This window comes from Cytobacillus stercorigallinarum, assembly GCF_014836495.1.
GTDB classification, from domain to species: Bacteria; Bacillota; Bacilli; order Bacillales; family Cytobacillaceae; genus Cytobacillus; species Cytobacillus stercorigallinarum.
Genome location: NZ_JACSQT010000005.1, coordinates 230,687 through 278,926 on the forward strand (window position 1 = coordinate 230,687; position 48,240 = coordinate 278,926).

General features: G+C 36.9%; 41 protein-coding genes (1 of these 41 running past the window's edge). 8 read left to right on the plus strand and 33 right to left on the minus strand.

Features of this window, described 5'->3' with window-relative positions:
• The 6 genes from H9655_RS12525 to H9655_RS12550 all read right to left on the minus strand — a co-directional run.
• Positions 1–1,268: the 5' portion of a hypothetical protein gene (locus tag H9655_RS12525; RefSeq protein ID WP_225230614.1), read on the minus strand. The gene continues 55 nt to the left of window position 1, outside the view; only the first 1,268 of its 1,323 coding nucleotides appear in the window; it begins with the start codon at positions 1,266–1,268; the stop codon falls past the left edge of the window.
• 77 nt (positions 1,269–1,345) lie between these two features.
• Positions 1,346–2,635, minus strand: coding sequence for an amidohydrolase (locus H9655_RS12530; protein ID WP_191814429.1), 1,290 nt, complete (start codon positions 2,633–2,635; stop codon positions 1,346–1,348).
• A gap of 15 nt (positions 2,636–2,650) precedes the next feature.
• Entirely contained in the window at positions 2,651–3,847 is a 1,197-nt protein-coding gene (locus tag H9655_RS12535; protein ID WP_191814431.1) for a M20 metallopeptidase family protein, read from the minus strand.
• Between the two features lie 173 nt (positions 3,848–4,020).
• Positions 4,021–5,073, minus strand: coding sequence for a bifunctional transcriptional activator/DNA repair enzyme AdaA (locus tag H9655_RS12540; protein WP_191814433.1), 1,053 nt, complete (start codon positions 5,071–5,073; stop codon positions 4,021–4,023).
• A gap of 380 nt (positions 5,074–5,453) precedes the next feature.
• Positions 5,454–5,600 (minus strand): hypothetical protein, encoded by a 147-nt coding sequence (locus tag H9655_RS12545; RefSeq protein WP_191814435.1) that lies wholly within the window; start codon positions 5,598–5,600, stop codon positions 5,454–5,456.
• Positions 5,601–5,968: 368 nt separating this feature from the next.
• A complete protein-coding gene (locus H9655_RS12550) occupies positions 5,969–6,433 on the minus strand; it encodes a GNAT family N-acetyltransferase (protein ID WP_191814437.1) in 465 nt (154 codons plus the stop codon).
• Between the two features lie 163 nt (positions 6,434–6,596).
• Here H9655_RS12550 and H9655_RS12555 point away from each other — a divergent pair, with 163 nt between their 5' ends.
• Both H9655_RS12555 and H9655_RS12560 read left to right on the plus strand, forming a co-directional pair.
• Positions 6,597–7,304 carry an NAD-dependent protein deacylase gene (locus tag H9655_RS12555; RefSeq protein ID WP_191814439.1) on the plus strand — a complete coding sequence of 236 codons (708 nt, stop codon included), beginning with the start codon at positions 6,597–6,599 and terminating at the stop codon, positions 7,302–7,304.
• An 822-nt stretch (positions 7,305–8,126) separates the two neighbouring features.
• Positions 8,127–8,345 carry a methionine aminopeptidase gene (locus H9655_RS12560; protein ID WP_095373037.1) on the plus strand — a complete coding sequence of 73 codons (219 nt, stop codon included), beginning with the start codon at positions 8,127–8,129 and terminating at the stop codon, positions 8,343–8,345.
• 53 nt (positions 8,346–8,398) lie between these two features.
• On the opposite strand, the gene H9655_RS12565 is transcribed toward H9655_RS12560, so the two are convergent.
• The 4 genes from H9655_RS12565 to H9655_RS12580 form a co-directional block, all read right to left on the minus strand.
• Entirely contained in the window at positions 8,399–9,493 is a 1,095-nt protein-coding gene (locus H9655_RS12565; protein ID WP_191814441.1) for a metallophosphoesterase, read from the minus strand.
• A 162-nt stretch (positions 9,494–9,655) separates the two neighbouring features.
• Entirely contained in the window at positions 9,656–9,916 is a 261-nt protein-coding gene (locus H9655_RS12570) for a hypothetical protein (protein ID WP_191814445.1), read from the minus strand.
• Positions 9,917–9,959: 43 nt separating this feature from the next.
• Complete coding sequence (locus H9655_RS12575; protein WP_191814447.1) at positions 9,960–10,964, minus strand: FecCD family ABC transporter permease; 1,005 nt, start codon at positions 10,962–10,964, stop codon at positions 9,960–9,962.
• Positions 10,964–11,986, minus strand: a complete 1,023-nt coding sequence (locus H9655_RS12580) for a FecCD family ABC transporter permease (protein WP_191814450.1) — start codon at positions 11,984–11,986, stop codon at positions 10,964–10,966. Before H9655_RS12580 ends, H9655_RS12575 begins: the two co-directional genes overlap by 1 nt.
• Before the next feature lie 112 nt (positions 11,987–12,098).
• On the opposite strand from H9655_RS12580, the gene H9655_RS12585 reads away from it, so the two are divergent.
• Entirely contained in the window at positions 12,099–13,067 is a 969-nt protein-coding gene (locus H9655_RS12585) for an ABC transporter substrate-binding protein (protein WP_191814453.1), read from the plus strand.
• A gap of 48 nt (positions 13,068–13,115) precedes the next feature.
• Here the strand turns inward: H9655_RS12585 and H9655_RS12590 are convergent, their stop codons facing one another.
• The gene (locus H9655_RS12590; protein ID WP_191814455.1) at positions 13,116–13,874 is read right to left on the minus strand and encodes a TerC family protein; all 759 of its coding nucleotides are present in this window, start codon (positions 13,872–13,874) and stop codon (positions 13,116–13,118) included.
• Between the two features lie 301 nt (positions 13,875–14,175).
• Between H9655_RS12590 and H9655_RS12595 the strand changes: the two genes are divergently transcribed.
• Positions 14,176–14,454, plus strand: a complete 279-nt coding sequence (locus tag H9655_RS12595; RefSeq protein WP_191814457.1) for a methionine aminopeptidase — start codon at positions 14,176–14,178, stop codon at positions 14,452–14,454.
• A gap of 189 nt (positions 14,455–14,643) precedes the next feature.
• Here H9655_RS12595 and fsa read toward each other — a convergent pair whose 3' ends face one another.
• The 4 genes from fsa to ileS form a co-directional block, all read right to left on the minus strand.
• Positions 14,644–15,303, minus strand: a complete 660-nt coding sequence (fsa, locus tag H9655_RS12600) for a fructose-6-phosphate aldolase (protein WP_191814459.1) — start codon at positions 15,301–15,303, stop codon at positions 14,644–14,646.
• 76 nt (positions 15,304–15,379) lie between these two features.
• Complete coding sequence (gndA, locus tag H9655_RS12605; RefSeq protein WP_191814461.1) at positions 15,380–16,795, minus strand: NADP-dependent phosphogluconate dehydrogenase; 1,416 nt, start codon at positions 16,793–16,795, stop codon at positions 15,380–15,382.
• 577 nt (positions 16,796–17,372) lie between these two features.
• Complete coding sequence (locus tag H9655_RS12610; RefSeq protein WP_191814463.1) at positions 17,373–18,575, minus strand: MFS transporter; 1,203 nt, start codon at positions 18,573–18,575, stop codon at positions 17,373–17,375.
• A 534-nt stretch (positions 18,576–19,109) separates the two neighbouring features.
• Positions 19,110–22,169, minus strand: coding sequence for an isoleucine--tRNA ligase (gene ileS / locus H9655_RS12615; RefSeq protein WP_191814465.1), 3,060 nt, complete (start codon positions 22,167–22,169; stop codon positions 19,110–19,112).
• Positions 22,170–22,635: 466 nt separating this feature from the next.
• Here ileS and H9655_RS12620 point away from each other — a divergent pair, with 466 nt between their 5' ends.
• The gene (locus tag H9655_RS12620) at positions 22,636–24,684 is read left to right on the plus strand and encodes a molybdopterin-containing oxidoreductase family protein (RefSeq protein WP_191814467.1); all 2,049 of its coding nucleotides are present in this window, start codon (positions 22,636–22,638) and stop codon (positions 24,682–24,684) included.
• Positions 24,685–25,061: 377 nt separating this feature from the next.
• On the opposite strand, the gene pstB is transcribed toward H9655_RS12620, so the two are convergent.
• From pstB to H9655_RS12640, 4 genes are read right to left on the minus strand one after another with little or no spacing between them, the layout of a single operon-like run.
• Positions 25,062–25,880 (minus strand): phosphate ABC transporter ATP-binding protein PstB, encoded by an 819-nt coding sequence (pstB, locus tag H9655_RS12625; protein WP_191814469.1) that lies wholly within the window; start codon positions 25,878–25,880, stop codon positions 25,062–25,064.
• A 17-nt stretch (positions 25,881–25,897) separates the two neighbouring features.
• Positions 25,898–26,722 carry a phosphate ABC transporter permease PstA gene (gene pstA / locus H9655_RS12630; RefSeq protein ID WP_191814471.1) on the minus strand — a complete coding sequence of 275 codons (825 nt, stop codon included), beginning with the start codon at positions 26,720–26,722 and terminating at the stop codon, positions 25,898–25,900.
• Between the two features lies 1 nt (position 26,723).
• On the minus strand, positions 26,724–27,629 hold the full coding sequence (gene pstC, locus H9655_RS12635) for a phosphate ABC transporter permease subunit PstC (RefSeq protein ID WP_225230615.1): 906 nt from the start codon (positions 27,627–27,629) through the stop codon (positions 26,724–26,726).
• A gap of 42 nt (positions 27,630–27,671) precedes the next feature.
• On the minus strand, positions 27,672–28,511 hold the full coding sequence (locus tag H9655_RS12640) for a phosphate ABC transporter substrate-binding protein (RefSeq protein WP_191814473.1): 840 nt from the start codon (positions 28,509–28,511) through the stop codon (positions 27,672–27,674).
• Positions 28,512–28,834: 323 nt separating this feature from the next.
• On the opposite strand from H9655_RS12640, the gene H9655_RS12645 reads away from it, so the two are divergent.
• On the plus strand, positions 28,835–29,212 hold the full coding sequence (locus H9655_RS12645) for a nucleotide excision repair endonuclease (RefSeq protein ID WP_191814475.1): 378 nt from the start codon (positions 28,835–28,837) through the stop codon (positions 29,210–29,212).
• 164 nt (positions 29,213–29,376) lie between these two features.
• Here H9655_RS12645 and pssA read toward each other — a convergent pair whose 3' ends face one another.
• From pssA to H9655_RS12670, 5 genes are all read right to left on the minus strand, one after another.
• The gene (gene pssA / locus H9655_RS12650; RefSeq protein WP_191814477.1) at positions 29,377–30,072 is read right to left on the minus strand and encodes a CDP-diacylglycerol--serine O-phosphatidyltransferase; all 696 of its coding nucleotides are present in this window, start codon (positions 30,070–30,072) and stop codon (positions 29,377–29,379) included.
• Positions 30,073–30,219: 147 nt separating this feature from the next.
• Complete coding sequence (locus H9655_RS12655) at positions 30,220–31,269, minus strand: CaiB/BaiF CoA transferase family protein (protein ID WP_225230616.1); 1,050 nt, start codon at positions 31,267–31,269, stop codon at positions 30,220–30,222.
• Between the two features lie 10 nt (positions 31,270–31,279).
• Positions 31,280–32,833, minus strand: a complete 1,554-nt coding sequence (locus tag H9655_RS12660) for a fatty acid--CoA ligase (protein WP_191814481.1) — start codon at positions 32,831–32,833, stop codon at positions 31,280–31,282.
• Between the two features lie 20 nt (positions 32,834–32,853).
• A complete protein-coding gene (locus tag H9655_RS12665; protein WP_191814483.1) occupies positions 32,854–34,005 on the minus strand; it encodes a thiolase family protein in 1,152 nt (383 codons plus the stop codon).
• Positions 34,006–34,018: 13 nt separating this feature from the next.
• A complete protein-coding gene (locus tag H9655_RS12670) occupies positions 34,019–35,164 on the minus strand; it encodes an acyl-CoA dehydrogenase family protein (protein ID WP_191814485.1) in 1,146 nt (381 codons plus the stop codon).
• A 211-nt stretch (positions 35,165–35,375) separates the two neighbouring features.
• On the opposite strand from H9655_RS12670, the gene H9655_RS12675 reads away from it, so the two are divergent.
• Positions 35,376–35,804: a MarR family winged helix-turn-helix transcriptional regulator gene (locus H9655_RS12675; RefSeq protein WP_191814487.1), complete on the plus strand. Its 429-nt coding sequence runs from the start codon at positions 35,376–35,378 to the stop codon at positions 35,802–35,804.
• Here H9655_RS12675 and H9655_RS12680 read toward each other — a convergent pair.
• Positions 35,795–36,535, minus strand: a complete 741-nt coding sequence (locus H9655_RS12680; RefSeq protein WP_191814489.1) for a class I SAM-dependent methyltransferase — start codon at positions 36,533–36,535, stop codon at positions 35,795–35,797. The two genes, H9655_RS12675 and H9655_RS12680, sit on opposite strands and share 10 nt — an antisense overlap.
• A gap of 161 nt (positions 36,536–36,696) precedes the next feature.
• On the opposite strand from H9655_RS12680, the gene H9655_RS12685 reads away from it, so the two are divergent.
• Positions 36,697–36,969, plus strand: coding sequence for a hypothetical protein (locus tag H9655_RS12685; RefSeq protein ID WP_191814491.1), 273 nt, complete (start codon positions 36,697–36,699; stop codon positions 36,967–36,969).
• 61 nt (positions 36,970–37,030) lie between these two features.
• Here the strand turns inward: H9655_RS12685 and H9655_RS12690 are convergent, their stop codons facing one another.
• The 8 genes from H9655_RS12690 to H9655_RS12725 form a co-directional block, all read right to left on the minus strand.
• The gene (locus tag H9655_RS12690; RefSeq protein WP_191814493.1) at positions 37,031–38,806 is read right to left on the minus strand and encodes an L-lactate permease; all 1,776 of its coding nucleotides are present in this window, start codon (positions 38,804–38,806) and stop codon (positions 37,031–37,033) included.
• Positions 38,807–39,078: 272 nt separating this feature from the next.
• Complete coding sequence (locus H9655_RS12695) at positions 39,079–39,849, minus strand: IclR family transcriptional regulator (protein WP_191814495.1); 771 nt, start codon at positions 39,847–39,849, stop codon at positions 39,079–39,081.
• A gap of 33 nt (positions 39,850–39,882) precedes the next feature.
• Positions 39,883–40,659 carry a fumarylacetoacetate hydrolase family protein gene (locus H9655_RS12700; RefSeq protein ID WP_191814497.1) on the minus strand — a complete coding sequence of 259 codons (777 nt, stop codon included), beginning with the start codon at positions 40,657–40,659 and terminating at the stop codon, positions 39,883–39,885.
• A 125-nt stretch (positions 40,660–40,784) separates the two neighbouring features.
• On the minus strand, positions 40,785–42,962 hold the full coding sequence (locus H9655_RS12705) for a malate synthase G (RefSeq protein WP_191814499.1): 2,178 nt from the start codon (positions 42,960–42,962) through the stop codon (positions 40,785–40,787).
• 109 nt (positions 42,963–43,071) lie between these two features.
• Positions 43,072–44,529 (minus strand): FAD-linked oxidase C-terminal domain-containing protein, encoded by a 1,458-nt coding sequence (locus tag H9655_RS12710; RefSeq protein WP_191814501.1) that lies wholly within the window; start codon positions 44,527–44,529, stop codon positions 43,072–43,074.
• Entirely contained in the window at positions 44,526–45,866 is a 1,341-nt protein-coding gene (locus H9655_RS12715; RefSeq protein ID WP_191814503.1) for a (Fe-S)-binding protein, read from the minus strand. The genes H9655_RS12710 and H9655_RS12715 overlap by 4 nt, the downstream gene beginning before the upstream one ends.
• Complete coding sequence (locus H9655_RS12720; RefSeq protein WP_225230627.1) at positions 45,867–47,186, minus strand: FAD-binding oxidoreductase; 1,320 nt, start codon at positions 47,184–47,186, stop codon at positions 45,867–45,869.
• 67 nt (positions 47,187–47,253) lie between these two features.
• The gene (locus tag H9655_RS12725) at positions 47,254–47,934 is read right to left on the minus strand and encodes a FadR/GntR family transcriptional regulator (protein ID WP_191814507.1); all 681 of its coding nucleotides are present in this window, start codon (positions 47,932–47,934) and stop codon (positions 47,254–47,256) included.
• Positions 47,935–48,240 lie beyond the last annotated feature (306 nt).

Consider the following 48,240-nt stretch of genomic DNA (forward strand, 5'->3'; position numbering starts at 1 on the left):
CGATGACCTGTCTCTTCTCCAATGATTTCTGCTAATCCGATCTTTTCCATCTCCATCAAGATTCTTCTTGCGTTGCGATCAGTGCTTTTTAGCCAATGAGATAAATCTTGAGAAGTAATCATATTTTTTTGGTAGTGCAATGATAAAGACTCAATTTTTGCAACAACTTTACTACTTATACCTGCATCTTTAAATATTTTTTCCCAATCATTTCCGTAAATCCTTGAATGAAAACTTATTTCTTCTCGTTCATTTTTAATAATCGTTAATTCTTTTTCTTCATTAACAGAGATAACAATTGGGCCCTTAAATTCACGAGCATGAGAAAAAGCCATACTCACATTTTCCTCAGCCTCTAATACTGTTAAACCAAAGCCTACACCTATGCGGACTCGTAACCGACTATTGACAAAAATTTCTTCACTGATTGTCAACATAGATTGATCTCTCATAAATAGCTCAAGTTCTCCTCGCGTTGTAAAAATATAGTGGACACCATCATCCATCTGGACAACCGAACCATTCATTTTTTCACCAACGTCAAGCAAGACTTTTTTTAGTTCTAATTCTTGATGCTTTAACCGAAAGGATCGCCTTCTTTCTTCACTTTCAGAAGAAGCAACGATGCGTTCGACACCAATAATGACAAGTTGTGATTTACGGTACCATGATGCTTGTCCCTTTTCTTTAATGGTTTCTAAAGAACGTCTGACCGTTAATTCAGATTGCTCGATTCGATAAGTTGGGATGTTCATCTTCGTTAATTCTTTATACACCTTATTTAAACAAGTAATAGCAATATCAACTTTGTTACTTTCATATAATTCTTTATGGAAAGCAATAATTTCTTCAGCCGGCATATATCCGTCGTAAGAATTCATCTGGAAAAGGACTCGATTCCTTACTAGCGGATCGAGTCCTCTATCCATCTCTTCTTCTTGAATAGTATCCAAACTAAAACGCTTTTGCACTTGATCGCTATCTAAAAAAATCTTTACTAAGACAGCAAGCAGGCCCGCGCCACTTAAGGGAATATAACTCGCTTCTTTTTTTGTAATCACTTTCTTGGATAATGCATAGAAATACGGCGCCTGCCCTGAAAAAAGCCACTGGTCGACCCATTCTCTATTTCTAATAATAATTTGCTCCGTTTCTTCAGTCGATTCATACACAAAGGGAATAAAGTGAAGTTCATCGTAGTCCGCCCCTGTATCTATGATCATTTTAACTGAATCTTTCGGTCCGATAACCCCCACTCGAATTTTCATCCAACGCACCTGCCTCCAACAAATTAAACGATATATCCTTATTTTAACATGATTGGTTAAGGTTCGTTCTTTTTAACTTATTGCCACCCTAAAATCACACGACAAATTGATTCAACGGCAATAGGCAGTACCTCTTCATCATAATCAAAACTTGGATGATGATGTCCAGCAGCGAGCGGTGTTCCAAATAACATATAGTTCGCCGCTCCCCCATTTTGCCTAACCTTCTCTAACATAAAGGCTGCGTCTTCAGAAGCCCCTAAAGGTAGTTTTGGAATCACATTTTTAATATTTGAACTGCCTTTCACTGCCCCATTAATAAAATCTATCCATTCATCTTGACACTCTGCACTCGGCGCCTGGCCAACGATTTCAACATTTGTTGTGACATCATAAAGAGCTCCACTTGCATGAATAATTCTCATTGCTTCGGCAACCATGTAATCCTCATTGAGTTCAGTCGATGAACCTCGTGTTTCTAATTGCATTTTCGCATAATCAGCAATGATATTTCGGCCACTTCCTGCCTCTAGTGTCCCTATATTGATGCGTGTCGCACCACCTGCGTGTCTTGTAATACCATTTAAATGTAATGAAGCGGCTGCAGCGGCTAATAAAGCATTCCTGCCTTCATTTGGCTCTAATCCAGCATGTGCAGATTTTCCAAAGTATTCAACGTCTATCTTTGTACTGGCTAAGAACTGATCTGTTGTTGCCACTATGTCACCTACGTTTAATGAGTGGATACCTATATGCCCGCTTAAAAAGACATCCGCATCATCTAGCAAGCCTTTATCCACCATCGGCTTTGCCCCTCGTCCCCCTTCTTCTCCAGGTTGAAATAACAAGGAGAACCGTCCGTTTAATTGGTGGCGATTTTCATGAATAAAACGCGCAACACCCAAACCTATAGCGGTGTGCCCATCATGACCACACGCATGCATATAGCCTTCTCTGTTGCTATGAAACCCTTGAGCAAAAGGAAAATGCGCTTCATCCTCTGCTTCATTAATCGGGAGCGCATCGATATCAAATCGCAGAACAATATGTTTTCCTTTGCGACCAGTGTCGAAATAGGCTCTAAGTCCGGTAAAAGCACCTTTCATTAAATATAAATGTGCCTTATTTATGCCCGCCTCCATGGCTCTTTGTTCTTCTTTTTCTATCTGATCTTCTGTTGGCAATCCCATTCTTGTATGTGGATGAAGAATTGCCTGCCCCATCTCTACTTCAAAATCGAGCTTTTCTATCTCTTCAGCAATCTTTGCAGTTGTCACATACTCTGTCCAAGCTACCTCTGGATATGCATGAAACATTCTTCTCATTTTAGTTAAATACGGGGTGATGTCTTTAATGAATGCTTCCATTTGAAAAAATTCCTCCTATAAACCCTTACTTTGTAATTGTTCAATTGTATCTACAGCAACTTGAGCCATCAATTCCATACCGATCGGCAAAATATTTTCATTCAGTTGGAAAGAAGGGTTGTGAAGTGGCTTTTGATTATGTCCTATTGAACAACCTAGCCAATAATAAACACCCGGATATTCTTTTAAAAAGCGGCCAAAATCCTCTCCCGCCATTGATGGAGCGACTTCTGGAACATTTTCCTTACCTACAAATTTCGCCGCTGTTTCCTTCACTCTTTCAGCCCACTCCGGCGTGTTTACTGTCGCAGGATAACCATCAAGGTAAGTGATGTCGACCTGTCCACCGAGCGCTTTAACAGTGTCTGTTACGATTTGATGAAAACGATTCTTCACTTCTGACTTTACATGATCCGCTAACGTTCTTACTGTCCCTTCAATCATTACTTCTTCCGCTATGACGTTATGGGCAACCCCACCAGATACCTTGCCAATTGTAACAACCGCTGATTCTAGCGGATCAATGTTTCGGCTCACAATCGTTTGCAACATTGTAATCACTTGGTTCGCGATAATAATTGCATCTTTTGTCATATGCGGCATACTGGCATGCCCACCTGAACCAGTGATTTTCAAAGAAAACCGATCAGAATTACCCATCATCGCTCCCGATCTAACACCTATTTGCCCTGGCGGGAGGTCTGGCCATACATGCTGCCCAATAATAACTGATGGTTTATATTCATCAAATACACCGTCTTCCATCATTGTCTTCGCTCCACCTATTGGAGACTTTTCTTCCGCCGGCTGAAATAGGAGCAAGATCGTTCCAGCTAAATTGCTTTTATGGTTATTTAAGATAATACCAGCTCCTAATAGCATTGCTGCATGACTATCGTGACCACAAGCATGCATCACACCTTTTACTTTCGAAGAATAAGAGACACCACTTTGTTCTTCAATCGGTAAGGCATCAATATCCGCCCGTAAACATATCGTCGGCCCCTGTTTTTCTCCTTTAATAATTGCTAGAATCCCAGTTTTAGCAAAACCAGTTTGATATGGAATTTGATAATCGTTTAGTTTCTGTTGTATTTTCAAAGATGTTTGCACTTCTTCACCACTTAGCTCTGGATACTCGTGAAGTTCACGCCTAAACAATGTTAATTCAGTAGCTATTTTTTTTGCTTCGCCTTTAAAAGAAACGGACATGATAATCTCTCCCTCTTCAAAATCATTAAGGAAAAATTCCTTATTAATTCCGATAATACACTAAAATCAATCAAATTTGAGGGAAATCCGGGAATTTTTTAAAAATTTTCACTAAATTTATTCTGCAAAACGAAAAATGAGATGATATTTGATCAAAACTCCCCCATTAACAACTATTCATTTTCACTCTCCGTTTCTAGACGTAAAAGATGCTCCTTTCTTTCTATACCTCCGCCATATCCGCCCAATTTTCCACTTGCTTTAATCACGCGATGACAGGGTATGATAATGGCTATTTGGTTGGCTCCATTGGCATTTCCAACAGCTCTTACGCGGTTGCTATTCCCTAATAAATTAGCAATATCTTGATAAGAAACAGTTTGTCCATATGGAATCTTTTGCAAAAGAGACCACACTTCCATTTGAAAACGTGTTCCTTGAAGGAAAAGAGGAATAGTAAATTGTCGAAGTTGTTTAGCAAAATAAAGCTTGAGCTGTTCTTCTAGTTTTCGATTGATTGTCGTAACCCCTGGCAGTATCCGCGCATTTTGTTTATTTCGTATGTTTTCAATCTCTTTTTCAAGACCTCTCCTATCGATAAATTCCAATAAATACAAATACTTTTCATCGCTAATACTAATCATCCTACCAAGAGGTGTCGATAAAATATTCGCATATACTATCGATAAAGAAGCTCTCTTTGGAGACCTACCAATGATTTTCGAGAAAGCATCATTAAAGGCACTCGATGAATCATAGCCGAGCAATACTTGTTGGTCTATCACTTTTTTTCCATTTAATATTTCTTTAAAGGCGATACCCATTCTTCTTGAGCGGGCGTACTGTACAAAGGTCATCCCGTAAATTTCTTTAAACTTTCTTCTTGCTGTTGCTGAATGAATACCTAGTTCGCGAAAATCCGCTTCCTTCCATCTTTTCTCTGGGCTAGCCTCAACTGCTAAAACTAATTTCTCAATTTCGTTAGGAATACTGTTTGGATAGAATAATGGTGTACAACGTTTACAAGGACGATAGCCTGCTAATAATGCTTCCTCTGCCGTTAAGAAGAATTCACAATTCTCATACTTAGGTTTTCTGGCTGAACAAGTTGCATGACAAAAGATACCTGTTGTTCTTATACCTACAAAGAAAATCCCATCGTATTGTGAATTTCTTTGAACTAACGCTTCGTAAAACTCTGTTTTCTTTTCCTCACTTATAATCATAGTTGTCCCTCCTTTATTTCGGTAATTGCTACTATTATTATAGCGAGGCTAAGCAAAATTTCTTTCTGAAAATGAACAACTATTTTTAACTAGATTGACATTCCTTTCATAGTCATTTCAATCATTTAGATGATGGGTGATATAATATTCTTTTTTCAACCAGTCATTTCCCTTCAAATTGATTGTATAAATGCAACCATATGATGAACTTCACCTTTTGCGGAATGATTTAGTAGGGTGCCAAACTGCACCATATGCGACGAGCAGTAATTTTTTATGAGGATAATGATAATGTAGTGTGGAATATTATGTGATGAAAATGACTCTTTTCTTTCTTCATCAGTCATACGCTCTGCCTATCCAAACATCTTTCACTCCATTCATTCGTGACCAACAACAGGTAAATTTAATGATTTCTGCTGTTTGTCTGACTCTCTTCTAGGACTTACAATAAATACAGCTGCATTTGTTTCAGAAATATAGCTTCTACAAAGTATCGCTTGTAGCTTTCCGACCGGCTTCTCCATATCTAATTAAACAAATCGTAGTTATTCTTTTCCCCCTTTAGAAAGTTAACGCTTTTTTCATCTTGTGTTCATAGGTTATTCATATTTAATGTGTATAGTAATATTACAGCTAGGACATAAACAAATTCCCCCCCTTTTGAAATAGGGATTGAACATGTAGGATTGTTCAATCCCTTTCTTATTGCCTTTACTAAGCAATTCCCCTTATTTTTTTATTCGTATGATGCACATACTTGTCCTGATATCATAAGATAACAGTGAATAAAAATTTTCTTTCCCGCTAAAACCAGTTTGCTTCGTCTATAGCCCACCTAGTGATAAAGACTCGCTAGTGGGCTACTTTATTTGTTAACAAATTCGAACTGGTCTTACTCATCAATCTCTTTCATATTTTTTTCAAAAAAGGCCAAAGTAATTTGCTCACTTACTCTCTTCTGATTCACCAATTGAAAACGATTTTTTTTATAAAAATTGATTGCTGGTGTATTTTTAATTGCTGTTGAAACCTTCAATTTTCTGAATTTGTTTTCACCCTCAATAAAGTTTAATAGTGCTTGTGCAACTCCCTTTTTAAAAAGTATTGGATGGACCACTAAGCGACAAACCTCTATGACATCACTATCAATATGAATAGATATAACCCCATATAATCGACCCTTCATGTAATAACCAAAAAAAGTTTCACGACAATGTCGCAAAGTTTCTACCGTCTCTTTTAATGGAGGTAAATCATATGAACCAATTATCTCTGCTTCTATTTTGTATGCAGCGATTTGAATGGAGAGCACCTCTTGAGCTGACTCAATGTCAGTAATATCAATTCTTTTTATCATTATCCAAATCCCCCACTCTATCAACTCTTATAAAGCTTTTACCTTGTTACATATCTGTGGCATGTATTGCCATTATATCATCCTATTTTTATACACACGCTATAATTTAACTCCTTGATTGTCTATAATAATAAAAAGTAATAAAAGTTGGGGGGACTTGGATATGTTAGCAAATTGGCTGAAAAATGCACATTCAACCGTTATTTTTACTGGGGCTGGTATGTCTACAGAAAGTGGCTTACCCGATTTCCGCTCATCTACAGGCTTATGGAAGCAATTTAACCCAACACAATTAGCTAGTATTGATGCATTGAACAATCAACTCAATGATTTTATGCACTTTTATCAAGAAAGAGTGCAAAGTGTCCAGCTTGTAAAGCCTCATAAAGGACATAGCATTCTTGCGAAATGGGAAGAACAAGGGTTAATTAAAGGGATTATTACGCAAAATGTTGATGGATTACATCAAGAAGCAGGTTCCACACATGTAGCAGAACTGCACGGAACTTTAAGAAGATTTCACTGTCAAAGCTGTGGGAAGTCAAAGAATAGAGAAGATTTTATAAAACAACTAACCCAGTGTCACTGTGGTGGTAAGATAAGACCGTCTATCGTATTATTCGGAGAGCAGTTACCAAAAGATGCTTTCGAAGTTGCGCTACACTTATCTGAATTTAGCGACCTCTTTATCGTTTTAGGTTCCTCTCTATCAGTAGCCCCAGCCAATCAATTTCCTTTAATCGCAAAAGAAGCAGGGGCTAGGTTAGTAATCATTAATGAAGAACCAACTGACCTCGATTATTACGCTGACTTGGTCATTAATGAGAGGAAGATTGGAGAAGCATTATCCGCTGTTGATCAACAATTATAAAGCAATAATCTAAGAGAATTCGATCTAAATGACGAGAAAACTTTACTAAAAAAATTATCCATTAATGCTTTACCTACAGCACACTATTGTTATCGCTTGTTTTAGGTTATCTTTGCATTTAAATTCACGGATAACCCCCGACTCCTTATTGTCTTATATCGATAGATTCTTTTCTTAAATGACTATATTTACAGGCGTTAACTACAACTATTAATAAAAAAAGCCTGATAACAATGGTTATCAGACTTCCTCCCAAGTGGGGCTTAGGATCATAACCTTACTATATTATGATTCTTTTTCATTTGCATCTATTTTGTCAAAAAATCTAACATGGTTTTTTATTTTTACAAACTTTGGCTAAGTTTAGGACAAATCATCTGTCAGCTGATGTTCATTTTCCGTTCAATTAACCAGAAAAGCTTATGGCAATAATAGAAGGATCATAGTAGAGACACTCGCACTATCGACAGTAAACCAATCCCATTTTCCATTAAGAAAGGAAAAAGAAGTTGAATGGTTTAAAGCAGTGAAAGAAAGCGTGAAGCTAACAGGTGGGGTGATCGTCTGCAGGAATTATATTAGCAGCAACTTGTGCAGTGCTTATCACACAACCACTATAGGAATTGTATCTTTTCGGGATGACGATTGTTATCAAACTGGATACTTTATGTTGTTCGTATTTGCTTATTATCTGCACTTTTTGTTAAGACTACTAAAAAGAAAAGGACAACTTTATGGTGAAGAACCTTTGAAACAATCAAGTAGGTATATCTCTCCTCACTTTGAAGCAAACTAATATAAAAAAAGTAAGGAGGGACTTTCATGGGATTACTCAATGCTTTTAACGAGTGGCGTGAAACGAGATATGCTAATCACGTGGAGAAAATGAAAGATCTCGAAAAATGCCCTGATTGTCGTGGAAAGGGATTTCAATATTTTGCAGGTCAAGAATATATGTTTATGGACGACGATGCCTACTACTGTGCTAGCTGTAATGGCAGTGGTGAGTATGATATATGGGAAAGTAACCAAATCAAATGATATTCCTTTAACCATTTAAAAACCATCTCCAGCATTATCTGGAGATGGTTTTTTTATTGAAAATCTATTTCTATAATCATTACTTCTGATTGAGAACCTATACGTAGTGCTGGTCCCCATAATCCGAATCCAGAAGAAGTAAAAGAATGTAATTGCTCTTTTGCCATATAGCCCCAATCATTTTCAAACAATTTTGCAGTAATTAAATTAGCAGGAAATAGCTGCCCTCTATGTGTATGACCTGAGAATATTACATCTGCTCCTGCCTCTTGTGCTTCTGTAATCTCATGTGGCTGATGATCTAATACAATAATGGGTAAATCTTTTGTTTCATTCCTAGCAATAAGTTCCTCTATGGTCTTTCTATTAGGGTTTGTTAAATCCTCTCTGCCAATTACTACAAATTGGTCATTTATCATTGCTGCTTCATCCATTAAATAGTGAATACCGATCTCATTTAATTCCTTTTTTAATTGATCATTATCGCCACCATAATAATCATGGTTACCAGGAGAAGCAAAAACACCAAGTGGGGCTTCTAGTTTTGCCATCGTTTTATTCATTTCCTTCTCTACATATGGGGTAATATCATCATTAATAATGTCACCTGGAATAAAAATAATATCAGGCTTCTCCTCTTTCGCTATTTTCACCAACTTCTCAAGATGATTATTACCTACAATTGTACCGAGATGTAAGTCTGATGCCATTAATACCTTTACATCACCTTCTTCTTCATCATTAGCCTTTTCAATTGTTATTTGATAGTCTCTCACTATCGGTGTCCAAGCGTTATATGTACCGTATATAAAGACAAACGTAAAAAACGCAACAACCGCCCAACCTGCATAGGTGAAGAATCTAGCATTTTTCTTTGTAATAAAATAAAGCAAATTGATAATCGGTAATAGGAGCATACCATAGCCAACAATGACAAGCCAATATCCACCAATCCATTCAATAACCGGCAGATGAAACGAAAATCCAACAAAAAATGATATTGAAAGAAGAAAAACAACTACGATAAATGTTTTTTTGAAACGAAAAGAAAAAGTTTTACGTAACCAACGCCATGTATTAAAGCCAATATAGTAACAAGTTAAGCCATAAATAAGTATCATTGTGATGCCAACGAACAATGTAAGCATATTTTTCCCCTTCACATTATGTATAAAGTATAGAACTGTAAAAAATATTATCAAAGACGTATGTTGAAAACAACTAATTGCTTCTCAAATGACAAAAATAATGTTAAATGACTTGATTTCATATAAAGAAAGAAAGAAGCCTCCACTTTTACTGTGAAGACTTTAAGGTGTGATTTGTTTTTTAATTTGCTGTAATTCTTTTAAAGATAGGCCTTCTAAAGATTGTTTAATTTCTTTTGCTATTTCCCTCTTATGTTGCTCTTCATACTCATTCCACCACTGTCTTAGTCCTTCAGTAGAATCAAGAAGATAATCAAAGTCTATCTCCTCGACTGTTTCATCTGTTAAGTAATTCATTACTGCTGCAAGCATAGAGTTGAGGTGGTTGATCTCCTTATTATTATTTTCTTCTTTTTTAGCCATACGCTCATACCCTTCATCTATTGTTAACGATAGTATGGTCTATTTAGCTTTTAATTAATAAATAAATAAAGTATGGTGCACCAATGGCAGAAACGACTAACCCAATCGGTATTTCCGAAGGTGCTAAAATCGTACGTGAAACAACATCTGAGAAAAGTAACAGCACCGCGCCGACCAATGCTGAAACAGGTAATAAAATTTCATTTCTCGGCCCAACTAGTTTTTTCGCTAGCTGTGGAGCCACTAAACCTAAGAATGAAATGCCTCCACCAACAGCGACACAAGACCCAGCTAATCCAACAGCAAGTAGTAATAACCATTTTCTTTGACGATTGACATTGACACCTAGGCCAGTAGACATCGCATCCCCTAGTGTAAGAACATTTAAATACCTCGCCTTAAATAACACAATCGGTATCAGTACAATTAACCAAGGTAAAAGGGCATATGTATAACTCCAACTCACGCCAGAAATATTACCCGATAACCAAACAGTTGCCTGTGTAAAGGAACGAGGATCCATTTTTAATTGGAGAATAATAATTAAAGCTGAAAAAGCTGCATTAATACCTATACCTACTAAGATTAACCGTATAGGTGTAACACCAGACGACTTTTTCCACGAGAAAACATAAATGAAAAAAGCCGCAAGTAAAGCCCCACATAATGCAAATATAGGGAGAATAAACAGTTGTAATAGTTCAGATTCAAATCTTATCCCCTGTGTGAAAAAGATATATAAAATTACAGCAAATCCAGCACCACTATTAATACCTAAAATCCCCGGATCCGCCAGACCGTTTTGAGTCGCACTTTGTAATATCGCACCAGAAACAGCCATGCCAATACCAATTAAAATGGCTAGAACAATCCTTGGTAAACGAAACTCAAAAACGATTAAATCATATTGCCCAGGGGTAGAAGATAATACACTATTGAAAATAGCAACAGGTGAAATAAAACTGGATCCAAAGCTCAAACTAGCTAAAAAGAGGACAACTAATAATATCGTTAAAAAGAAAACAACCGCTTTCCATTTTTGTTTCATTATCTTCCACCTTCCCTTCTTGCTAAATAAAGAAAGAAAGGTACGCCAATCAATGCCATGATGGCACCCACTGGTGTTTCAAAAGGAGGATTAATCATTCGCGCACCAATATCCGCTAACACAAGTAGTAGACCCCCTAATACGCTTGAGCAAGGGATGATTAACCGGTAATCTGTTCCAACTAAAAACCTAACCATATGTGGGATAACGAGGCCCACAAATCCAATCGTACCTGATATAGAGACTGCTGCACCAGTTAAGAGTAAAACAACAATAAAACCAATTGTACGTATTAAACCTGTCTTTTGCCCTAGTCCGATGGCCACTTCCTCACCCATACTCAAAACAGTAATGGAACTGCTAATCATAATTGCTAGGATAATACTTATAATAAAAATGGGAATAGCAGGAGCTACACTCTCCCACTGGATACCCGCAACACCACCTGCATACCAAAAACTTAAATCTTTTGCGACATTAAAGTGAATGGCAATTGCAGATGAGATAGAACTTAAAAGAGCCGTAATAGCAGACCCGGCAAGCGCCAGTTTAACAGGCGTCAACCCATTTCGGGATAGCATTCCGACACCAAAAACAAGCCCTGCTCCAATGCTTGCTCCGATAAAAGCAGCAAACATGGTTCCAATTGGGCTTAAAGAGGTAAAGATGGCTAAAGCAACTGCAATAGCAAAGGTAGCACCAGAAGTAACCCCCATAATCGATGGTGACGCTAGTGGGTTTCTTGTCATCCCTTGCATAATTGCACCTGCAATGGCAAGTGCAGAGCCAACTAATGCTGCCGCCACTACTCGAGGCATCCGTAAATTAATAATAATTTGATGTGTCGTTTTAGATGGGTCATATGATACAACACTTTCCCATACTGTTGAAAGATTAATATTCACTGCACCAAAGGCAATTGAAACAGCCATCGCTAAACAAAGGATGATTGTACCAAGTGTGACGATCATCATCGCAAAAAAACGATTTCTACTTGTGTTTGTTCCATTAAGTAAAGCCATTATGTATCTCTCTTTCATAAAGTAGTGCAAGAAATATCTTGTAATTGATAGTGATAATTGTTATCATTTGCATAGGCTAATTATATCATAGTTCATTTAGGAGGTTAACATCTTGTTCTCATCTCACAAGAAAAAAAACTTATTATTAATTGCAACAATTACAACATCTCTTGCCCTTTTTGGTTGTGGTAATGACGATGCTGAAAATAAGAATAATGACTCCAACCAAGCAACTGAGCAAACCGAGGATCGTGTATTAACTGATGCATTAGGAAACGAAGTAACGATTCCTGCTAATCCTGAACGAGTAGTTGCTACATACTTAGAAGATCATCTTGTCGCTTTAGGTATTACCCCCATTGTACAATGGTCTGTTGCTAACGGCAAACAGGAATATCTTCAAGAATATTTAAAGGATGTACCTACAATCGCTCATGATTTACCTTTAGAAGCTGTATCTAGTCAAAATCCAGATTTAATTATTATGGATGGAGCAGGTATGGTTGAAGGCGGTAAATATGAGCAATATGCGAAAATTGCTCCCACTTATGTGATTGGTGAAGAAGAAAATAGTGATTGGCGTACAGAACTTGAAACAGTTGGTAAAATCTTCGGTAAAGAAGATAAGGCAACTGAAGTTCTTAAAGAGTACGAAGATCAAGCAGCAAAAGTAGAAGCAGAACTACAAAAAAATCATGCTGGTGAATCTGCCGCAGCTATTTGGTTAGTGAATAACAGCTTATTCATCGTAAGCAAGGACCTTTCTGCAGGTGATGTGATATATAATGATTTAGGCATGGCCGTACCTTCTGTCGTTGAAGAAATTTCAGCAGATGCTACTGGAAACTGGTCAGCGATTTCTTTAGAAAAATTAGCAGATATGGATGTGGACCACCTATTCTTTATTAATAGCGATGGTGAAGGGGCAGAAGTCTTATCTGATCCATTATGGGCAAATATTCCGGCAGTAAAAAATGAGCATGTCTATGAATTCTCTAGGGACACAGGATGGTTGTACACCGGAACGATAGCGAATACACAAATCATTGAAGATGTGGAAGAAACCATCCTTAATAAATAGGAAAAGCAAAAAGGCTAAGTATTCCTTTTGGAATCTTAGCCTTTTTGCTTATGCCACGTGGTCATGTCCACCTTGTTTATTATGATAAGCATGAACAATGAATGTTATGACGAAGGCAGCAATGATAATACTGAAAAATAATATATGTCCAATCTCAATATGAAACACACTTAGTAACATTTTAATAGCAATAATTCCAATAAGAATAAAAGCTGTTGTCTCTAACTCCGGAATCTTATCAATTAATACTAAAAATAACTTTGCAACTGTGCGCATCATTAAAATCCCAAGCATACCTCCAATTAACAAAATCCATACTTTATCTGAAACAGCAAAGGCAGCTAATATACTATCTACAGAAAAAGCTAAATCCATTAGCTCTACTGAAATAACCGTTCCCCAAAAAACACCAAAAGTACGGATCATCCAACCGTCTTTTTTTACTCCGTCGATATCTTCTTCAGGCGTTTTAAACCAAAATTGTTTAATCACTAAATAAGCTAAATAAGCGGCTCCTAGTACTTTAATCCACCAAAATTTAATCAGCCACATACCTAAACCGATAAAGAGAAATCTGAAAAAATAAGCACCAATTAACCCATACGTAAGTGCTTTTTTTTGCTGCTCCTTCGGTAAATGCTTAACCATAACGGCTAATACCAATGCATTATCAGCTGATAATAGACCTTCTAGAACAATGAGTGTGCCTATATACCCCCAAGAAACAGGATCTGTAAGAACCTCTTTCCACATTGACCAATCAAAAAATGATGCATAGGTTGATAACAACTGATTTAATACTTCCATTGACAAGACTCCTTTAAATGAAATGAACCTATTATACTGCTCTATTATACCAAATAGTTTCGTAACACGAAAGTTTCGCTAAACTAACAAAATCTTTTTCATTTCCTCTCATAAAGTATGAGCAAAAATAATTCTTTTTAATATAATAATTAACAGAAATGTGTAAAAGACTTTTGCTCGTTACTATAAGCTGTACGGAAATAATCCCTTACCTCATTTAAACATTGAGGTTTAACACTAGTTTGTCTAGCATCACGACAATTTATCGCTTCATAAAAAGCGATGATCAGAGGTGAAGTCGATGAGTTTAGGTAAATCTTTTAATCAATGGAAAAATGCGCGAGAACATAAACATTTAGAAAAGATGAAAAGAAGTAATAGATGTCCAGAATGCTATGGACAAGGCTTTTTATTATACCCTAGCCTCATGTACTCCCTACATTCTGATACACTCTTTTGTCCAGGTTGCGAAGGAAGTGGTCGTTTCAATGATTGGGAGCGTATTCAAGAAAAAGAAAAGCGCAGAGAGAATCATAAGTCGAATAAACAAACTTCATCACAAGAACCCAGCGAATATTAGGTGCTTCTTTATCAATTGGCAACGAATTATGTATAGTTTCTGCGGAAATAGTGAATGAAGAGCAGAAAAAGGATGTTTCTCAGCTCTAATGACGATGTGTAAACGTAGAAGATTGGTAGGTTACCAAGCTAGTATAGAACATTCAAAAAAGCCCTCTCCAGAAAATGAAAGAGAGGGCTTAAAATGAACTTATACTGTTTTCCAATCAGCAGCGAATTTTTCCATCCCTTGATCTGTCAATGGATGTTTTGTTAACTGCTCAATTACTTTATAAGGAATTGTCGCAATATGTGCACCGGCTAATGCAGCTCTTGTGACATGATCCGGATGTCTCACTGACGCAGCAATAATTTGTGCATCTAACTGATGAATGCGGAAAAGCTCAGCAATTTTAGCAACGAGGGTAATCCCGTCTTCTGAGATATCATCAAGTCTTCCTAAGAACGGTGAAACATAAGTAGCTCCAGCTCTTGCAGCAAGTAATGCTTGGTTCACAGTAAAGATTAATGTGACGTTCGTTTTAACACCTTTTTTGGATAAATATCTTGTTGTTTCAAGACCAGCCATTGTCATTGGCACTTTTATAGTAATGTTCTTATCACCATTATTTATCTTAATCAGTTCCTCAGCCTCAGCAATCATTTGTTCAGCTGTTTCTGCAGAAGGAGTGACCTCAGCAGATACTGATTCTACTTCCGGAACTGCTTGAAGAATTTCTTCAATTCTTGTTTCAAACTTGATGCCTTCTTTTGCTACAAGTGACGGGTTAGTTGTTACGCCTGATAGGACACCTAACTTGTATGCTTGTTTAATTTCATCTAAATTGGCTGTATCTATGAAAAATTTCAATGTAATATACCTCCCTTTCTAACTTCCTTTACTATTATACCATACTAAAGCTGGTAATCGTTTCAAGTACCACTTTCTACTTTTCCATCCAATTAGTATGATACGTTCCTTCTTTATCTACTCGCTGATACGTGTGTGCTCCAAAATAATCTCTTTGTGCTTGCAGTAGATTAGCTGGTAATGTTGCCGTTCTGTAGCTATCATAATAAGCAATAGCACTTGAGAATGCAGGCACAGGGATACCTTGTTCAATAGCAATAGAAAGAACTTTTCTTAATGAAGACTGATAGCTTTCAACGATTTCCTTAAAATAAGGATCCAATAATAAATTTGCTAATGCTGGTTCACGATCATAAGCATCTTTAATTTTTTGTAAGAATTGTGCACGAATGATACAGCCTCCGCGGAAGATCATGGCAATATCGCCGTATTTTAAATCCCAATTCTTTTCATCAGACATCGCGCGCATTTGAGCAAATCCTTGTGCATAAGAAACAATTTTACTCATATATAATGCTTGTCTAACAGCTTCTATTAACTCCGCACGGTCTCCACTATATATGTCCTTTTTAGGACCTGTAAGAATTTTACTAGCATGGACTCTTTCTTCTTTCATTGCGGAAATAAACCTTGCAAATACAGATTCAGTAATAATCGGAAGAGGTACACCAAGATCTAAAGCATTTTGGCTTGTCCATTTACCGGTACCTTTTTGTCCCGCTTTATCGAGAATCACATCAACAAGTGGCTTGCCAGTCTCGTCATCTACTTTTGTAAAGATATCAGCTGTGATTTCAATTAGATAGCTATCTAACTCACCCTTGTTCCACTCTGCAAATGTCTCATGAAGTTCATTCGCTTCTAATCCAAGTACATGTTTAAGAATAAAATAGGCCTCAGAAATTAACTGCATATCACCATATTCAATCCCATTATGAACCATTTTCACATAATGACCAGCCCCATTTGGACCGATGTATGTACAGCATGGATCTCCATTTACTTTCGCAGAAATAGCTTCAAAAATCGGTTGTACAAGGTCGAATGCTTCCTTCTTACCACCAGGCATGATTGAAGGCCCTTTTAAAGCTCCTTCTTCACCACCGGAAACGCCTGTACCAATAAAATGATAGCCTTCTTCTGCTAATTCTTGATTGCGGCGAATGGTATCTTCAAAATATGTATTACCACCGTCAATTAAGATATCACCCTTTTCAAGATATGGTTTCAGCGATTCAATTGTCGCGTCTGTTGCTGCACCCGCTTTGACCATTAACAAGATTTTTCTTGGTGTTTCTAGTGATTGGACAAAATCTTCAATAGTTTCGGCACCAGTAAAGTTCTTACCCTTTGCTTCATTTTGTAAGAATGCTTCTGTTTTTTCATAAGAACGGTTAAAAACAGCTACTGAGAAGCCACGACTTTCTATATTTAAAGCAAGGTTTTTTCCCATTACTGCTAATCCGATAACACCTATTTGTTGTTTACTCATTTAATTGGTCCTTTCGTCTTTCATTTTTTCCTGACTGCTACTTTAGTCAAGAATAGAATAACCCTCATCTGTGATTATACAAAACGATGAAGGTGATTACAATCCATCCTACTATAGAACAAACTGTATGAAATTTCTCACATTATCCCTTTATGGACAATGACTCTCATCATGAAATCCGATAGATCATCCTATTCGCCGTATGTGATGAGAAAAGATAACACCCGCTTGAGTATTTGGGATGCTGTTGAGTCATTGGTTACCCTTTATGCGTCACCCCAAAACTTGTCCAATAAGAGCCGTTCTAATTCAGGGAGAGCGAATATTTTTTTCGCTAATTGGTAAGCAAAGCATGCCCCGCTCGAACCGCTTCCAATAATGCACACAACTCATTTCTAAATCTCCTGCAAAGAGCCATACTTTTTCACGTTGTTTATTGTCATTGACCAGTATCATTTGCCTGTTTATAAGTTCTTTTTATTATCATCAACCTACGGAAGATTATGACCTTACTTTCCCCAATAAAAATAAGATAAAACATGAAAGCAATAACAAAGAGAGACTATGACTTAACGATTTACGAAGCCTTTCTATTTTGTGATGGCAATGGCGCTGATTTTGTTTTTCTTCTTATATGAGTAATAAAATAGAGCAGGAAGATAACGACAGCGAACAATGAAGATAGGATGTACATAAAATCGTACCCTTTTTCGTTTGCGACGACGCCAAGTAGCAGTGCCCCCATCGCTAGTCCCAAATCCATAAAACTTAAGCTCATTGCATTAGCCGTTGCCCTTTGTTCTTTTGGTACAAGGCTAACAGCCCAAGCTTGGAATGTCGGTTGCATCACACCATATGCAATGCCATAAAACACAGCGGCTATGAATAATGAAGATATTCCTTTAGCAAATGCAATGAGTAACAATCCGATAAATGCTGCAATCGTTGCGCTATAAATTAAATAAGCATGTCCGAAGCGATCGAAAATTTTGCCCGAAAATGGGCGAATGATAATAAGCATCGCCACTAAGATAAGAAAGAATATGGAGGTTTTCTCCCCTACTCCAATAGAACTTCCTAATCCCTCAATAAAGTTCACTACCCCAGCAAACGTAAAATAAAATAATAACACTAAAAAACATGGTAAGAAAGCGCGTGAATCAAAAGCGGATTCTACTATTGACAATTTCCTAACTGCCTGTTGATTTATATTTTGCGAAGTTTTAAGGGCAAGACTACCAATTATAATCACTATAATAAGAATAAGAGAAAAGGACAAAACGGATTTAAATGAATAAATATTAATCATTGAAATAGCCAAAAAAGGACCGCTAGTTGTACCAACACTTGTAGCCAAACCAAAATAGCCGATTCCTTCCCCTAAGCGGTGTTCAGGAATTAAATTTGTCGTTATTGTTGCTAATAATGTAGTAATAAAACCGAAAGCAACACCTTGTAATATGCGAAGGATTGTGAATATAAATATAGAATTTGTGAATATTGTCACAAAAATAAACAACAACATACCTAATAAAGATAGAATTAATAACGATTTCTGATTCATATACCGTAAGCAAAAACCTAAGAAAAGCCTAGATACAACAGCAGCAATCATAAAGGCTGTTGTCATTAACCCTCCGTATGTTGGGTTATTACTTAATGCAGTAACATAGATTGGAAATCCCCCTAACAAGGATTGTAAACTTAAAAAAAATAAAAAAGTAAGCATTAGTGCCATTGTATACTGCGTGGACCAAAGCTTGCCTCCTAACGTATGCATATTCAACCTTCTTTCTTAAAAAATCAACGTTTATATTTCGACTACCTAAGCAATTATAGCTTAAAATTCTCCAATAAAGTATTTTCATTTTTTTGTCGAAATAAAGGGAAAATTTTTTATTGTTTATGTAAGCGTTTTCATATATACTAAGTATTAGGCGGATAGCAAGTGTGGCTATCATCGTACTTGGCGAAGGTGGGGCCGGTATATATTGAATGGTAATCATTTTATTTAGTACATATAAAGGTTGTGATTAAGCTTGAAAAGAACTAACTTTTCGTATTTTGTTAAGAATAATGAATTTAACCTACAAGCCTACATCAATTATTTATTGTTGAAATATCATTCATCCACTATTCAAATTCAATCGCATTCTCATCAGACGAAACTTTAAAAGCTTAATTATCGAAACCTATACTAAAAGGTTACCATTACACTTTTTGTAGGGGCACGAATGGGTAAAGATGAATGATAAACAACATATCCCCTAGTAAAAATCACAGCCATCCGCCATTGGCTGTGATTTTTCATTGTTTAATCGTCTATTTTAACTTTGATTGTTTCTCCATCAACATGCAGATTTGTCATTTCGTCTACTTCTGCTAATGTAATTGACTGGACAAGTAATGATTCATGTAAAAGCGCCGAAAACTTCTCTAATGCTCTTAAAACCTTTTCATTGCCAAACATTGTTAGATGAATACGAAGATCAACCGGTAACCCTTGCTTTTTTCGCCTGTTTTGCACTTCTCTCATTACTTCCCTCACTAACCCTTCTTGCAAAAGCTCTTCTGTTAATCCGATATTCAGGATGACTGTACAATCTTTTCCTTCTGCAAATCTATATGGATGTTTCGCTTTTTTCTCTACTAACACATCCTCATTTTCTAAAACAAGCATTTCACCATTTTTTTCTATGTTTAATGATCCATTCGTGAGTAAGGTATTTTTTTCACAGACTGTTAATTCTTTTAATGTTTGCTCAATCACTTTTATTCTTTTACCGTATTTTTTACCGGCAATTGCGTAGTTAACTTTTAACTCAACTGTTACAAAGTTATGGGTATTTTTTTCATAAATTATTTCTTTTACATTCGTTTCATCTTTTATGATCTGTTCAAAGGAAGATACACTTGCTTTCCCTTTAACTGCACTTACGATTACTGTTTGAAGTGGCTGCTTTGTTTTGATATTAGCTGCCATCCTGATTGATCTAGTGAGTTCAACAATTTGTCGAACATCTTTCATATCGGATTCTAACTGGATGTTGGTCTTCGTTTTCTCATGCTTAGGAAAATCAGATAGATGAACACTACTGCCGACTAATTGTAAGTGAATCTCATCGGTGACGAATGGCATAAATGGTGCAAATAATCGCGTTGATTGCACCAGCACTTCGTAAAGAGTGGTATACGCTGCCCTTTTGTCGTGGTCTAATCCTTCCTTCCAGAATCTTTGCCGTGATCGTCTGACATACCAATTACTCACATCATCTAAAAATTCTGCCAGTAATTTAGCACTTTTGAAAAAGTCATAAACTTCTAATCCTTCTCTTACCTTCTCAATCGTATGATGCAATCTTGAAAGTATCCATTGGTCAATGATTGCCAATTCCTTTACTCGATGCTGGCTAAAATCAAAACCATCAATCTTTGCATACATATCATAGAAGGAAAAAACATTCCTGAACGTATCTACTATTTTTGATTTTGCCTGTTGAACGGTCTTTTTAGAAAATCGCTTATTATTCCAAGGAGCACTATCACTAAGAAGAGCCCATCTTAATGCATCTGCGCCAAACTCTTCAATCAACAAGGTAGGATTTAGAGCATTCCCTTTGCTTTTAGACATTTTTTGTCCTTGCTCATCTAATATATGACCGAGAGATAAGACCTTTTTATACGGTGCGACACCTTTATAAAGTGTTGATACGGCAAGTAAACTGTAGAACCACCCTCTCGTTTGATCTACTCCTTCGATCACAATGTCGGCGGGAAATTGATTATTAAATAGCGTTGTCTGTTCGAAAGGATAATGATATTGAGCATATGGCATTGAACCACTATCAAACCATACATCAATGACCTCCTTCTCACGCTTCATTTCACCACCACAAGAACATCTCAAATGAATACGGTCAACATAAGGTTTGTGCAAATCGATGCGATCATCTACATTTTCAATCGCTCTTTCTTTTAATTGTGCAATGGAATTTGGGCTACTTTCTAGTCCACAAGTTTGACAAGTCCATACATTTAACGGCGTTCCCCAAAAACGATTTCTTCCAATATTCCAATCAACAAGTTGGTCAAGAAAATGACCGAATCGGCCATTCTTCATATGCGCTGGATACCATTCAACCGTTTGGTTATTGTCTATCATTTTTTCTTTGACATCAGTTGTGCGAATGAACCAACCTTCCATCGCATAATAAATCAGTGGATTGTCACATCTCCAGCAATACGGATAACTATGTTCATATTTCCTCTTACTATAAAGTAGATTCTCCTGAGCTAGCATTTGAATGATCGTTACATCACTTTCTTTCACTTTCTTATTTGCAAGAGGAACATTCTGCTTATATCTTCCTTTCTCATCAACAACTTGCAAAAAATCTAATCCATTTTCTTTTACAGCTTGGTAGTCATCTTCGCCATGTGCTGGGGCAATATGGACTAACCCAGTTCCCGAATCTTCCGTTACAAAATCGGCTGCAATCACTTTATGTCCATTGTTGAGTGAGACAAATGAAAATGGCGCAACATACTTCATACCTACTAATGCTTCACCTCTTACAGACTCGATGACTTTGTATCCTTCTTTAAGTACTGTTGAAACCAAGCTTTCTGCGACAATCAATCGTTCATTATTTTGCTCTACTTTCACATAACTTAGCTTAGGGTTTACCGCTACAGCTACATTTCCAGGTAATGTCCAAGGTGTTGTTGTCCAACAAAGTAAGTATTCATTCTCAGCCACTTTAAACTTAACTGTTGCTGATAGATCATGCACATCTTTATATCCTTGTGCAACTTCATGCGAACTTAGGGATGTTTCACAATGAGGACAATAAGGGACAACCCGATGCCCTTTATATAAGCGTCCATCATGATGAATTTGAGATAATATATGCCAAACCGATTCAATGTACTCATTATCGAGTGTGATATAAGGGTGATCCATCTCCACCCAATAGCCCAATTGCTCAGTAAACTGTCGCCATTCTTTTTCATATGTGAATACACTCTTCTTACATTCTGCTATGAATGCTTCTACACCAAATGCTTCAATATCATCTTTGCTAATCAATTGTAATTTCTTTTGTACTTCAAGTTCTACAGGGAGCCCATGTGTATCCCATCCTGCTTTTCTTAAAACTTGATGTCCAGTCATGGTTTTGTAACGGGCAACAAAATCTTTTATCGTTCGACCAAGTGCATGACCAGCATGTGGCATACCATTTGCTGTTGGTGGGCCTTCATAAAAAACAAAGGATGGCGCCTCATGTCTTTGCTGTATGGACCTTTGAAAGATTTTTTCCTCTTGCCAATATTCGCGAACCTTTCTCTCCTTTTCCACATCTCGTTCTTTCATTTTAAAATCTCCCTTCCATATCCTTTCATATACGAAAAAAACTCGATTCTATACGTAGAATCGAGTTAAAATATCCCCTCTAAAAAACAAAAAAACCAACTGTAGTGGTTTGTATTTGCTCTCACTACGTACTATCATACGCGTCCAGGATATCGGTTGGATGCCGTCAAAGCTTAGTTTCACTTCAGCTTTGCTTCTCAGAGAGGATTTTCATTGTGGTCTTAACGTCAGCCTCTCAGCAAATGGCTCACTCTCTTTGGATAAGATGTTCACAACTACTCTTTCTCGTCAACGAATTGAATAGAATTTAATTAATATGAAGTATCATATGTTAATAATTGTGAATTGTCAATAGAATAAATATTTATCATTGCAGGATAAAGAGAAGTAACCTATTATAATAATTATTAATAAAAACATGCTAAATAGACAATAAAGATTGCCAACCATAAAAGGAGATAACAAAATGACGATTCACACAGAGAAAGAAGGCATTTTCACGTCCGTTTGTTCCCTAGATTGTCCTGACCAATGTGGTTTACTCATACATAAAAAAGACGGGAAAATCGTGAAAGTTGAAGGCGACCCTAACCATCCTGTTACGCAAGGGAATATTTGCAATAAAGTAAGAAATATGGCTGAACGGCTATATGACCCAAAGAGATTAACTCATCCTCTCAAGCGAACTGGTCCAAAAGGTAGTAGTCAATTTGAGGAGATCAGTTGGGATGAAGCACTACAAATCATTACAGATAAATGGAAAGATTTAATTAAAACGCACGGACCCGAGAGCATTCTTCCCTATAGCTTTTACGGTAATATGGGTAGAGTGGCTGCTGAAGGAATGGACCGCCGTTTCTTTTCACGCTTAGGTGCAAGTAGACTAGAACAAACAGTTTGTCAAGCAGCAGGTAAAGAAGGTTATCGTTACACAATGGGCGGAGGCTTTGGCACAGATCCAGAAGACACAAGTGAAGCCAAGCTCATCATCCTTTGGGGAATCAATGCTGTCAGTACGAATATGCATCAAGTTATTCTTGCCCGAAAAGCAAAGAAACACGGGGCAAAAATCATCGTGATTGATGTCCATAAAAATCAAACAGGCAAAATGGCTGATTGGTTCATTCCCATTAAACCAGGTACGGATAGTGCTCTTGCACTTGGAATGATGCATATCTTGTTTGCTGAGCATATGGTAGATGAAGAATTTCTTGAAACGTATACCATTGGACATGAGCAATTACGAACGCATGTAAAAAAATACACGCCAGAAGTTGTCGCGTCTATTACAGGGGTCTCTGTAGAGGATCTTTATCAATTAGCAAGAGAATATGGTCAGACTACACCATCATTTATCCGCATTGGCAATGGATTGCAACATCATGATAATGGTGGGATGAATGTACGTGCTATTTCCTGCCTTCCTGCTTTAACAGGACAATGGCTGCATAAAGGTGGTGGCGCACTCAAATCAAATTCTGGTTATTTATCGTTCAATACCGCGGCTATGCAACGACCCGATTTATTAGCAAATAAACAGACAAGATCGATTAATATGAATCTCATAGGTGAAGCTTTAGGACAAAAAGATAAACCTATCCGTTCCATGTATGTTTATGGTAGTAATCCGGCAGTTATTGCACCTAATAGTAATCTGGTAAAAAAAGGGCTTGCAAGAGAAGACTTATTTTTAGTTGTGCATGATTTATTCTTAACGGAAACAGCTCAATATGCTGACATCATCTTGCCATCTACTTCATCATATGAGAATACCGATTTTTACACTTCTTATTGGCATCATTATATTCATTTGCATGAACCGGTAATAGAACCATATGGTGAGTCACGATCCAATCATCATGTTTTTCAACAACTAGCACATTATATGGGATTTACTGAAGATTTATTTAAGGATTCCGAAGAAGATTTAATTACATCCGCTTTAGAGAATTCAAAGAATGAATATATGAAGGATATTAATTTTGAGCTTTTAAAAGAAAATCGGTTTATGAAAGCAGACGTACGTCCATTACTTCCCGGCAAACTTAAGACACCAAGTGGAAAAATCGAACTTTATTCAGAATTAATGGAGAAGGATGGCTTAAATCCGCTACCGACTTACAATCCAATAGTAGATGAAGGCGATGCACCATTTTTATTCGTTCCAGCACCAAACCATAATTTTCTAAATAGTACCTTCTCAAATAATGAAAAGCATATTAAATTAGAAAAACAACCAAAACTCCATTTGCATACCAAGGACGCACAAGATTATCAAATTGAAAATGGAGATGTAGTAAAAATCTATAATGAACGAGGAGAATGTGAGTTAACGGCCGCTATCGGAGAAAACGTACTTCCAGGGGTTGTTGTTAGTCAAGGCCTTTGGGCTGATGAGCCAGGCAAGAAACAACTCGTTAATACGCTCACACCTGATAGAGTAGCTGATATGGGAGGCGGTGCCACTTTCTTTTCCGGGAGAGTATATATTGAGAAAGTCAGTAGTCATGAATAAACATTGAGAAAATGGACATATATCTAAAATACAGATAGGCTAGGACAAACTGGTAGGATGATTGTTTGTTCTAGTCTTTTTTTATTGTAGCAACTAAGTGAAGCAGCTGAGTCATAGGACGCTAGCGTTAACTTATATGGGTTGAGGCATTTTTCGGCTTTGTCTCTTCTATACATAACAAACAGTAAAGTAATGACTAACGTGAGACAAATGAACAGCACAAATAGTGAGTCAGCTTCCAATATAGACGATGAATAATTAAAACTAGTTCCCCTCTTATGCTTTACACCTTTCAATCATTGTTCGCAAACAATAAAAAGCCGAACAAATCCCTCTTATTTACAAAGGGAAATTTGTTCGGCACCTATCTTTTTTTATTAACCAAATCTGCCAGTCACATAATCTTCTGTACGGCTATCTTTTGGCATGGAGAAGATTTGATCGGTTTGTTCAAATTCAATGACTTCTCCGTTTAAGAAGAAAGCTGTCTTATCGGATACACGAGCAGCTTGTTGCATATTATGTGTAACGATGACGATCGTATAATCTTTCTTCAAATGAGCGATAAGCTCTTCTACTTTCAGTGTTGAAATCGGGTCAAGTGCGGATGTTGGTTCATCCATTAAGATAACGTCTGGTTTCATCGCAATTGCTCTCGCAATACAAACACGTTGTTGTTGACCACCTGATAAACCAAGAGCCGAAGTTTTTAAACGATCTTTTACTTCGTCCCAAATCGCTGCTCCACGTAAACTTTCTTCAACAATTTGATTCAATTCTTTTTTATTTTTAATCCCTTGCATTCTTGGCCCATATGCTACATTATCATAGATGCTCATTGGGAATAGATTAGGCTTCTGGAAAACCATACCGACTTTTGTTCTAAGTTCAATAACATCTTTTGATTGATATATATTGTTGCCATTAATATGGATATCTCCATTAATTCTCACACTATCAATTAAATCATTCATACGATTCAATGTTCTTAAAAAAGTCGATTTTCCACATCCAGAAGGACCAATTAATGCTGTTACCTCTTTTTCACGAATATCTAATGATACTTGATAAAGCGCTTGGTTATCACCGTAAAATAAATCTAAGTCTCTTACGCTAATTTTCACTGAACGCTGATCATTTTGGTTCTCAACATTTGCAGTCTCTTTTACTTCTTTACGTTCTAGTGTTGTATTCATGAATAGAACACTCCTTTTTAATAGTCAGCTTTATTAAGCTTTTTAGAGATAAATGTTGCAGCAAAGTTTAGAGCAAGAATCATTACAATTAACACAATACCAATCGCTGCTGCTAATTCAATATCACCAGATTCTTGAGTAACAAGATACGAATGAACCGTTAATGTTCTCGCTGATGAGAAAATCCCTTCAGGCATTGCTGCTACTGTACCTGCTGTTAAAAAGATCGCTGCTGATTCACCGATAATTCGTCCCATAGAGAGGATAATCCCCGATAAGATTCCTGGCATAGCGCTAGGTAAAATGACTTTATATAGTGTTTGTAACTTTGTTGAACCTAATGCAAGTGACCCTTCTCGGTAACTAGCTGGTACTGTTTTTAATGCTTCTTCAGTTGTACGGATGATCACTGGTAAAACAATAATTGTTAAAGTTAAGGATGCTGATATAATAGACATCCCCATCGCCAATGTGGTAACAAAGAAAACAGCACCGAATAATCCGTATATAATAGATGGAATACCCGTTAAACTCTCTGTTGCAAACCGGATCATTCGAACGAGTCTACCTTGTTTCGCATACTCTTGTAAATAGACTGCTGCTAAAATCCCGATTGGCGTGGCAATCACTAGCGATATTACAATTGTATAAATGGTAGTAATAATCATTGGCCAAATGCCACCGCCGCCAACAGGTGAATAGTCACCGAAGATAAACTCAAGATTAATTAACCCGATACCTTTATAAAAAATATAACCAACAATAATAAGGAGGATAGCTACAGTTAAGAAAGCTCCAAACCACAATAAGCCCAATAATAAATTATCTTTAAACTTTCTCACCTTACTTCCCACCTTTCGAACTTATTTTCGCTAATACGAAATTCAATATAAGAATGAATGAGAATAATACAATCCCAGTCGCAAATAGCATTTCTTGATGTGTACCATACGCGTAACCCATTTCAAGGGCAATATTCGTTGTTAGTGGTCTTACACTATCAGTTATACTTGTTGGTATAATCAAACTATTACCAGCAACAAGAATGACTGCCATCGTCTCTCCAATTGCTCGTCCTAGCCCTAATACGATCGCTGCCATAATACCTGATTTTGCTGCTGGAACAACGACTTTAAAAATGGTTCCGATTGGCGAGGCACCTAATGCTAAGGAACCTTCTCTATACGTTTTCGGTACTGCTCTGATTGCTGTTTCAGCAACGGTTACAATCGTAGGTAACATCATAATCGCTAAAACTAGAATCACCGCAATTAAACTTTGCCCTTTTACTAAGCCAAGATTATTTTGTAAGAAAGGTACAATAATAGCTAAGCCGAATACACCGTATAATACAGATGGAATACCCGCTAATAATTGAACAGCCGGTGAAATAATCTTTGCAATAGGTTTCGGAGCAATTTCCGATAAGAAGATCGCAGTTAATAACCCAATAGGTACTCCAATAACAAGCGCTCCAATCGTTGCATAAATAGAAGCAACAATCATTGGAAAGATTCCATACTTATCTTCACTCGGTATCCAATCAGATCCAAAGATGAAATCAATAAAACTGTATCCATCTGCAATGAAAGGGTTCGATCCTTTAAAGAAGACGAAACCAATAATTAGAAATAAACTAAGCACAGAGATTAACGCACAGATTAAAAACAATTTCTCTGAGATGAACTCCATAATATATTTTAAACGATTTGATTTATTTTTTTGTTTTACTTCTGATGGATTTGGCAAAACACATACCTCCAAAGTCACTTGCTAATTGTTTGATAAACGTTATTCTTCTGTAATTGGTATTGCACCTGCTTCTGCAGCTATCTCCTGTCCAGCTTCACTTAAAATGAAGTCAATAAATGCTTGGCTTTCCTCTGACAAATCTTTATGCACAAAAAGGAAAGGACGAGATAATGGATATTTCCCTTCAATCACATTTTTAGCAGTTGGCTCTACACCATTAATATGAACGGTTGAAATGGTTTCATCTATATATTCAAAAGAAATAAATCCAATCGCATGCTCATTTGTTGCAACCGTCGTTTTTATATTTCCGTTCCCACTAGCGATAATTGAGTTCCGCACTAATTCACCAGAAGAGTAGTCAACAATTTCTTGAAAAGCATCTCTTGAACCTGATCCATCTTCACGTGAGACGACAACAATCTCCATATCTTTACCGCCTACTTCTTTCCAGTTTGTTATTTCACCTGTAAAGATTTTTTTCACTTCATCCATTGTTAAATCTTTTACTTTATTGTTTGCATGTGTAACCACTACAATTCCGTCAAAGGCAATAATTGTAGGTGATACTTCTTCCTCTTCTCCTGACTCTAAGCTTCGAGAAGACATGCCGATATCGGAAACACCATTTATTGCATTTGTAATCCCTGCTGAAGAACCAATTTGATTGATTTCAATATTTACATTTGCACTTTCCATATATTTAGCAGCTAACTTTTCTGCTAGCGGACCAACTGACGTAGAACCGGAAATGGAAATCGTACTTCCGTTACCTGAACTTGCTTGTCCTTCATCTTCTTCACCACCATTGCATGCAGTCAAAATTAAGGTGAGTGACATAAGTAACAAAATACTCTTCCATTTTCGAAGTTTTAGCATAGATAAACCTCCACTTTAGATAGCTTTTATCTTTTTTGTTTGTGTTAATCCCAATATAACGAATCATATTTAATTCTCTATTAACCTTTTGTAAAGCCTTTGTAAATTTTATCAATGTACGCATAAATATATGGAGAAATTGTAAAAATCAACCTGTTATTTTTGATAATTTTCTAAATTTTCATATTTCTCTATTGAAGAATACCTTTTATATTGTCTACAAAAATGAATGAAAAAAACATTTAAAGAAAAAATACAGGGAAGTATAGGCTTTTTCATGTAGGGTATGGTACGATGATTGCTAGAATAGGAAGTGATTATTGATGATTAATATTGAAATTCCTCATCCAGACTTAGTTATCACAAAAAAGAAGCCTGGCGGAGAACAAGGAACAACGGCTATCAGCCACTTATATGGTTTTACGGATTTTACAAAGATCCCAAGAGATAAAGGTGGAATGATTTTATTTTTTGACAAAAAAGAGAACCTTCTTTTTGTTGGGAAGGCACGTAAACTTAGACAACGTGTAAAAAAACATTTCGACGACCAAGTATCACCCATTAAAAACCACCGTGAACAAGTATCCAAGATTGCATGTATATATGTTGATGATCCCGTTGAGCGTGAAATATACGAAACGTATATTATCAATAAGTTAAAAGCAAAATATAATACTGAAAAAGTTTTCTTTTCAAACTAAAATTTTATTTTAGCTATGGGATGGAGGAGAATAATCCTTCATCCTTTTTTAATAAATGATTTCTCGACTTATACGGGAGAAGTTCCTGCTTTAGTAACTAAAGTTAGGCAAGCTAAACTTTATATATTCTCACAAAAAAAGACATCCGAACAGTAAAAATCTTACTAATCGGATGTCTTATTATTTTGGTTCTTTTTAAAGCGGTATGCTAAATAGGCAATGTATAATGGAGTGGCAATATAGATTAAATAAGGATAAGAACCATATGTTCCTTTATAAAGTACAAAAAGCATACAGCCTAAAAAGATTGTAACAATTGTCCCGTACTTTGGTAATGGGATATCTTTAAAACTCGGAATGCGAATACGACTGACCATTAAAAAGCAAAGCGCCGTAAATACAACTGTCGTAATAATACTGGGTACTAAATGGCCAAACAATGTAAGAATAGCTAAAATTCCCCCAGCGGCCGTAATCGGAACACCGATAAAATAGTTTGTGGACTGCTTACTAGTACCAACATTGAATCGTGCTAAGCGATATGCACCGAATAGCGGGAATAACCCAGACACTAATAATCCAATCGAACCAAATTGGTAAAAGTATGTATAATATACAAGAAATGACGGTGCTACCCCAAAAGTTACAACATCCGCTAATGAATCTAATTCTTTGCCTAGCGTACTATCTGCTTTTAACATTCTCGCTGCACGACCATCCATACTATCAAGCATCATACCGATAATAATCAATATTGCAGCATTATTATATTGGCCATGAGCAGCAAATCCAATAGACAAAAATCCACAATATAAATTGCCTAAAGTAAGCATATTAGGTATCATCTTTATTAATTTCACTTACAATCATCACTCACTTTTTTGTGATCTACGTTGCAAACATAAACCTATACTTAAACACAAATCACTTTTTAAGGTTTATCTATTATAACACTTTATTCTAAGTTGTTACTATATATGTTTGATGATTATTAAGTTCTTTTGACTCTATTTCTTTTTTTGAGAATTTCTCAAGTCAGAATATTGTTGAATACGTGACCAGTTATCATGAAAAATGAAATTTCCTCTTTGTTGATGATAATTACTTTTTGGTACTTCATCGATTTCTAATACAGGTGTTAAGCAACAATCGACTTGCTCGCTAAAATCCATCCAATCTGTAAATGACCGCTCCTTAAAAACTGTACAAACTTGTTTATAAATTGGATCACTTACCTCCCTCATATGACATGATGTCCATTCAGGATGATCAACAGCTAAGCAAAAAGCCTGCCAGAACTTCTTCTCCAATGCGCCTAATGCCATATAGCGATTATCACTTGTTTCATATAAACAATAGTTAACAATGGTTCCTGCTAAAACCTCTACACCTTTTTTCATTTCAGTGGCTTGATGAATGAGATGATGATTACCCATTAAAGCCGTCATTGTATCTGCCATACTTACTTGATGATAGCTACCTATTCCATATATCCCTCTTTGAACAAGACCCGCTAAAATCCTTTCGCTTGCCACAATTCCACCGACTAAATCAGCTATTTGTTGAGAAGGATGAATGGGACGTCCCTTATCATCCTTCCACTGTGCTAACATCCCACTGATGGCCATATAATTCAGATCATGACTTCCAAAGGTAGAATAAAAAGTATTTTCACCATATCCAACTAATGAACAATAGACAATTGTAGGATGATATTTTCGGACCGTGTCGTAATCTAATGTTAAACGCTTCATTACACCTGGTCGAAAACTTTCAATGATTACGTCTGCTTCTAGTATTAATTCCTTTACCTTATTTAAATCTCTTGTGTCTTTTAAGTTGAGGAAATGACTGTGCTTCCCACGATTATTACCCGTAAATAGGACTCCTTGGCCTTGGACAATTGGCTCTAAGTGTCGCGCAGGATCACCATTCGGTCCTTCTATTTTAATTACTTCTGCGCCTAGTTCTGCTAATCTAAGCGTGGCAAAAGGGCCTGGTAAATAGTTTGTAAAATCAATTATTTTCACATCCGTTAACATTTGGTATCCTTTCATTTACTGGCGATTATTTTTGTAATTGTTCCTGATTTCTTAATACAAATTTTTGGATTTTTCCACTGGCATTCCTCGGTAGACTTTCTACAAATTCATATCTTCTTGGTCTTTTATAATTCGCAAGGCTTTCACTCTGCTTACAAAATACATCTAACACCTCAGCAGTAATATTACCCTCTTTTTTGACAACGTAAGCAATGACAACTTCGCCCCAATGCTCATCTGGTATACCTAATACAGCTACATCTAACACGGAAGGATGTGCATGGAGAACATCTTCTACCTCACGTGGATAAATATTCTCTCCCCCTGAAATCACCATATCATCAACACGGTCTTTCACATAAAGAAATCCTTCTTCATCGAGATAACCCATATCTCCTGAGTGATACCAGCCGTTATGAAGTGCCTTTTTAGTTGCTTCCTCTCTTTTATAATAGCCTTGCATCATACTTGGCCCTCTCACAATAATCTCACCTACTGTCCCAGTTGGAACGACTTGATCATCGTATGAGCGACCCTCTTCATTAGGTTCAACAATTCTTATCTCATGGTTTAAGCAAGCTTGCCCTGCGGAGCCTGCTTTTCGAATCTGGTCTTCATCACTTAAAAACGTAATTGCCGGGCCCATTTCCGTCATCCCATAGGCTTGAGTTAATTTAACACCCAACTTTTCCCTACAGGCAAATACGAGACTTGGTGCCATCGGGGCTGCACCATATAAACCTTTTTCTAATGTTGAGAGGTTATAAGCCTGTAAATCTTCTTGAAGCAACATATTCCACATCGTTGGTGCTGCAAAGAATGCGGTAATTTTTTCAGACTCAATCAGTGCCAATGCTTTTTTAGCATCAAACTGGTGGAGAATGGTACTCTTCGCCCCAATATGAACTCTTGGTAAAAAAGCGCAATGTAACTCTGCACAATGAAACATAGGAGCAGCAACTAACCCATTATCATTCTGATGATAATTTAATGCATGAATGACAATCAGACTTTGTTCTGTCATATCTTTATGGCGATGTAGCACACCTTTTGGCCTCCCTGTTGTCCCGCTCGTATACATAATCGCATATAGATCATCTGATGATAGTTGCACTTCTACCTTCTCTCTGTTAACAGCTTTGATTTGCTCATGATAACTTTTGGCAAAAGGAGGATGAATGCCATCAATGGACCAAAATTGAACGGTGGGGAAACTATTGGCCACTTTTTCAACAGCTGTCTGTAGGGCTTCTTCAAAAATAAACACTTTTGGTTCAGCATCAGAAATAATAAATGACAATTCTTCTGACATCAGACGGAAATTAATAGGATTAAATACTGCACCTATTTTTGCACAGGCAAAAAACGTCGTTGCTAATTCTTCTGTATTATATAAATAGGTAGAAACTCGGTCTCCTTTTTTTACTCCTGCTACATGTAATGCTTGTGCTAAACCATTGACTTCTTCTGCCCACTCCCGATAAGTAAACCTTAAATCTTTTCTGACATCATATAATGCTTCCTTCTCTGGAAACTTACTTACCGTTAAATCAAAGATTTCTGCAATCGTCATTGTCATCTATTATTCCTCCTTTTTTATTAAAAGATTTTTTCTATAATGGTTGCGTTTGCCATCCCCATACCTTCACACATTGTTTGTAATCCATACCTACCTTCTGTGCGGTCTAATTCACTCATCATCGTTAATAATAAGCGAGCTCCACTTGCACCCAGTGGGTGTCCTAAGGCGATAGCACCTCCATTTGGATTCAGTTTATTCGCATTTGCTCCTGTTTCTTTCAACCACGCTAATGGCACAGAGGCAAAGGCTTCATTCACTTCAAAAACATCCATATCCGCTAAAGTTAATCCAGACTTCTGCAATACTTTTTCAGTAGCAGCTATCGGTCCTGTTAACATCAAGGTAGGGTCAGAGCCAATGACAATACGGGTAATGATTTTGAATCTTGGTTTTAAACCTAACTCATGCGCTTTCTCAGCTGACATAATTAATAAAGCACCTGCTCCGTCACTTATTTGACTCGCATTTCCAGCGTGTATGATACCATTCTCTTTAAAAGAAGGTTTCAATCCACCTAATTTCTCTATACTTGTTCCTTTCCTCGGACCTTCATCTTGATTAAAAATAAATGTTTCCCCATCATCGTCAAGTAACTTCATTGGCATAATTTCATTCTTAAAGCGATTTTCTGCTTGTGCAAGTAGTGCCTTTTCATGACTGTGATATGAAAATTCATCTAGTTGAGCACGAGTGAACTGATATTTCTCTGCTATTCTTTCTGCCGATAACCCTTGATGGATAATCTCATAATGCTTTGTCAATTGCTCACTCGGTTTTACACCTTGATAGCTTGAACCAATTGGGATTCTCGACATACTTTCAACGCCACCTGCTATGACAATATCCATATCACCTGACAAAATCGCTTGGGCAGCAAAATGAACCGCTTGCTGACTCGATCCACATTGTCTGTCAATCGTTGTTCCTGGAACCGTGATTGGTAATCCAGCAATAAGAGCCGCCACACGAGCAATGTCTCCAGTTTGTTCACCTATTTGCGATACACATCCTAAAATAACATCATCTACTAGTGCTGGATCTATCCCTGTCCTTTCTACTAAACCTTTAATAACTGCTCCAGCTAAGTCATCAGGACGTGTATTTCTTAAAGAACCGTTCCTTTTTCCGACTGCACTTCTTATCCCATCAATAATAACTACTTCCCGCAAAAGAAATCCTCCTTTATAATCCTAAGTTTTTAGCAATAATCGATTTCATCATTTCATTGGTACCTGCGTAGATGCTGGCAACAGGTATGTCTCTATACCTTCTCGCTATTTCATACTCTTCCATATAGCCGTATCCGCCGTGAAGTTGCATGCATTCTGTCGCAATTCTTCTTGCATTCTCTGTGCATTTCCATTTCGCCATTGAAACTTGAGTGACAATATCCTTCTGATTGATATGGTCCTGAATTAACATTTGAAGAAAGGCACGGCTCATCTCTACGTCTGTTACCATCTCAGCCATTTTAAACTGCGTATTTTGAAAGGAGCTAATCGCCTTGCCAAACGCCTTCCTTTCTTTGATGAAAGCCATTGTCATTCTAATCATTTCTTCTGCAGCAATCTGGGCAGCAATGGCAACAATTAACCGTTCTTGTTGAAGTTTATCCATTAAATAGTAAAATCCTCTACCTTCCTCACCGAGTAGATTTTTACTAGGTACGACACAATCATCAAAAATAAGCTCTGCTGTATCTTGGCTATGTAAGCCAACCTTGTTTAATTGTCGCCCCCTTGTAAACCCTTTCATTCCTTTCTCTACTACAACTAAGCTGATGCCTCTATGTGGAGGATTCACCTTCGTATCTGTTTTTACTGCCACAATGACCAAATCTGCACTAATCCCATTTGTGATGAAGGTTTTTTCACCATTCAGAATATAATGATCATCAACTTTTTTAGCTGACGTCCTAATCGATGCCAAATCAGAACCCGCACCAGGTTCAGTCATGGCAATCGCCGTAATGATTTCCCCTGTTGCACATTTTGGTAACCATCGCTTCTTTTGTTCTTCTGTTCCATATGTTGTGATATAAGGTATGACAATATCATTATGAAGGCCGATACCAATCGTTCCGGATCCAACTCTTTCTAATTCTTCATTTATAACGACAGAATAGCCAAAATCACCCCCACTTCCACCATAATCCTCGTCAATATTTGGGCATAAATAGCCTTGCTCACCCATTTTCCTCCAGAAAGCTCTAGGAATCATACCGTCTTTTTCCCATTGTGAATAATAGGGATAAGCTTCTTTATCTAAAAACTTACGGAAAGATTTTCTAAAAAGTTCATGCTCCTCTGTTATATATGTATCATTCATATCTGCCTTTCCTCCTTTTCTATATTTTATTATATTTTTCTTATTTTTTCGAATATTTTTAATACAAATTTCTTACACCTATTCTGTAATTATGAAATGGATTACGTGAACTTGATCTCATCAGTGATGATCCGTTCTCGCTAAACGTGTTGCATGATTATATTTTTTTGATATGATTACTGTATGAACATAGGGAAGGGCCTGGCACAAAATGAATGATCAAACTGTTTTCGAACTCATTCATGCGATGGAACAAGTAACCAACCGCATGATTATTAAATGGAATCAATCTTTTAATGAAGGATTAGGGATATCTCATATTCTTTTGCTTAGCCATTTAAAGCGTGATGGAAAAATAAAACCTATCGATTTGGCAGAAAGCCTCGGTATCGCACCATCTTCTATTTCGCATCTTATTCAGAAATTATCTAAACGGAATTATATTATTCGAATTCCTGATTTAAATGATAAAAGAATTTCATATTTAGAGATAACTGATGAAGGCTTAGAAGTATTAAAAAAAGCAGCTGAAGACGGGCATCAACTGCAAAGAAATACATTTGCACAGCTCACTAATGAGGAAATAAAACAATTAATAGTAATTTATCAAAAATTAAATTTCACCCTCGATCAACTGTGAGCATCGTTTTTCATTGCGCGTATCACTCGGTAGCCCAGATGGTTACTTAATTGCAGGTTTAGTTGGTAATGATCAATTAGCACTTGTGATAAATCTTCATTTAATAATTTGATATGTTGATGGGAACTATCATCTCCCATCTTCACTCCTTCTGCTATCATCTCTGCAATAGTACTTGCTTTTAACACTTCCACCTTCTTAAAGCCGGCTCTGTCTAAGGCAGAAGTCCAATCTTTTTCACTCAACACTTTTTCTAATTGATAAAACCCCTTCATTTCATCTTCCATTTCACTAGTCAATGATGCTTCTTTCGTCATCTCTATTAAATAGAGTTTTCCTTTGTCTTTTAATACACGTGTAAATTCCTTTAACGTATTTTCTACGTTAGTAAAAGCGGTAACTGATTCAGATAGAATAAAATCAAATTGTTGATCAGAAAATGATAACTTCTCCACATTACCTAATGAAACACGAAAGGGCTTTGCTAACTTTCTCGCCCTTCTAGTTGCTGCCTGTACCATTTCTGAATGTTTGTCTATTGCTTCTATTTTCGCATGATATAAATCACTTAATAGATAAGATGTGCTTCCTGTTCCACAGCCCGCATCAAGAATAGTTGTTTCTGACGTTATATCCTCATTAATAAATAACTCGCTCGTAAGTTGTTTCCCTCCAGGGTGAGCGAATGGGACTTGAAAATAGGCTAAAGCATCTTCATAAGAATTTTTCATTGTTCCCCTCCTTGTATATAATCTATATTATTCTAAAATTCTATTCGATGACACTGGATAAAAACTCCGCTCTTCATATGAGACATGCACCTATTCAAAAAAGAAAGGTGGACATACCATAAGGAGAGAAAGCATTTTTATTTCCCGGAGGTGTTATTTTAATGAGTGGTTATTATCAACGCTGTTATAACGGAATAGGAAAACCTGTAGAAATCAAAATGAATGATGGTAGAATTCATCGTGGGGTTATTGAAAGAGTTTCTAACGATAGAGTGTATTTACGTCCAATGAACCGAAATTATGGTGGTTACGGTTATGCTGGCAGATGCCGCAGAGGTGGTTGCGGTGGCGGCGGTTGGGGCTGGGGATTTGGCGCGGGAATTGCTTTAGGTGCCATTGCTGCCTTAGTTTTTCTTCCTTTATTTTTCTGGTAATTGTAACACAAAAAAGTAACCGCTAATATATTGTGCGGTTACTTTCTTTGTTATCCAAAACTTACTTTGAAATGGTTTGATTATATTGATGTAACGTATTAAGCCGTTTATTGTTTGTGGCAATAATATAAAATGCAGCTAAAATGATAAGAACAGCAATAAGTGTACCAAGGTTAAATAAACCTTTACTTGAATACCATACAATAGAGTACCCTATTGCCCCTGCAAATAATGAGTAATAAACAAATGGCAAAAGTGTTTTACGAATAATTTCCCCCTCTTTACCGACGAGTCCTACTACCGCAGAAGCAGCAACAACATTATGGACACAAATCATATTACCCGCTGCTCCACCGACTGCCTGTAAAGCGACAATCCAGCTCGGGTTCACCCCAATTTGGCTACCGACATCATACTGAAAAAGAGAGAACATCATATTACTAACCGTATTACTACCAGCGATAAATGCACCAATTCCACCAATAAAGGTAGCAAAAAATGGCCAAAATTCACCAGCTAATGCCGCGGCCCCATTTGCTAGTTCGATTGGCATTTGTTCATAACCGGCAGCTCCTCCACCAGTATTGATGAATACTTGCACCATTGGAACAGTGAAAATAAGTGCAACGGATGCCGCAACTGTGGTCTTCGCTGACGTACTCCATGCTTTTTTATATGAATGTGTATTCATTCCATGAATAAAGAATGTAATGAGGGAAACTAGTATAAATACTGTACCTGGTGAATAAAGAATTTCAAAACTTGCTGTAATTGTAGACCCAAAAATATTTTCTGCCTTAATCACTACGGATTGTAGCCATTCTTTTAAAGGAAGCGTTTTCAACCTCGTTAAAACTAAAAAGATTCCCACTAGTATATAAGGGGACCAAGCTTTAAATAAGCCCATTGTTTTCCCGTTATTATTTAGTTGTACTTCAATTCTACCTGTCCATTCAGGATCCCATTTTGACTTCTCTTCAAAGTCCCAAGTCTCGTCTTTCGGAAGGAGAAAACCTTTTCTAGCTGCAAGTACGACTATTAGTAAACCAACTAGTCCCCCTGTCATAGATGGGAATTCTGGTCCAAGTGTATTTGCAACAAGAACATATGGAATAGTCATTGCAAAGGCCGCAAACAGAGCGAACTTCCATACTTTTATTCCTTCTGCAAAGGATTTATTTTTACCAAAAAAGCGAGTCATTAAAGCAACAACAAATAGTGGAATGAAGGTACCAGCAATCATATGCAAGATAGCGGCATGACCCCCAATAGTTGTTACAATATTCAAGAGATTATCAGTTATACTTTGGTTAGCAGATAAACCTGTTTGTACCCCTACTAATACAGGTGTACCAACAGCTCCAAAAGTAACAGGTGTACTTTGAATGACCATGCCCGCCACAACAGCTGCCATTGCAGGAAATCCTAAACCTACCATTAATGGAACTGCTACCGCAGCAGGAGTACCAAAGCCTGATGCCCCTTCAATAAATGAGCCAAAGAGCCAAGCAATAATGATTACTTGAATTCTTCGGTCTGGTGAGATATCTATGAAGCCTTGGCGAATGGTTCTCATGGCTCCACTTTCCTGTACAGTATTTAATAATAATATTGCACCAAAAATAATATATAACAGTGTAATGGCAACAACTAAACCATTTACACTTGCTGCAGCTACAGTATTGAATGGAACCTTCCATACAAATAATGCTAATGCGGCAGCAATTAGAAAGGAAATCGGCATCGCTTTACTGGCCGGCCATTTAAGTCCAACAAGAAAAATGGCAACAGCAATAATCGGTAATAAAGAAATAACTGCTAAAACACCTGTACTCACACACTCTCCCCCTTAACCTTTTTCGTTGTTATACAACTAAATCATTTTGTTATATAACAAATGTTATATATATTAATTATACTTATTTATTATACAATTACAACAATATTCCGAAAATTATAAATTGATATTTTCTATTTATTAGAAGCGTTTTTCAGAAACAAAATGATAAATCACAAATAAGGTAGAAACGATCAATAGTCAGGCTTTAAAAAATATAAAAACGCTCCCTTTTTAAAAATCAGGGAGCGCTTTTATCATTTGAAAGATTACTATTCACCTAGATACCCTAAGCGTATGGATACTTTCTTTCCAATTTCAACCATAAGGGGAGCGAGTTTTTGCAAACGTTCTTGTGACATTCTTATTAATGGTCCTGATACACTGATTGCAGCACATACATTGTTTTGATAGTCGAAGATTGGGACAGCAATACATACAATGCCATTTTCATTTTCCTCTAAGTCAAGGGCAAAACCTTTTGTCTTGATCATCTTTAAATTTTCTAACAATGCCATCTCATCTGTAATTGTGTGCTCTGTATGAGGATTCAACCCTTTTCTCTGTATAATCTCTTTGACTACTTGTACTGGTTGATGTGCTAAGATCGCTTTACCAACAGATGTACAATGCATAGGCGCACGCTTACCAACTGAGGAATGCATTCTCAATGCTTCATTACCATCTAGTTTTTCGATATAAACAACCTCGTTATTATCTGGTACAACTAAATGAATGACCTCATTCGTCTTTTGTTCCAAATCCTGCAAATAAGGCTTCGCTTCTGAGCGGATATCTATTGAATCAAGCAATCTAGTACTAATATTTAATATTTTGTACCCTACTTTATATTTGCCTGAATCTTTTACTTGCTCGATATAACCATACTTCACAAGAGTTGATAATATGCGGTGTACGGAGCTTTTATTGATATCCATTTCGTTTGCAATTTCAGTCACACCCATGCCATGTTTTCTTAAACTAATCATATCAATAATATCAAGCGCTCTACTTACCGATTTCACCATATTATCTCTTTCCATGCCCTCACCTCAATCAAAACCTACAAAAATCATTTATGACTTCACTTCCGCTTTACTTCTTACGACTGTATTTGCTAACTGACCGATTGATTCAATCTCACATGAAATTATATCACCTTCACCAATCAATTCGGCGCCTACAGGACTTCCAGTAAGAATAACATCTCCAGCCCTCAAAGTCATTACCTTCGATAGAAACGCAATCATCTTTTGGATAGAAATAATCATTAAATCAGGTGAACTATCTTGCTTTAATTGACCATTTAGCTTTGCTCTGATTCGAGTTTCTTCTAGCTCAAGCTCTGTTTCTATAACAGGACCAAGAGGAGTAAAAGTATCGAATGCTTTACCGACCGTCCAATGGCCGTCTTGATGGAAAAATTGTGGGGCTGTTACATCATTACCAATCGTGTAACCAAAAATATGATCAAACACATCTTCTTCGGCGACATCTTTTGTTTCTTTACCAATCACTACTGCCAACTCTGATTCAAATTTAACTTGATCAATCCCCTTAGGAATAATTATTTCTTCACTCGGACCGATTACAGATGATACCGGTTTAAAGAAAAACACCGGTACTTCTGGAAGCTCCTCTGGTAGCTCTAGTTTATCACTAACAAAGTTTGCACCGATTCCGATAATTTGGTTGGGAACTATAGGAGAAACAAGTTTAACATTACTTTGATCATAATAGTTGCCTGTCTCTTCCCACTCACTGAATATATCACCTGAGATTTCTTTGATTTTCTCATTTTCAATGATACCTTGTAATAATTGATTATTAATCGTAAACCTTACAAATTTCATTTAAAATCCTCCTACAACAAACATTTAAGTTTTTATCATTACATGTTACATGTTTAAGTCCTACTCTTCTTACGATATTTAGAAAAGAGCGGTCGCAAACGAACCACTCTTTTATTCATTATTTTTTACTGTTTTACAGCGAACTTCGCTTTTGCCTCAATTCTACGACGGTGTAAAATCGGTTCAGTATAGCCACTTGGTTGTCTAACTCCTTCAAAAACTAGTTCACATGCAGCTTGAAAAGCAACAGACTCCTCAAAGTTCGGTGCCATCGGATAATACAATGGATCACCCGCATTTTGTTCATCCACTACTTTCGCCATTCTTTTTAAAGTAGTCATTACTTGGTCCTTTGAAACAATCCCATGATGCAACCAATTCGCCATATGTTGGCTCGAAATTCTTAAAGTCGCTCGGTCTTCCATTAAATCAATATTATTAATATCTGGAACTTTCGAGCAACCAATGCCTTGATCAACCCATCTAACGACATACCCTAATATCCCTTGTGCATTATTATCCAACTCTGCTTGGATTTCTTCTTCTGTCCAATTTGTATCCTGTGCCACTGGTATTTCGAGTATTTCGTCTCTTAGATCAGCCTTTTTCACTGTTAACGATTGCTGTACATCAGCTACGTCTACTTGATGATAATGAAGAGCATGAAGCGTAGCAGCAGTTGGTGAAGGAACCCATGCTGTATTTGCACCAGCTTTAGGGTGTGCCACCTTTTGTTCGAGCATGGCTGCCATTAAATCAGGCATCGCCCACATGCCTTTACCTATTTGCGCCTTCCCTTTGAAACCGGTAGATAGCCCTGTTAACACATTAGACGTTTCATATGCTTGCAACCATTTTGTTGACTTCATATCATTTTTTCGAATCATTGCGCCCATTTCCATTGAGGTATGCATTTCATCTCCGGTACGATCTAAGAATCCTGTATTAATAAATACAACCCTTCCTTTTACTTCTTTAATACAAGATTTTAAATTTAAAGAAGTTCTTCTTTCTTCATCCATTACACCTATCTTCAATGTATAACGATCAAGTCCCAATAAATCTTCTGTTCGATTAAAAAGCTCATTGGCAAAAGCCACTTCTTCTGGACCATGCATTTTTGGTTTAACGATATAGATAGCATTCTTTCTACTATTTTGATATTTTCCATTTCCAAGCAATGTATGTTTTGCTGCTAGTGAAGTAATCACACTATCTAAAATTCCTTCTTGAATTTCCTCACCATTCTCAGTTAATATCGCTTCATTTGTCATTAAGTGGCCAACATTTCTGACAAACATAAGTGAGCGTCCATTAAGCGAAAAGGTCTCCCCATTAGGTGCCAAATATTCACGATCATCATTCATAGCCCTTGTGATCGCTCGGTCTCCTTTTTTAAATGTAGAAGTTAAATCTCCTTTCATTAACCCTAACCAATTACGATATACCAGTACTTTATCCTCAGCATCAACTGCTGCAACTGAATCTTCACAATCCATAATCGTAGTAACTGCAGCTTCTAATAAAATATCTTTAATTCCTGCGTCATCGGTTTTTCCAATTGGGTGTTGACGATCAATCTGAATTTCAAAATGAAGTTGATTGTTTTTCAAAAGAAGGGCTGTTGGTTCTGTTTTTGTTCCACAATAACCGATAAATAATGCTTTATTACGGAGAGATTCTTTTCTCCCACTATTTAATGTAATGACTAGTTCACTATCTTCAACTGTATAAGCGATTGCATCTTTATGACTGCCATTTTGTAACGGGATCACTTCATCTAAAAAGTTCCTACTAAAAGCGATTACTTTCTCTCCGCGAATAGGGTTGTATGCACCTTCTCTCGTTGCCCCATCTTCGGTACTAATTGCATCTGTGCCATATAATGCATCATATAAACTACCCCATCTCGCATTGGCTGCATTAATTGCATAACGCCCATTATTAATTGGAACAACTAATTGCGGTCCTGCTTGAATGGCTATTTCATCGTCAATATTTTGAGTAGTAATTTCGAAATCATCAGCTTCAGGGAGCAAATAGCCTATCTCTTCTAAAAACTGTTTATACTGTTTAGAATCAAATGATTTTCTTGTTGTATGCCATTCATTAATCTTTGTTTGTATGTCTTCTCTTTTTTGTAATAACTGTTTATTCTTCGGAGTTAAATCGGTAATTAATTTTTCGAAACCTTGCCAAAATTGCTCTGAGTTCACTTCTGCCCCTGGTAATGCCTCTTTTTCAATAAAATGAAATAATTCCTCAGCGATTTTAAGACTGCCTTTTTCTACATATTGCGTCATAATAATCCTCCTTGTTTGTTATTACAAAACACTGTTTCTATTATTCTAAAAAAAATATACCATGATTGTATGATCGCTTCAACGATTTTTAGATTATTCTTACGATTGTTTAGCCAATAATTTTCTCTTTCATTTCTTTTTTCACTTCCGCACATCTACTTGGAGACGGAAATAGCTTGCCAGCATTTAAAAGATTATCTGTATTAAACACTGAGCGAATATCCGTTTGTGCTGCAATTTCCTCATCAGTGAAAACGAAGCGCATTTCTTCTCTCTTTTCAATACCTACTCCATGTTCACCTGTAATTGTCCCACCAACATCTGCACACACCTTTAGACAAGCACTTCCAGCTGCCAGCGCTTTCTCTGTTTCACCAGGAATTCTCGCATCAAATAAAACAAGCGGGTGTAAATTGCCATCCCCAGCATGAAATATGTTTGCAATTCGTAAACCATATTCTTCACTAATCTTATTGATTCTTCTAAGAACTTCAGGTAATTTACTACGAGGAATTACGCCATCTTGAACAAGATAATCAGGTGATATAGCCCCCATTGCGCCAAATCCTGTTTTTCTATTAGCCCACCAAGCTGCCCGTTCTTGTTCATTCTTAGCTGCTCTTACCTCTCTCACATTACGATTACGACAAACCGATAAAATTTGTTCAATTTGGTCATCAATTCCCGCTGCAATCCCATCTACCTCTATCAATAAAACAGCTGCAATATCTTTCGGGTGGCCAACAGGGAATGACGCTGCTTCCACTCCTTCAATAGCTGTCTTATCCATCATTTCAAGGGCTGCCGGAACAATTCCTGCAGAAATGATATCCGATACAGCTTGACTGCCGTCTTCAATATCATCAAAATAGGCTAACACGGTTTGTTTTCCTTCTGGGTTTTTCAGTATTCTGACGATGATTTTTGTTACAATACCTAAAGTACCCTCTGAACCTGTAATAAGGCCTAACAGGTCATAACCAGGTTCATCTAAAACACCGTTTCCACCAATTTCAACAATTTCTCCATTGGGTAGGACCAATTCTAACCCTAAGATGTGGTTTGTTGTCACACCGTATTTTAAACAATGGGCACCTCCAGCATTCTCAGCCACATTCCCACCAATTGTACAGCAATATTGACTTGATGGATCTGGTGCATAGTAATAACCACGTTCAATAATTTGATTTGTCAGTTTCAAATTCACATAACCAGGCTCGACAACTGCTCTTCTATTATCAAGGTCAATATCAATTAATCTTTTCATTTTAACTAGGCTAATAATGACCTCATTATTAAGTGGAATTGCTCCACCACTCAACCCTGTGCCCGCACCTCTAGCTAAAAAAGGTAAGGCATGATCATGACAATACTTGACGATACGTGCCACTTCTTCCGTTGAATGAGGAAAAACAACCGCTCTCGGTAATGATTTATGAATCGTAAATCCATCACAATCATAACTGATCAAATCTTCTTTATGATAAAGAATCGCTTGTTTATCATTTAACAATTGAGAGAGCCCATGAATATGGCGATCGTTTGTTTTTAATTTCTTTTTCTTCATCCTCTACTCTCCTTTTGATAAGCCCAATCTAATAATTGAACGGTATGAACAATCTTTTGACTGCGGCCATGTTTTTTCACACCAATCGCCATTTGCAACATACATCCAGGGTTCCCCATCGAAATCATCTCGACATCATCTGGTACATTTTCCATTTTACTTTCTAATACTGCTCCTGCCATTTCTGGATTAGTAATATTATAAATACCAGCACTCCCACAACATCGATCCGCATTCGGCATATGGACCATCTCTACCCCCGGAATATTTAATAACAAATCTCGTGGTTCCTCTCTAACTCCTTGACCATGAGCAAGATGGCAGGCATCGTGATAAGTAATTCTTTTATTCAAGGAAGCTGTTGGCTTTTCATAACCAGTATCATAAAGAAACTTCGAAATATCCTCCACTTTATCTGCTAATGCTTCAGCTTTTTCTCGCCACTCAGGTTCATCCTTAAATAATTCACCATATTCCTTCATCATACAACCACATCCTGCTGCATTGACAATAACCGTCTCATCGTTCTCAAAGGCAAGAATATTTTGTTTGGCTAGTTTTCTTCCCATATCTCTATCACCTGCATGAACATGTAATGCCCCACAACAGGTTTGATTTTGCGGAATATGAACATCATTACCATTATGTGTTAACACGTTTATAGTAGATTCATTGACATCACTAAACATAACATCCATTACACAACCCGTTAACATCGCCACTTCACGTTTACTTTCTTTTTTTGCTTTAATTACTGACCCATTACGATGTTTTTTCTTTACTGATGAATGAATATTAGGCATGACTGCTTCCATATCGACTAAATGTTTAGGCATGATTTGAATGAGCTTCGTTTTTCTTACCAATGTTTGCATCCCGCTTTTTTGGTAAAACTTCAGCAGTCCACCTAATGTTTGCAGACGATTTTCATGTGGAAATATTCCATGTAAAAATAACTTGTTCACAGACTTTTTCCAGCCTTTTAGAGGGATCGCTTGCCTTACCTGTCCCCGTGCTTCTTCAATTAACCCACCGACATCTACATCAGCCGGACATGCTGTTGTACAAGCTCGACAATCTAAACAAGCAAATACAGGGTCCATAAATTCTTCATTTACCGTTAATTTCCCTTCTGCCACTGACTTGATTAAATAAACTCTCCCCCTTGGCGAATGCTGTTCTTGACCTGTTTGCTCATAGGTTGGACAAGATTCTAAACACATGCCACAATGCACACAGTCTGCCCATTTCGTTTCATCAGGCGCATCACTCCATAAATAATTACTCACTCCGTCTTTACAAGCTGGTTGCTTTAATTTTTGTTGTGAGACCGCCACCTATATCCCTCCTACATAACGCTTACGGTTTAAGATTTTTTTTGGATCGACCTTCGTTTTAATTCCTTCTAGTAAATACTGAGCACCTTTCGTCTCTCCCCATGTATCAAAAACTAATCTTTGTGCTAACGGTAAATGTTTAACAATACAATAACCACCATTTTCATTTGTTATGTTTCTTATTTTTGTAAGCGTTTCAATCATTTCTCTCTCTTTCCCTTTAATATAAAGCTGCATCAAGCCATGACCTACTCCTCCATGCGTATATATATCAATGTTGTCTTTTTTTCTAATCTCCATTACTTTTAGAAGAATATCTATGACGTTTAGATTAATTGTCCCTATTTTAGCAACAGCAAAGAGTTTTTCATCTTTATCATGTTCTGGCCCCTTATCAAAAGGCAGTTGATAAAGTCGATCCCATAACTGTTTTTCCTCGTTATTTCTAAGAACAGTCAGTTTCATTTCTTCTTCTACTAAGCTTTGAATATACTTGATTTGATAGTCCACTGATTTTTCGACATCTTCAAAGCTTACAAGTAAGGAAAGTTTATTTATGCCGCTAATTTCATATGAAACAACAGGATCAAGTAACTCACAACTAATTGGTTCAATACTATTATTTAATAATTTTCTAGTAAAAGAATAAATCTTATTCCTATCTTCACCTTGAAAAGATATGATGCAAGTAGCTGTACTCTTTGCCAGCGGACGCAATTTAACAGTCACTTCAGTTATTACTCCAAGTGTCCCCATGGAAGAAATAAATAACTTATTCATGTCATAGCCAGCTACATTTTTGACTACCTTACCACCCGTTCGAATCACCTTACCATCTGGGTAGACTACTCTTAATCCAATGACTGCATCTCTTGCTGAACCATAATTTAGTCTCTTCGGTCCACTATCATTACTTCCTATCACACCACCAATTGTACTTACGTAGGGCATAAAGGGATCTAATGCTAGCTTTTGATTAAAAGCCTCTAAATAACGTTGCACATCCTCAAGTTTTGTTCCTGCTTTCACTGTTAAAGTCATATCTCCACTATGATGTTCAACAATCCCCGTAAACTTTTCCATAGAAATAAGTAAATCAGCTTGATCGATTAATCCCCCATAACCCCTTTTAGATCCAGTACCTTGGATATTGACTGTGAATTGATGCATATGAACAAAAGCGAAAAGTGCACTTAACTCTTCTTCAGATGTCGGATATACGGTGTATTGTCCGCTGTTACCAAACAAATCAGGTTCAGTCATTTCATACTCTAGTTTATTAGTTGTTAAATACTCCGCTATAGAAAGAACATCATTCATCAATTTCCTTACCTCCTTTTTGTTCGCTATTACAAAACATCGTTTCTTAAATAGCGAAAAATTTTAACTACATACTAGATGTTTCTTGTAACATTTCTTCCACTGTGGACAAATGCATAAGCATTTCTTCTGAAGCTTTTTTGCTCTTTCGTTCTTTAATTGCTTGGAAAATGCTCATATGTTGGGCTTCAATGATTGAAACTTTTTCTTTATTGTTCTGTATATATTGATGGAACTTTACTAGCGTTTGCTTTAATGGTGCTGAAATTAAGTCTATAAATTGCAGTAATACTGTGTTGCCTCCAATACAAGCAAGCTTTTGGTGAAACAAAAAATCTGATTCCCACCCCTTTTTGGTTGTAAGTATATAATGTAAATCTTCTACATCCTTTTCTGATCTGTGATTGGCTGCTAATTCCGCTAACCCTACCTCGACAATCTTACGTGCTTGAAAGAGTTCTCGTATATCCTTTTCATACAAATTCCAATACTTACTTCCCAGCAATGTATGAACATCAAACGCTTTCACATAACTACCTTCTCCTTGCTTTACCTCAACTAGTCCCTTCCCTTTCAAAGCAGTAATTGCATCTCGAATCGCGGAACGCCCGACACCAAAAGACTCACAAAGCATGCGGACTGATGGAAGTTTTTCACCTATTCGATATTGACCTTCGAGAATCATTTCCTCTAACTTCTCTTCAATTATATGTGAGACTTTCTTCGTCTCAATCTTTTCAATTGCCAAAATCACCACATCCTGTTATATATCACATATCAGATAAGTTAATTTTATTAAAACACCTGATAAGAATAATTGCAACTATTTTTAGAATAAACTGATAATTTTTTAGTTAAAGAAAGTGACTAAGCCATTCTACAATTTTGCTTTGAACAATCCTACATTTAGAGAATTCAACTAAAATTAGCAGGATGTATATTATCCGTGTTTAAGATTGGTACAGAACTGGGTATAAAGTCAAAACCACCCGTGATAACGGGTGGTTTGTTCTGCGGCTGAAAGCCTTTGTTACTGACCAGACCCTAAAGGGCT

Coding starts and splice junctions, on each gene's coding strand:
- H9655_RS12545 (WP_191814435.1), bottom strand. CDS start 5,600: ATGGAGAAGCCGGTCGGAAAGCTACAAGCGATACTTTGTAGAAGCTAT.
- H9655_RS12695 (WP_191814495.1), bottom strand. CDS start 39,849: ATGGAAAGAGATAATATGGTGAAATCGGTAAGTAGAGCGCTTGATATT.
- H9655_RS12610 (WP_191814463.1), bottom strand. CDS start 18,575: ATGCATACGTTAGGAGGCAAGCTTTGGTCCACGCAGTATACAATGGCA.
- H9655_RS12700 (WP_191814497.1), bottom strand. CDS start 40,659: ATGAAATTTGTAAGGTTTACGATTAATAATCAATTATTACAAGGTATC.
- H9655_RS12680 (WP_191814489.1), bottom strand. CDS start 36,535: ATGAAAAATTCTTATGAAGATGCTTTAGCCTATTTTCAAGTCCCATTC.
- H9655_RS12530 (WP_191814429.1), bottom strand. CDS start 2,635: ATGGAAGCATTCATTAAAGACATCACCCCGTATTTAACTAAAATGAGA.
- H9655_RS12555 (WP_191814439.1), top strand. CDS start 6,597: ATGTTAGCAAATTGGCTGAAAAATGCACATTCAACCGTTATTTTTACT.
- H9655_RS12660 (WP_191814481.1), bottom strand. CDS start 32,833: ATGACAATGACGATTGCAGAAATCTTTGATTTAACGGTAAGTAAGTTT.
- H9655_RS12685 (WP_191814491.1), top strand. CDS start 36,697: ATGAGTGGTTATTATCAACGCTGTTATAACGGAATAGGAAAACCTGTA.
- H9655_RS12675 (WP_191814487.1), top strand. CDS start 35,376: ATGAATGATCAAACTGTTTTCGAACTCATTCATGCGATGGAACAAGTA.
- H9655_RS12580 (WP_191814450.1), bottom strand. CDS start 11,986: ATGGCTTTACTTAATGGAACAAACACAAGTAGAAATCGTTTTTTTGCG.
- H9655_RS12705 (WP_191814499.1), bottom strand. CDS start 42,962: ATGACGCAATATGTAGAAAAAGGCAGTCTTAAAATCGCTGAGGAATTA.
- gndA (WP_191814461.1), bottom strand. CDS start 16,795: ATGAGTAAACAACAAATAGGTGTTATCGGATTAGCAGTAATGGGAAAA.
- H9655_RS12565 (WP_191814441.1), bottom strand. CDS start 9,493: ATGCTTACATTGTTCGTTGGCATCACAATGATACTTATTTATGGCTTA.
- H9655_RS12670 (WP_191814485.1), bottom strand. CDS start 35,164: ATGAATGATACATATATAACAGAGGAGCATGAACTTTTTAGAAAATCT.
- pstB (WP_191814469.1), bottom strand. CDS start 25,880: ATGAATACAACACTAGAACGTAAAGAAGTAAAAGAGACTGCAAATGTT.
- H9655_RS12560 (WP_095373037.1), top strand. CDS start 8,127: ATGGGATTACTCAATGCTTTTAACGAGTGGCGTGAAACGAGATATGCT.
- H9655_RS12710 (WP_191814501.1), bottom strand. CDS start 44,529: ATGAAGAAAAAGAAATTAAAAACAAACGATCGCCATATTCATGGGCTC.
- ileS (WP_191814465.1), bottom strand. CDS start 22,169: ATGAAAGAACGAGATGTGGAAAAGGAGAGAAAGGTTCGCGAATATTGG.
- H9655_RS12535 (WP_191814431.1), bottom strand. CDS start 3,847: ATGTCCGTTTCTTTTAAAGGCGAAGCAAAAAAAATAGCTACTGAATTA.
- H9655_RS12575 (WP_191814447.1), bottom strand. CDS start 10,964: ATGAAACAAAAATGGAAAGCGGTTGTTTTCTTTTTAACGATATTATTA.
- H9655_RS12720 (WP_225230627.1), bottom strand. CDS start 47,186: ATGAATGATGTTCTTTCTATAGCGGAGTATTTAACAACTAATAAACTA.
- H9655_RS12655 (WP_225230616.1), bottom strand. CDS start 31,269: ATGAAAGGATACCAAATGTTAACGGATGTGAAAATAATTGATTTTACA.
- H9655_RS12595 (WP_191814457.1), top strand. CDS start 14,176: ATGAGTTTAGGTAAATCTTTTAATCAATGGAAAAATGCGCGAGAACAT.
- H9655_RS12550 (WP_191814437.1), bottom strand. CDS start 6,433: ATGATAAAAAGAATTGATATTACTGACATTGAGTCAGCTCAAGAGGTG.
- H9655_RS12540 (WP_191814433.1), bottom strand. CDS start 5,073: ATGATTATAAGTGAGGAAAAGAAAACAGAGTTTTACGAAGCGTTAGTT.
- H9655_RS12570 (WP_191814445.1), bottom strand. CDS start 9,916: ATGGCTAAAAAAGAAGAAAATAATAATAAGGAGATCAACCACCTCAAC.
- H9655_RS12620 (WP_191814467.1), top strand. CDS start 22,636: ATGACGATTCACACAGAGAAAGAAGGCATTTTCACGTCCGTTTGTTCC.
- H9655_RS12640 (WP_191814473.1), bottom strand. CDS start 28,511: ATGCTAAAACTTCGAAAATGGAAGAGTATTTTGTTACTTATGTCACTC.
- H9655_RS12645 (WP_191814475.1), top strand. CDS start 28,835: ATGATTAATATTGAAATTCCTCATCCAGACTTAGTTATCACAAAAAAG.
- H9655_RS12590 (WP_191814455.1), bottom strand. CDS start 13,874: ATGGAAGTATTAAATCAGTTGTTATCAACCTATGCATCATTTTTTGAT.